Source organism: Bacillus sp. B1-WWTP-T-0.5-Post-4 (assembly GCF_009183795.1).
Taxonomy (GTDB): Bacteria; Bacillota; Bacilli; order Bacillales; family Bacillaceae_G; genus Bacillus_A; species Bacillus_A cereus.
Map to the genome: position 1 here is coordinate 961188 of NZ_WEIJ01000001.1, position 57671 is coordinate 1018858.

Consider the following 57671-nt stretch of genomic DNA (forward strand, 5'->3'; position numbering starts at 1 on the left):
CGTTATAAATATTCGGTATAAATTCACCTTCATCATCAAACAACTCATAATCGCCATTATTTAATTGTAAAATGCAATCATCACCCATTGAATGAGTAATTCTATCGCCATATACTTGAATATCATTACATACACCTAATGAACCTACACCCACAATTTGAAACACCATTAGCCAATCCTTAGCATCTTTAAAGAAAAGAGAGAATTTCACTTGTGAAATATCCATATATTCATTATCAAAGGCAGGAAATTCATAGTTACTTTGCTTTTTATCTAATAGTTTTAAAATATCTTTTTGCATATGTATCATCTTCACCCCGATATAAACAAAAATATTTTTTTAATTTCACTAGAGTATAACATAACCATACTTAACTGTGACATTCTAATAACACTACTAAAAAATAGAAGAATGGCTTGTTTGCATACTCTAGTTCTTTTTATGTACAATGAAGGAAAGAAGTACCTTCATATAAGGGAGAGGACAAACTTTGTTCAACCAACAGTTAGTTAATTTACGCATTGATTTTGCATTTAAACAATTGTTTGGTACGAATGGTAGCGAAGATATTCTAATTGCATTTTTAAATGCTATGTTACAAGAGTCTTTAGAGTCGCCCATTGCTTCTCTACAACTAGAAGATCCACATTTACACAGGGAATATGAAGAGGATAAGTTATCTATTTTAGACATTTCAGCGACATTAGACACAGGAACAAAAGTTAATGTAGAAATACAACTCAATAATAATCACGATATGGTTAAACGCAGTTTATATTATTGGGGAAGACTATACACATCTCAACTACAAAAAGGGATGCCCTACAGTGCACTTCACAAAACCATCACCATAAACTTACTAAACTTCGTAATGTTTTCGGAACACCCAGCCTTCCATACAACGAGCATATTATGGAATACACAACAACAAAAAATCCTGAGTGAAGACATAGAAATCCACATTATAGAAATTCCAAAGTTAACTGAACAATGGCATGAAGAAAAAGTAAATCCGTGGAAAGATCCATTTGTTCGTTGGCTTTTATTGCTTTCAGCAAATGAGGATGAGCACTTAACTAAACTATTGGAGGATATTGCTATGAACCAAGACCCTATTTTACAAAAAGCAATAAATAAATGGGAACGTATGAGTCAGGATTCTTCTTTCCGACAAGCCTATGACGCAAGGGAGAAAGTTTTAATGGATGAAGCAGCAAAATTCGCCCATGCAGAGACAGAAGGAATAAAAAGAGGAATGGAACAAGGAATTAAAAAAGGGCTTGAAAAAGGCATTGAAAAAGGCATTGAAAAAGGCATTCAACAGGGGAAAATTCAAATGATTAAAAATATGTATGATCTTGGTATACCACTTGAAACGATTGCTAAGGCAAGTAAATTAAGTTTGCATGAGATTGAGCATATTTTAGGACATAAATAGTGATAAAAAAAGAGCTTGAATAGTTTCAAGCTCTTTTTTTATCAAATTTCCTCAATACTATCCAATTGAGTCTTATAACACTCATCACACTCTGACCTAGTAGGAAGAATCCCTCTTTCATCAGGTAATAAAACCCTCAAAACTTCTCGATCCATCTCTACGAAAGACTTCATAATAATGGGATATCCTTCAATAATATTCGTATACTCAATCCCTTGTTCAAACTTTTTTCCGCTCTTTATTTCTTCTATTATGGTACAAAAAACACTATGCGCGACTTCAGGATCCATATTTAATGCTATTTGTAAATCTTGATGATTAAAGTTATCTCTTAGACCATGCGTATGATAATTAGCATGGATGCCATCAATATCTTCTGCTAATATGCTATGCATGTACCATTCATCTGCATCCTCTTCTAAATCTTCATCAAACAAATTCGGATCATACCACACGTCCTCGTAATCTCCAGCAATTAAAAATCTCCAACCAGGTGGTAACCCTAAATACTTCTTTATCTCAGGTGCCCATTCATCAATATGTTGAACATGTAAAGGAAGAAAGAGATCTTCTTCTGTCCCCATTTCTTCACCAGCCCAAATGTACCAACCTGTCGTTCCGTTTTCTATAGGCATTCGTAACCCATTAATCGGAACAATACCATCTTTCACATTTTGCGCTATTCCTAATTTCAAGTCATTCGGAGATTCTACATACTCCGCTTTATATTTATCACATATACTCCTCTGTTCTTTTATGTATTTTTCCATCCTTTTAGCACACTCCCCAATTTTTGAAAGATAGATTTCTTTGCCGAAGCACTCTCTAACTTCCATACCCCACACGGATTATAAAATGGATCCTCTTGTTCATAACGATTATCTATATAATGAGATAAGAGATACACTGGAGCATCTTCTGTGAAACTAATTGTATCTCCATCTTTCAAATTAGGTTTTTCCAATATATTATGTAGGTTAAAATCATTCAATAAATCTACAGCTACTTCCGGATCTATCCCTCCGTCTAAAACAACGTCTGGTAGATTAAATGCTTGCATTCCACATGAATAATAACCGTCCTCTTCATCTCCAACTAAAGTTACAAGGTGCGAATACATCGGGAAGATTTCCTTATCCTCTGCAAGCTCTTGCCATTCTTCTTTCGAATAAGCCACACCTGCTGTTTCAACTTTTAAAGCAAGTCCACCTGCATTTAAAAGTTCCATTCCTACATCAATTACTTCTTGTAATCTCTCTGTATCGTCAACTTTTGCAATAACATACACTGTATAAGTATGCTTCTCCAACTCCTGAAGCAATTCTTCATTAAAACGCTCACCACCTGCATAGAAGAAAGCCTCTCTCAAAGAAGGGTCTTGTTCATATATATCAATTTCAAAGCCAATCTCTTTCTCCTTATGGTGCATCACATTTCCCGCTAATATATAGTTACTTTTACTCACAACTTCTTGTATTAATTCTGTTCTATCTTTCCATAAACCAGGTACTCCAATAACGATTTGTGTCTCCATCATATGCACTCCACTTCTCATCTATTTTCAATCTATTCTTTCAATCTTCCAAACTAAATTAGCTGGGATATCTTTCTCTAAAAAGGTTAACATCCATACAGTTTTTCCTTTATCATTCATCAGTAGCACTTTATGATTTAACTTCCAAGCCACTTCACTAACATGATGAAACATCTTATACATATCTTCTTCTCTAATAAGCTTTTCCTTTTTGATTAACCGCCTCGTTCTATACTCTCTTATTTCTAAGTACACGTCAGCATAAGCCACTTCATGCTGACATGTTATATTACATACGTATTTTTTATTCGGACTACTCTTTTATATATATACGAACTCGTTTCTATAATTCAATTCTAGTATTTTATTCTTCACTTTTTCTAACTCTTCTATATCCCAATCATATTTCACAGCTAAACGCTTCATTTCCGCATGAACGATTTGAAGGGCTAATTCTTTTTTCTCTCTATCTGATAAATATGGAAAATCCCTCACACTCCCATATTCCACAAAAGCATTCATATATTCAGGGAAAATTCGATATTTCTTCTCCCACTCATCGAGTAATGAAATATCATCCACACAATGAATCAAAATACCTTTCTCATACTCCATTCTTAACTTTGGCATATGTCGACAATATAAAGAAGTAATACAGCTCGTCTCTTTACCAAAAGAGATATCTTCATCGTAGTTGCTTGTAGATGCTAACTGTAATGTCTCAGTGCTTCTAGTATGCTCTTTTACTTTTAGAAAACTCAATTGTATATCTCTTATAACCGGCATTTGCTCTCTCCTCTTCGCAATACAACTATGAAACATCTTTGTTAATACGCCTTAATCAATTTCAAGCCATCCCATTCCCATAGAAAGAAATAACAGCCCGATTACAAAAAAGAGACCCCCAGTTAAAAAATAGAACGGTGCTCCGTGCAATGGATCACTAAATAACTCTATCAAATTTCCAGCTACTACTTTCCATTTCTCTTTCTTTGAATTTTTTTCTTTTAATTCTTTTACAAATCGATAAATACTGAAACTGATTAAAGTGATACCAATTAATAAACATCCTGCTATGATAAGAATTTCCAAATGTAACACTCCATTTAAATACCATCTTCATTTACACCTCATTTTAACTAAAAAAAGCGAAAGAGAACATAATTTTCACTATGCTCTCTTTCGCTTTTTCAAAAACTGTATACCTTATTTTCATTTACTAACAACCCTGAAATAAGAACGAACCGTTAAGTAATAATAGCCAATATAAATAACACTATACACACCGATGCTAATTAGTAACGGAACTGCAATTTCATACGGAATAACTGTCGCTAATCCTTTTAGTGCAAATAAAGTGTGTATTATACCAACTACTAAAGGAATAAAGAAGATAAATCTCATTTGTTTTGCGATTGCCTTTTTCATTTCTTTTTTCGTGACACCGAGTTTTCAAAGGACGATGTAACGCTCTCGATCTATATGTGCTTCTGCCCTCTTTACATCCACAGTTTCTTCATTCTATTATAATTCGTGATGTTCTCTTTAAGTAACAGCATTGAGTATAGATATATTTTCTTAAAAAGAAATTCTATACTCATAAAAAAGCCTGCAGCTGTTACACTGCAGGCTTTCAAATACTCACTCTATTTTTTTGTTTAATAAATTAATTAAGCTAAATATGCTTGTTGTAACGCCTCTAAACCATCTTTATAAATTCCATAGAATAGATTAATTGCCTCTTCATCAGTAACCTCTACAGGAGTGAAGCTACCAGACCATTCAACTAATGATGTGTTAGCATCTTTCCCTTCTTTAACACGGATTGTAGATAAATAATTAGTTACAGGGAATGGTGCTTGCATAATTGAATATGTGTAGTAACGTTCTTTCTCATTAAATGCTTCTAAACGCTCTACAATCGCGTCGCCATCAGGATTAGCTAAATGGCGTACACGTCCGCCTTCAGTTACTTTACTGCTAGGAATATACGGTAACCAATCTGGAAGTGCATCAAAACCTCCGATTAATTTCCATACTTGTTCAGGTGAAGCTGGAATTTGAATAGATGTAATAGTCTTTGCCATGTTAATTACTCTCCTTTTTATTTAACGTTGATTGGTAGTGGTGCATTAGCTGCAACTAGTTTTTGTTCACGCATTTCTTCCCAGAACGCTGCCGGAATCACTGTTTTTAATGCAGCTTGGTCTTCTGCAATTCGTTCCGGTTTACTTGCACCTGGAATAACAGCAGCAACTGCTGGATTAGCCAATGCAAATTGTAAAGCAGCAGCTTTAATACTGATTCCATGACGATCTGCAAGGCTTTTCATTTTATTAACTTTTGCAATGATTTCTGGTGACGCTTTTTGGTATTCGAAGTGAGCTCCTCCAGCAAGAACACCTGAGCTATATGGTCCACCAACAACAATGTCCATATTGTTTTTTACAGCCGCAGGCATTACGCGTTGTAACGCACGCTCATGGTCTAATAATGAATAGCGACCAGCTAGTAAAGAAACATTTGGTTTTGCTTCTTCTAAGTCCAGCATAAGTTCAATTGATTCTACTTTATTTACTCCAAGGCCCCAGCCTTTAATTACACCTTCATCACGCAATTGAGTAAGTGCACGGAATGCTCCTGTTCGAGCAATTTCAAATTGTGAAATCCACTCATCTCCATAAAAATCTTGTGCTACGTCATGAATATAAACAAAATCTAGACGATCTGTTTTTAAACGTTTTAAACTATCTTCAATAGAACGAAGAGTTGCGTCCGCACTGTAGTCGTTGATAATTTTATTTTTACGACCAAATTCGAACAGTCCGCCTTTTTCACCTAAATCACGTGTAGATGGATCTTCCAATTCATCTGAAATAATTCGACCTACTTTTGTACTTAAGAAGTACTCATCACGATTTCTTTTCGATAGTGCTTCACCAAGACGAATCTCTGCTAAACCAGATCCATAAAGTGGAGCTGTATCAAAGTAACGAACACCATTATCCCAAGCAGCATCCACTGTTGCGATTGCTTCTTCTTCCGGAATATTGCGGTACATATTACCTAGTGGTGCCGTACCAAAACCAAGTGTACCTTTTAATAAATCTTTCATTTAAAATTTCCTCCTAAAATCTATTTAAAAATGTTTAATGAATATCAATTAATGTGACAAGGACTGGCCGATCAAAGCACGATAGTTATGAAAAATAACATAGATGCTTTTTAGCTCCTCACTACTCATTTCCCTCTCACGTATGTAATTATGTCTTATCTACAACACAATAAAAAGTACGCACTTTAAAGTGTTATAGATACAAATAAGTAACAATTTTACGTTTCAACGTATGTAGCTCCAAAATAATTTCATTTAAAATGATTTTATTAAAAAAATACGCTATTTTTGCGGAGGTAACTGTAAAAGTTATTAGTGAGAAATGAAAAATTGTTCTTATTCTTCATTAAAAAAGGCAAAAACGAACCGAAATATGTTCGTTTTTGCCTTTTTACCTTCTCTAAAATATTAAATTACATTTCGAACAAAAAGGCGCAGCATTCCCTTTTCTAATTTTCACATCACATTTTGGGCAATATACATATCGCTCTTCTATCTTTTGTCGTTCTATCATATGTAAGGATACTATTCTCATACTGCACATAATCCCAATCAATATAAGGCTAACAATAAGTAGCATGCCTCTCACTCCTCCCCTCTAAATTTTACCATAAAATAACAAACCCGATTCTCTCATCAAGAATCGGGTTTATATTTACAATCCTAACTTTGCCTTCGCACCTTCAGGAATTTTCTCTATCGTTACTTGCACTTTGTCATGTAAAAACTTCCCTCTTGTAATTACATGCCAATACGAACCTTTCGGTAACTCATCAACCTCACTAATCGTAACTTCTTTTGCCTCACCTTTCTCATCATAAGCTTTCACTGTATACTCAAGGCCTTTATTTCCACCTAATTCTTTTCCATCATTATCAATAATTGCGTAATGGTTCTCTAAATCAATAAATGGATTCACTCTATCAATCGTAGCACTCCCATTTAACAAATATGCCGCTCCTGCTATGATGACAAGTAATGATCCTAAAATAAATCTTTTCATCTATATGCCGCCTTTCATTATGTTTTTCTATAAGACCTTTCTAAGTATAGAGAGCATTTCTTAATAAAAACTCGTACGGTTTCTTAACTTTTTCTTAATGTAACAGGGCTTTGCATCAGCACTTCGATAAATAAAGCCATATTAATAATAAAAGGAGGCTGCCGCCTCCTTTATTTACTCATCACTGTATTTCTTTTTTGTCTGTAAAAATAAAACACACTCACAATCAATGCAATGCTCCCGCCAAAATACACACCATACTCTATCGCAACTGCTACAATTCTTTCAATATGTTGTCCAAATAAAGAACCTAGCACAAAGTAAACGAGTGTCCAAAGAAATCCTGTCGTATAAGAATACAAAGCATACGTCTTAAATGACATGTTATTCATTCCAACTAAATACGGTACAACATGTCTTACAACTGGTATGAAGTAACTTGTAACTAATGCATAATGACCATACTTCTCTACCATCTCTTGCGATTTCACAACATACTTTGCTTTTTTCTTTTTCATTAGCTTATCAAGTACTTTTGTACCAAATATTTTCCCTAATATATAGCCTAAAGAAAGTCCGGACACAACGCCTAAATACGTTAATAAAAACGCAGGAATAACATTTAATATACCTAATGAAGATACAAATCCTCCACTCATAACAATCATTTCATCTGGAATTGGCATACCGATAATACCTAACCATAAACAGAAAAATAATGCCCAATAACCGTACTGCTCAATATAGGATAATAATTCATGTAATTCCATTATGCATACGCTCTCCTTAGCTCTTTTTTACAGCTAAAGACGTACGCTGGTGGGAAATTGAGCCACACTTTCTCTAGCGTAATTTCAGGAAAGAAGTGCTGTATAAATCCTTTTTTCACAAGTGAATATTGAAATGTAATAAATTCACCATTCTCATGTATCGCTTCCATTACATTGTTTAAAATACGTTTTGAAACTTCTTCTGGTAAAGAAGTAAAAGGTAATCCCGATAAAACGTAATCCACGCATTCTATATGGAACTCTTCCATATACTTCTTTATATTTTCAGCTGAACCGTGCACAACAATGACGTTCTGCTCATCTTTAAATTTTCTCTTTAGCTCTTTGCAAAACACTTCATTAATTTCAATAAGAAGAAATATTGTTTCCTTCTTTTTTCTCTTCATAATCTCTTTCGTAAAGACCCCTGTACCAGGCCCTAACTCTACAATACATTTCGCTTTATTAAAATCAATTACATCGACCATTTTCTTTGCTAATATTTTTGAACTTGGCGCAATTGCACCAGTATGTTTCGGATGTTTCATAAATTCATGTAAGAATGTTATGAGTTGCATATAAACCTCTCCTCATTCGTTCGGTAGTTTTTAACTTGTGTCTAAGTATAACTATCGTTTCTTAATAAAAATTGAGGAAGTTTCTTAAGATTTTATGAAGAATAAAAAAACAGCTATCGCCTGTAGCGATAGCTGCCCCTTATTACTTCGCACTCACGATCTTATAATAAGAACGAACAGTTAAGAAGTAATATCCAATATAAATAGCGCCGTATACTCCGATACTAATTAGAAGCGGAATCATAATTTCAAATGGTAGTATGTTCCCTAAACCTTTTAATGCAAACAAGCTGTGCAGGATTCCGATTACTAACGGGATTGCAAAGATAAAGCTTACTTGTTTTGCAATAGCTTTTTTCATTTCTTGTTTTGTGACCCCTATTTTGTGAAGTACAACATAACGCTCACGATCAGCATTTGCTTCTGTTAATTGTTTAAAGTAAATGATAGAACCTGTTGCTAGTAAGAATACAAGCCCTAAGAACATTCCAATAAACATCATTAATCCTGTTCCTTCAAGCCCCATATGGAAACCAGTGTAGAAATCTCTAAATGATAACACCATTTCTGATTCACCAGCTGGCATCACTTTTGTTAGTTTTTCCGTTAACACTTTACTGTTTTTCTCATCTTTCACATCAATATTTTTTACAATACGTGTTCCAAATGCTTGTTTCGCTTGTTCATACATTTCATCTGAAACGACAACAACTAATTCACCTAAATTTGTAATCGCAACGTCATTTGCACCTTGGATTTTTAATTGCTTCGTTTCGTTCCTAATTTGGAATACTGCTTTGTTTCCTTTATATTGTGGACTAAACTCATGTCCTTCCATATACGAACTATCATATATAAATGCTTCATCAGCAGCTACATTCACTGTTTCTGCGTCGATTTTCTTAGCAAGCTTATTAAATTCAGATTGAGACATAAATTGATATTTCTCTGAGATACTGTAGTTCATATTAAAGATGAAATCAACTTTATCTCCTTCAAACTTCCCTTTTACAGGAACTGTCTCAATTTCAAATTGATCTTTAATCGGATGATCTTTCTTCTCTTCTGCAAAAATCGCATTTACTTTCTTATCAAGCGCTGCATCTTTTTTCTCATAAGAATAGCTATATGGTGCAACTGCTTTTGATTGCGTAAATGTGTTGTAATACATCGTAACAGACGTACCAACCGCTGTTAATGTTACCGCACTTAAAATAGAAATTGTCGCAAGTGATTTTGCATTTCCTTTAATACGATATAGTAGCTGCGACGTCGTTACCATATTCATACCGTTATAAAACGATGATTTATTATTTCTTGCACGTTTCAATACGAATACTGTAAAGAACATAAATAGTAAGTACGTACCTAATACTGTCGCCAATAAAATATAAAGTGCAACTGCCATAAAGTCTGCATATTTAACTGCTTTCATGAACATTAATGCTAAAAAATAACCTGAACCGATTAAGACAACTGAAATTAATGCCATAATAACTGATCCTTTTGGCATTGCTTCTCCTTCACGTTCGGCGCGGAAAAGTTCAATTAGCTTAAATCGATAAATTAAACGATATCCTTGAAGTGATGTATATAAAATAATCACAAAGAAAATAAGTGCTGTATCAATAATGGCAGCCATCGGTACTTCAAAATGAACATTTAAGTTTAATCCCATCATGCTTACTAGCAGTTCAAGGAATAATTTTGAAAGGACACTACCAATCGCAATACCGATAATTAAAGACATTAATCCCATTAACATATTTTCATAAAAGAGCATTTTACCAATTTGTCTTTTACGGATACCTAATAACGAATATAAGCCAACTTCTTTTTTACGTTTACGTGTAAAGAAACCGTTCGAATATATAATAAACACTGCTACGAAAATGATAAGCATGACACTTGAAACTTGGAACGCTCCGCTAATTTTTTTTGAAGCTTCTGCAGCTTTTTCCATTTGTGAATTGTATTGCAATGCTTTAAATGTAAAATAAATAACGATACTAAAAATCATAGATGCAAAATATACAAAGTAGTCTTTAAAGTTCCGCTGTATGTTGCGGAGGGCAATGCTAGATAAGGTCATCAGCCATACCCCCAGAAATAGAAGACATTACATCAACAATTTTTTGGAAGAACTGTTTACGCGTCGATTCACCGCGGTGCAATTCTTTATATAGTTCACCATCTTTAATGAAAATAACTCGTTTACAATAACTTGCTGCAAATGCATCATGCGTTACCATTAAAATTGTTGAGTTATCATATTCGTTTAACGACTTCATACTTTCAAGTAAATCTGTTGCAGATTTAGAATCAAGCGCTCCAGTTGGCTCGTCTCCGAAAATCATACTTGGATTCGTAACAATCGCACGTGATGCTGCGCAGCGCTGCTTCTGTCCACCAGATACTTGATATGGGAACTGACTTAAAATATGATCAATACCGAATTTCTTTGAGATTTCAAGAACGCGGCGATCAATCTCACTCGCTTTCACCTTTGATAACGCAAGTGGTAAAGCGATATTCTCTTTCACCGTTAACGTATCTAATAAGTTATAATCTTGGAAAATGAAACCTAAATGATCGCGGCGGAATAACGCTAACTTATCGTCATTCATTTTTACGATATCTTTTCCATCAATTAAAATTTCACCGTTTGTCGCATTATCAATTGTAGAAAGAACATTTAGTAGAGTCGTCTTACCAGAACCTGAAGGTCCCATAATTCCAACGAACTCACCTTCTTTTACTTGTAAGTTAATACCTTTTAACGCTGCAAATTTATTACCACCCGTGTCATATACTTTTTCAATATTTTTTGCTTCTAGCACTGTTTTCATCTCGACATCCCTCATTTCATCTATTCTCTATTTTCAACTATATACACTCTCTACTCTTGCCACTATCGATGTTTCTTACACAAACATGACAGTTATGTAAGGCACATAAGTAAAGAAATCAAAAAGTTAACGTAATGAATTAAAGTACTTTGTTACTATAACATTGGGATATCATACCATCCATTCATTCTCCTTACAGGAACATTACAATTTTGTAAGGTAAAAAATGCACCTACAAAGTTGTGCACGAAATGTCGGATGGAGCTATTTCGTTCCTGCTATTCTATGTACAGAGGAGGTCATAATATGGATTCACTTAAAAATATGAATGCTGCAATGCGCTATATTGAAGATAACCTTACGAATGAAATTGATTTTAAAGAAGTTGCGAGGCTAGCTCTTTGTTCTGAGTATCACTTTAAAAGAATGTTTTCGTTTTTAGCAGGTATATCACTATCAGAATATATTCGCTGTAGACGTCTTACTCTCGCTGCCTTTGAACTAAAAAACAGCAATGTAAAAGTCATTGATATCGCTATAAAATATGGATACAACTCACCAGATTCATTCGCTCGTGCATTTCAAAACTTGCACGGTATAACACCTTCAGAAGCCCGAAATAGTAGCCATTCTTTGAAGGCTTATTCACCAATGACCTTCCAATTATCCATTCAAGGAGGAAATGAAATGAATTATCGAATTGAAGAAAAAGAGCCATTTCGAATTATAGGTATTACAAAACGAGTACCAATCGTTTTTAATGGTGTAAATGAAGAAATTGCTTCTATGTGGAAAAGTTTAAACCCAGAGTCTATTCAAACATTAAAGTCCCTTTCAAACATTGAACCTACTGGAATTATTAGTGCCTCTACTAATTTTTCTGAAGGAAGAATGGAGGAAAAAGGCGAACTCGATCACTACATTGGAGTAGCCACAACGAAAGATTGCCCAGAGCAATTCGTACAACTTGAAGTCGCAGCTTCAACATGGGCCATATTTGAAGCTGTCGGTCTATTTCCTGATGCATTACAAAATGTGTGGGGACGTATTTATTCTGAATGGTTCCCTTCTTCGAACTATGAACTAGCGGAAGGACCGGAAATATTGTGGAATGAACAGAAAGATATATCTTCTCCAAACTTTAAAAGTGAAATTTGGATACCGGTTTTGAAGAAGTGATAAAAAAAACAAAGCTGCTCTTCCCTAAAAGGAAAAGCAGCTTTATTTACATTTTCAACTCTTCTTTATAAATACTATATGACTTTATTGTTGATACGATAATGCATATTAATATCATTCCAATCCCTATAAAAATATTAAATGGATCTGGAAGCAAAGCCCCGGCATATATACAAAGTGAACCTATTACAAATACCCTCGAAGCAAATCGGTGTGTTTTCCTCCAAACTACAGGATTTTCTAATGTCCAGTCCATTCGAATGCCTACTAACCCGTTCGGCTTCGTTTGTTGCATGTAATTACCTAGTACAAGAAACAATGTTCCAAGCCCAAAATTAAATGCAATTGAGCCCGATGCAATATAATTAGACGCGGCTAATAGTGCAAATAAGTTACAACCGAATCCTATTAAAAGAATTGCATAATGGATTGCGGAAAGGACTTTAGCATGCTGTTTATACTTATCTTTCGTTACATCAATATACCCAAGAGCTAGCCATATCAAATACAGCAACATCATGCTACCTATTGAAACAGAACTTGCTTCTATTTTAGAAAAATATCCATCTACTACTCCTGCTGCATTATAATGGCGTGGAATTTGTTCTGGTAAATATGGCCATACAATATACCATCCAATTGCAATGCCAATAATTAAACTCCATGGTAATACGTGTCTTTTCATCCTCTCTCCCCCATAATTTTTTATTAGGCCCCTATTTCTTTTTTATAAGCAATATATGAATATCCCATCGTTAATCCTACTGCACCAATAATAATTCCAACCATTACGAAAGATTTCCACGCCACTGGTGCAAAAACACTTAAAATCATAATGATCCCCAATGCAACAAACACCTTTCCGCTAAAACGGTGCGTTTTTCTCCACACTTCTTCGTTACTTAATGTCCACGGTGTTTTTATACCTACAAAGTAGTTTGGTTTACATTGTGGTAAATAGTTTCCGATGACTATAAATAAAATACCAACTAATAATTCCGGCACACGATTAATGAATAAGTTGTATCCTAATCCACTTGTAATAATATCTATATTCCCTACAAATAGTAGCAGTAGTATCCCGTTATTCATCATCATAAAAGCTTTAGAGAACTTCTCGTAATTTGCTTTCTTTGGGTCAATCTTTGGTAACACGTTTAGAAAAATATATAAAACAATCATAATTCCAATCATAGAAACCATTCCATACAATTTAGAAGAATATCCATCTACTTTACCGCCGCTCCAATGCGTTGCAATTGTATCCGGTAAATGTGGCCAAGCAAACGCCCAAGCTAAACAAGTTATAACAATTAATAAGATTGCAAAAAGATGCTTTTTCATTTCCCCTCTTCCCCCTTATTCGTAAATGTAAACACCCAAGTCAATAAATCTTGAAAGACCGTTGTGTTTAAAGAGTACATAACGAATTGCCCTTTCTTTTCATCTTGAATAAGTTCAGCATTTTTAAGTGCATTTAAGTGGTGTGAAATACTTGGTTTTGTCATATTGAAATGTTCAGCAATCTCACCAGCGGTTAGATCGCCTTCTTTTAATAAGTCTAAAATTTTTCGCCTTGTTGGATCTGCTAATGCTTTGAATGCTTGATTCAATGTCTTTCTTCCTTTCGATAATTAGACATTTAGATATTTATCTAAATATTAAACCGATTACCGTTATTTGTAAATTTCATCCAGCGCCCTTTTTACTTTTCTCACTTTTAACCTATACTGTTTACTAGCTTATCTTTCAACATAATGAAAAGACTTGAAACACATGATACACTATAGCTACAATTGTTTTTTTTGAGGAGGAATATACATATGTATAAAATTTTAATCGTTGAAGACGATCCAAATATTTCATCATTACTGCAATCTCACATTCAGAAGTACGGTTATGAGGCTGTGGTAGCGGAGAATTTCGATGATATTATGGAATCGTTTAACGCAGTGAAACCCCATCTTGTTTTACTTGATGTAAACTTACCGAAATTCGATGGTTTCTACTGGTGCCGTCAAATTCGTCATGAATCTACTTGTCCAATTATTTTCATTTCAGCGCGTGCTGGTGAGATGGAACAAATTATGGCAATTGAAAGCGGTGCGGATGATTACATTACAAAACCATTCCACTACGACGTTGTAATGGCGAAAATCAAAGGACAATTACGCCGTATTTACGGTGATTATGCACCAAATATTTCGGAACGTATCGTTGAAGTAGAAGGATTAAAACTATTCCCTGAACGTCCAGAAATTCACTTCGGATCTGAACAAGTTCTTTTAACGAAGAAAGAGGCAATTTTAGCAGAAATGTTATTATCTAAATTTCCTCGTACAGCGAGCCGTGAAGATTTATTAGCTGCGCTTTGGGATGACGAAAGCTTCGTTGAGGAAAATACATTAAACGTAAACATTACACGTCTTCGTAAAAAGTTTAATGAGCTTGGCATTGAGAACTCTATTGAAACAGTACGTGGACTTGGATATCGCTTTAACGCAACTTGGAGTGAATAAGCATGAAGCTATTTTTACGTGATCATTTTGCATTTTTCCTACTGTACGTTTTAAACTTCGGTATCATTTTCGTTCTTTATGATGCAGTAGATGGATTTCAAAACAATAAATTTTACTTCGTCGTTTTAAGTTTATATTTATTTATTTGTTTCCTCGCTTACCGTTACGTTCGCAATCGTAGAATGTACCATAGATTAAGTGAGCAACCAGAAAAAATGGAAGATGCGTTTATTGAAAGAGCGACTGCTCCGATGCCTCACGGTGTCAATGAACTCGTGCGTACGCAGTACCGCCTCTTCCAAAAAGAACTACAATCGTATGAAGTAAAACAACAAGAACATCAACTATTCATTAACCATTGGGTACATCAAATGAAGACACCTGTTTCTGTTATGCAGCTTATGGTGCTAGAAATGGAAGACGAGCATTTAATTCCAAAGTTTAAAAAAGAATTAGAGCGTCTAAACCAAGGGCTTGATATGGCTTTATACATGGCTAGGTTAAATAACTTCCATGAAGATTTCCATGTCGAGACGATTTCATTAAAAGATACGGTAACAAAAAATATTAATGGATTAAAAGAACTATTCATTCGTAATGGTGTCTTCCCTGTTTTAGAAGTCCATTCTGATTTAAAAGTTGCTTCTGATGCGAAATGGCTAAAATTTATCATCTATCAATTAATGACAAACGCTGTTCGTTACTCCGGTGAGCGCGGAAAGAAAGTTTTCTTATCTGCTTACCGAAACGGAAAAGATATTATTTTAGAAGTTCGTGATGAAGGTGTTGGTATTCCACAAGAAGATATTCGAAGAGTATTTGAACCGTTTTACACTGGGAAAAACGGTCGCGCCTTCGGAGAATCTACTGGTATGGGACTTTATATTGTAAGTAAAATTTGTGATTATTTAGGTCACTCTGTCAAACTAGATTCTGAAGTTGGTAAAGGAACGACCATTAAAATCATCTTCCACAATGCTGCAAATAATCAAGCAGAACATACGGAGAAGGTGACCGAAGTATGATCGTAACATATGCAAGCAAAATGTATGAGAACTCACTCTCATACATTTTTTGCAATACAACTACTTCTATATCTTCTAGCCGGAGGTATAATCTATGACATTTTGGCAATTTGCATTTAAAAACGTCACGCGCAACTCAAGAGCTTATTTTGCTTACTTTGTAAGTAGCTCCTTTTCCATTGCTGTGTTCTTTTCGTTTGCTGTTTACTTATTCCATCCGAAATTACAAAACTTTGACATGACCTCTGAAATTTCAGGATTAATGATATTTTCAGAAGTAGTAATTGTATTTTTCTCTTTCTTCTTTTTACTATATTCCATTGGTACTTTTTTAAAAGTTAGAAAAAAACAATTTGGTATTTTGACCATTTTAGGAATATCGAGAAAACAATTACATCGTCTTATTTTTATGGAGAATATGTTAATCGGGATTTTATCTATCTTTTTCGGCATGCAGTTTGGAGTTGTTTTTTCTCAATTTTTCTTATTAGTAACAGCCAAACTTACCCATGTTCCAGGAATATATTTATATGGGCCTACTAACGCGTTTATTTTAACAACCATTGTTTTCCTTAGTCTTTTTATCATTGTATCTGCATTCACACCAATGCTTATTCGTACAAAAAAAGCAGTACACCTTTTAAAAACAAATGGTGGAAAACAAAAAGAAAGAAAACCATCCATACTTGTTTCATTATTTGGTGCGATTTGTTTATTTGGTGGTTATGCGTTAGCTGGAAATCCTAAATATTTCGTATCAGTAAGCCCGCAAATCGGTGTTATATATATGGTTTCAAGTATTTTCGTTATCCCAACGCTTGTTACAATTGGAACATATTTCTTCTTTTCACAAATTAGTTTCTTACTTATTTATATTTTAAAGAAAAGAAGGAAGTTTTATATGAAACGGATTAATATGCTTTGGATTTCGGATTTAGCGAGCCGTATTCGAACGAATATTAATATGCTGTTTATTGTAGCGATGCTATCTACAATTGCTTTCACAATGATTACGTTTCTATATGGATTCGGGAAATTTATTAAGCTAGAGGTGAATAGAACTTCTCCTTTTCCAATTTCTTATTTTTCTTATGATGCGAACCCTTTTGTTACAGAACATTTAAATTGGCTTGAGCAACAATTACAAAAAGAGCATTTCCCTTATCAAAAAATAAAAGCTGATATATATGAAACACCACTAAAAGAAGATAAAGATATAGCTATTTATAATGACGTATACGCAATTAAGCAAAGTGACTATAATAAACTTGCAGATTCTTTACGAATGAAACAACTATTTATGGATGATAACGAAGCATATGTGCTAACAGGGACATCTTATATCACCATATTCAACGAATTTGAGCAAAGCTACAAAAGAGATTACATTACACTCTCTAGTACAAATACGAAATTACGAGTAAAAGGTTATGAGCATGTAAACGCAATCCCATCTGACTTTTCATATCAAACGATAGTGTTGCCTGATATTATCGTAAATAACTTACCTAACACCGTAAAACATATATCAGCATACAATTACAAAATTCAAAACTGGGAACAGACATATGAAATTGCTGATAATTTTATAGAAAAAGTGCAAAAAGATCGAAATAAATCCCAGTATGAAGGACCTCTTATTCGTTCCTTTGAATCAGCAGGATCGTTATACAAAATAACATCAGGCAGTGCTGCATTTTTCCTAATTGGGACATTTTTAGGAGTTATTTTCTTCATTGGAGCTGGTAGCGTTCTTTACTTTAGAATGTATACGGATTTGACGAACGAACAAGAGAAATATATAACGATTTCTAAAATCGGTGTAACAGATACAGAGATGAAACGATCTGCAACCATTCAACTTAGTATTTTATTTTTCATTCCGTACATTATGGCATCCATTCATACAATGTTCGCAACAAAAATGCTACAAGATGTAATTGGTTTATCTCTGTTCAAAGAAGTTTCAGCCGTTCTTATTATTTTTGGATTCGTTGAAATCGTATTTTTCTTATTCATTCGTTCACTTTATATGCAAAAATTATCACATTACACGAGTGGACAAAATATTTAAAACAAACTTGATGAAAAGAGTATCTCTCATACTCTTTTCATCTTCACCCTATTAGGAGGTTTAGGTGAATGACATTTTGGCAGTTTGCATTTAAAAACGTGACGCGGAACGCCAGAGCTTATTTCGCCTATTTTGTAAGCAGTGCGTTCTCCATTGCAATCTTTTTCTCATTTGCAGTTTATTTATTTCATCCGAAATTGCATATGACAGACGTTAATTATTATCTGAACATATTAATGACAATTTCAGAGGTTGTCATTGTGTTCTTTTCATTTTTCTTTTTACTGTATTCAATCGGGACGTTTTTAAAAGTACGAAAAAAACAGTTCGGGATTTTAACAGTACTTGGCATATCTCAAAAACAATTAAAACGACTCATATTTATAGAAAATATGTTAATTGGTGTTCTTTCTATATTTTTTGGCATTCAACTTGGAGTTGTCTTTTCACAGTTCTTTTTGTTAGTTACCGCCAAAATTACACACGTACCTGGTTTATATTTATATGGGCCTACAAGTGCTATCGTTTTAACTATCATCATCTTTCTTGGGCTCTTCATTCTCGTATCATCTTTTACACCGATGCTCATTCGTACGAGAAAAGCCGTACGTCTTTTGAAAGAAGGAACACAACAAAAAGAAAGAAAAGCATCCGTGCTCATCTCTCTATTTGGTGCGACGTGTTTAATATGTGGATATGCGTTAGCCGCAAATCCGTTGTATTTTATGTCGCTAGGTGACATCATTGGGCTTTTATATGCCGTCTCTAGTATATTTGTCATCCCATCCCTTATTGCAGCTGGAACATACTTTTTCTTTTCACAAATTAGTTTTTTACTTATTCGTATTTTAAAAACGCGAAGAACGTTTTATATGAAACGAATTAATATGCTTTGGATTTCTGATCTAGCATCACGTATTCGGACGAATATTAATATGCTCTTTATTGTAGCGATGCTATCGACGCTCGCTTTTACAATGATTACATTCTTATATGGATTCGGGAAGTTTACAAAGTTTGATGCGATTAGACAAAACCCTTTCCCGTTTACGTATTTATCGCATACTGAAAATACGTTAGCTGATGAACATTTAAACTGGTTAGAGCAGAAATTTAATGAAGAGCATTTTACTTATACGAAATTTAAAACGGATATATATGAAGTATCTTCAGCTGAAGATAACACGCAGCTCTATTACGCAATTAAACAAAGTGACTATAATGTACTTGCTAAGGCTTTAAATTGGGAAACGCTCACAGTAAATAAGAATGAATCTTATATTCTTATGAAAGACTTAGATGATCAAGTTATTGGAACGCTTCATAATAAAGAACAGAAAAATACTCTTACACTTACTCAAAACAATTTACAACTACAAGTGAAAGAATATAAAAGTTATAGCCCATTCCCAAATAGCTTAATATACAAATTACTCATACTATCTGATGAAAATGTAGAAGCCTTATCCACCGTTTCCAAACAAATGAGTGTATATAACTTCAAAGTTACGGATTGGGAAAAAGCACATAATATCGGTTCATCGTTTATAACAAAAATCGATAACGATAATGCAGCAATTCAAGCAGAGCACCCGCCTTTCCATGCAAGTGAAGCGAGCGATTCTCTATACAAAACAAAACTAAATGTCGCTTCATTCTTCTTAATTGGTACTTTCTTAGGTGTTATTTTCTTTATCGGTGCTGGTAGTGTTCTTTACTTCCGAATGTATACAGATTTAACAAATGAGCAAGAAAAATATATAACGATTACGAAAATTGGCTTAACTGAGACTGAAATGAAACGTTCAGCGACAATTCAGCTTGCGATTCTTTTCTTCGTGCCTTACATTATGGCATCAATCCATACGATGTTTGCGACAAAGATGTTACAAGAAATATTACATCTCTCGTTCTTCGCTGAGGTTACAGTCGTACTTATGATTTTTGGAACAGTTGAAATTTTATTTTTCCTTTTAATTCGTTCCTTTTATATGCAAAAATTATCACAACACATTAAGTTTTAAAAAGTAGAAAGGTGATTACTATGGAAGAAGTATTACACATAAAAAACGTCTCAAAAGTATATGAGGGAAAAGTCCCTCATACTGCTTTAAAAAATATAAATTTACACGTGGATAAAGGTGAATTCGTTGCCATTATGGGACCATCTGGTAGCGGAAAATCTACATTTTTAAACGTTATCTCTACAATCGATTCTCCGACTTCTGGTGACGTCGTTATTAACGGAAAAAAACCGCACACATTTCGTAGAGAGAAGTTAGCTATTTTCCGCCGCCAAGAGTTAGGATTTGTTTTCCAAAACTTTAACCTACTAGATACACTAACAATCGGTGAAAATATCGTACTACCTTTAACATTAGATAATGTTCCATTAAAAGAAATGGATGAAAAGCTTGATAACATTTCAAAAAAGCTTGGGATTGATCATATTTTGGACAAGCGTATTTTTGAAGTTTCTGGGGGACAAGCACAGCGTACCGCAGTAGCACGTGCTGTTATTCATCATCCTTCACTTCTACTTGCCGATGAACCGACAGGAAACTTAGATTCAAAAGCGGCAATTGACGTAATGGAGCTATTTACGAAATTAAATAAAGAAGAAGATGCAACGATTTTAATGGTTACACACGATCCGTTTGCAGCAAGTTATTGTAACCGTGTTATTTTCATTAAAGATGGAGAGCTTTACAATGAACTACACCGCGGATTATATCGCGAGAAGTTTTATCAAGAAATATTAGATGTTCTAGCCTTATTAGGAGGAAGACGTGGATGACATTTTGGCAGTTCGCATTTAAAAATGTCTCGCGTAATTCAAAAGCATATTTCGCTTATTTCGTAAGTAGTGCGTTTTCGATAATGGTTTTCTTTTCATTTACTGTATACGCGTATCATCCGCGCTTACAAATTATGAATAAATTACAAGAACAAGATCCGCTCATGAACTTAACCGGCATGGCACAGTTTGTTATCGTTTTGTTCTCGTTCTTCTTTCTCTTATATTCTATTGGGACATTTTTAAATGTACGGAAACAACAATTTGGCATTTTAACTGTTCTCGGTATATCTCAAAAACAATTAAAACGACTTTTGTTTACTGAAAATATGATAATTGGAATGCTCGCTATTTTTGCTGGTATTCAAGGCGGTCTTGTTTTTTCTAACTTTTTCTTACTCGTTACTTCTAAATTAACAAACGCAAAAGGTCTCTATTTATATTGGCCTACAGAAGCAATTATCGTTACAACAATAACTTTTATTATTTTATTTCTTATCGTATCTACGTTTACACCGATGTTCATTCGTACTCGTAAAACAACTCGATTAATTAAAAATAATAAAAAGGAAAAAAACGAAAAAAGACCGTCTATACTCATTTCACTATTTGCCTTAATTTGTTTAGGACTATGCTATTATATTGCTGGTTATCCGCAAAGTTATATAACAGAAAAAAATTTACAAAACGGCTCTGCCCTCCTTATTATTTTATCTATTTTACCGCTCGTAGTGGTGGGAACATATTTATTCTTTTCACAAACGTTTCTTCTCTTTATCTTTATTTTGAAAAAGCGGAGAAAGTTTTATATGAAGCAAATAAATATGTTATGGATTTCAGATTTAGCTAACCGTACTCGTAGTAATATTAATGTACTCTTTATCGTTTCTATGCTATCTGCACTTGCATTTACGATTATTATCGGATTATTTGCTACTAATAATAATACGAAAGCAATGATATTAGAACGCCGTCCTTTCCCCTTCACATATACGTCTACAGGGGAAAATGCACTTGAACAAAAACATATTGCTAAAATTGAAACGGAGCTTACAAATGCTAATTTTCAATACAACAAACATAAGTCTACATTGTTAAAAGATACCGCTTTAAAAGAAGACATTGCTCTTATGAAAATGAGTGATTATAACACGCTTGCGAAACAATTAAGGAGACCAGAAATACATCTTGATTCTACACAAGTTTATATTATTTCTCGTTACTCACCAGAGCTCTTAAATCTTGTATCAAATCCATTCGCAAAACAAAATACAATTACAATTGGATCTAATAAAAAAGAATTTCATATTAAAGGATTTATTAATAAATCAATTGAACCAGCCTTCGCATTCCCTTATTTAATGGTTGTACAAGATGATGTATTCAATAATATGATTCCTCATATTGAAACAACCATAGTGTATAATTACTTCGTTGAAAACTGGGAAAATGCGATTGCTCCTACGAAAAATATATTAAAACATATTAGAAATGATACAGATAACTTCTATGAGGCACACAAAAATGCGGAAACTGATTTTCAACCCCCATTTAATATTTATACAGCGGCCGATGACCTAAAATACAGCAAAGGAAATTCAATTGCTACTTTCTTTATTTGGGCATTTCTCGGCTTTATTTTCTTTATCGGAGCAGCTAGTGTTTTATATTTCCGTATGTATAATGACTTAACAACTGAGAGACAAAAGTATATTACGATTACAAAGCTTGGTTTAACAGAAACAGAAATGTTTCGTTCTGCAACGATTCAATTAGGAATTTTATTTTTCGTCCCTTACATCGTTGCTGGTATTCACACGTTATTTGCAGTTAAGTTTTTACAAAGCATGTTCTCTTTCTCATTACTAAAAGAGACATGTATCGTACTCACCTTTTTCGGGATTATCGAGATCATTTTCTTCTTCTTAATCCGTTCTCTGTACATTAATAAATTATCACAGCATATAAAAATATGAATAAAATGGCCTTGTGCGTATTGCACAAGGCCATTTTCAATAGTTTTTAATAATTAGCAGCAATATCCGCCGTAGCCGCCAGCATAACCGCCATAACCACCATAGCCACAACCGCCGCCTCCGCCGAAGCAGCTAGCACCGATGATAATTAATAAAATAAACAATACAATTAGAAGCGCAAAACCGCCTCCGCAACCATGTCTGCGGTTACAATCATCATGTCTGTGTTCACACTTTTCGCTCATTACCCTATTCCTCCTTTAGTATCATTCATAACAAGTTCACCTTGCTCTAAATGAGGGGATTCCATTTATATTATGTTTTCAGGGCGAATAGGAAGCTTGGCTTACCTAAAAACGGGCTTGTTTTAGGAATTGGGCTTTATTAAAAAGCGAATGAGCCTTATCCAGATGTAAGCATAAAACATTTGACATACTCTTAATTTCTTACTAATATTTAATTGAACGATCAATCAATTTTTTGATTATACATTCAAATCATATAAATTAGGAGTTGAATAGCGTGACTGATTCTTTTATTGCAGAGGCTAGGCGTGAACAAATTATTCTTGCATGTATTGATACATTAGAAGAGGTTGGATATAACAACTTAAGCTTAACGAAGGTGGCAAAAAAGGCTAAGATTAGTACCGGACTTATTTCTTATCATTTTAATGATAAGCTTTACCTTATGAATCGCACATTACAATTTTTAGTTGCCAAGCAACATGAATTTATTAGTAATCGAGTGCTATTAGCTCAATCTGAAATAAATAAACTAGAGGCTTTTATTGAAGCGCATTTGGCTTATCAAGAAACTCATTACAAAAATAATATTGCCTTAATTGAGATTGTCTTTAATGCAAGAAATGAAGAGAACGTTCCTTATTACAGAATCGAAGACGACGAAGAGGAGGATGCTCTTAGAACGATGTTATTAGATATTTTGAAGACTGGTCAACAAAATGGCGTGTTTTCCGATTCTTTCCAAACCGACACATTAGCTTCATTTATTTTAGGAGCAATCGAAGAAAGAATGCTGAAGGCAAATTCATCTATATCCATAGAAAATTACTCAGATGAGCTCATAAAAATGGTGAAGAAACTCACTGTTTAAAACATGCCCGGTTAAAAAAAATATATAAGAAAGGATGAACTACACATGAAAAAGGCATCTGTCATTGGATTAGGTTTTTTAGAAAAATTACTTGCTATAGCAAGTCCCATCCTTTTAGGCGTTATTGGATATTTTTCCCCTAAATTAATAGAGATTATAAAAAAGATTCCTCTCTTTTCTGATTCAAAAATTATAGAACTTTTACATTCTATTAACCCCTTCTGGCTTCCTATTATCCTCATGCTAATTGGTGTTATTGCAGGAATTTTATTTTCTTTAATTATTTATAGTGAAGCTTTAAAAATGAACATTACTTCGGAAAGCATTCACGTGAATAAGGACGATCAAAAGAAACAAATCACCAGATCAAATGTAAAAGCCGTTTTTGTAGATAAGCGTCAAGTGGTTATCATTGATCAAGAAGACCGAGAATGGTTACGTGAAACATCTGACATTACCCCAAGCAAAATTAAAGATACTTTCTTAATGCACGGCTTCCCCTGGGTGGAACAAGATCCTTATAAACATGAGTATAGCTTATGGAAATTAGAGGATGAGCGATTTAATAAAAGCATAAATACTATTTTGTATGAAAGACGAAATGCCCTTCGAGAAGGAAACTCGAAAAAAAAGAAGCATTTACGCAAAGATTTGAATGAGCTAGGAGTCTTTGTCAAAGACGATGGAGAAGATCAGTATGTCCGTTCCATTAAGTAATAGAAAGCACAAAAAACGAATAAACCCTACAGAGGAAATGTAATTTCTCTGTAGGGTTTATTCGTTTAAATCTGACCTCCTCTCCTAAAGAAACATATTCAACAAAAGGGCAAAACCGAATGCAATAAATGATAACAATGTCTCGAGTACCGTCCACGTTTTAAACGTTTCCTTCACCGTCAAACCTAAATACTCTTTTACAAGCCAGAACCCTGCATCATTTACGTGAGAAAACATTAATGAACCTGCACCGGTTGCAATAACGAGAAGCTCTAAATTCACACCAGACATGTGCTGAATAACTGGTGAAACAATCCCTGCTGCTGTCGTTAATGCTACTGTAGCTGAACCTGTTGCAATTCGAATTAAACCAGCTACCATGAAAGCTAATACGATTGGTGATAACGAAATATGTTCTGCCATTTGTGCAATAGCTGTTCCAACGCCGCTTTCAATTAATATTTGTTTAAATCCACCGCCTGCACCGATAATTAAAATAATGGAACCGACCGGTAATAAACTTTCGTCTGTTAATTTTTTAATCATCTTTTTATTAATTCCTTGTTTGATACCAAGTAAATAAAATGCTGCGAAACATGAAATAAGTAAGGCGATTACTGGACTTCCTATAAACACGAAAAATTCAGTCATTTTTTTCGGTAATGAAATATATGGTGCAACTACTGATAAAATCATCAATACAACTGGTAGTAAAATAATAAAGAATGAAACTTTACGACTCGGCAAATCAGTTGAGACAGTCGTAACTCGAATAAGCTCTGGTTCATTTTCAGGTATAACCCTTTTATGTACCCACTTTGCAAATATCGGTCCTGCGATAATGGCTGTTGGTAACGCGATAATTAATGAATATAAAAGTACCTTTCCTAAGTTCGCGTTATAAATACCGATTGCTGTCATCGCCCCTGGATGCGGAGGCACGAGCCCGTGAACAATAGATAATCCTGCAATGACAGGTAACGCAATTAATAATATATTTTGCTTCGTCGTTTTTCGAATGGAAATAACAAGTGGTAATAAAATGACGATCCCCACTTCAAAAAACACTGGAATCCCTATAACAAATCCTGCAAATAACATAGCCCAAGGTAGTTTCCTTACACCGAAAAATCGAATAAAGAAATCTGCCACTTGCATGCCGGCCCCTGAATCGGACATCATTTTCCCTAAAATTGTTCCGAGAGCTAAAATACCAACTAAATGCCCTAGTACACTACCAACACCAGTTTCATAGGCAGTCACTATTTTCGTTAAGTTCAGTCCAGACATGATAGCTAAAAACAAACTCGCAACTGTTAAACTAATAAATGCATGCCATTTCCACCATGATACCCCTAAAATAACAATCGCAATTGCAAGTAACGTGACGATTAATAAGTATATATCCATCTCCCATTCTCCTTACTTTATAAAAAAAGAGGGAAAATCCCCTCTTTTTTATACGTCATAATTCACTACATAATGCTGCATTTCTGTATTGTAGTAGCCTTCGCTATATTCAATTATTTCGCCAACTTCATCGTAAGAATAACGCATGCGTTTTAATAGCGCTGTCCCCTCTTTTTCACCTAGCGCTTCTGCAACGAAAATAGGCGCGAGTCCAACAGCGAATTCATCTCTGAAGTTTTCTAAATGAATACCTCGGTCTTCAACTAAATCATAAAGCGATTGCAAGTCAAAATCCGATAAATCTGAACTTGCCATTCCTGCTGAGAAATAGTGCGTATAATGAATGTACGGTGCATCATTTAACGTATATAAACGTTCAATACGAAAACTCTCCTTACCGAATAATCGAAATGGCACTGTTCCTTCTTCATTCTGCACAATTTCTGCTTTTAGCAATTTCTTCTGTACTTTATATCCTTCTTCCACTAACACTTCAGTAAATTTCTTACCCTTTGACAGTTTTGTCGCAGAAGTATTGCGGATGACTTTCGTTCCTTTACCGCTTTTCTTTTCCAAATATCCTTCTTGAGCGAGTTCTTTAATCGCATTTCGCACTGTAATTTTACTCACTTTGAACTCTTCTTCTAACTGCGGTTCGGAAGGAATATTCGTATGAATCGCATATACACCATGCAATATTCGATCACGAATAATATTTTTTATTTGCAAATATAATGGTCCTTTTTTTCTCGTTACGTTCACCGTTACACCCACTACCTTTCTACATCACCTACTGATGCCGTCATTGCCCGAAGTATATCCTTCTCTGATGACATTGGCGTATCACCGACGATTGTATGTGCTAGCATTCCAGCTGCTGACGCAAATGAAACAGCTTTCTCTGGTGCGAACTCCTTTATCTCGCCATGAATAATTCCGCTCGTATAAGCATCTCCAGCACCTATTCTATCATATACAGAAAACGTAAGTGTTTTTGCAAAAGTGAACGTTCCATCTTTACATATAAACCCGCGAAGCGAATGTGTATTATCACTGTTAATAGAGCGATGAGTACCAGCGATTGTAGCGATATGATACGTTTCAGCTACCTTTGGAATAAGATCAACAAGTTGCGCCTCTCGCTCCGTTTCTTCGGTTTTTATTCCTAAAACAAACATTGCATCTTTTTCGTTCATCATAACGATATCAGCAAGTCCCAGCATTTCTTCATAATGCGGTTTCGCCTGTTCATATCCATCTTCTCCCCAAAGAGATGGACGATAATTGCAATCAAAAACGACAGTGCCTCCATTTTCTTTCACTGCTTTCGCCAAAGATTTCATATGACAACGCACCGTATCATTCATCGCAAGTGTAATCCCGCAAAAATGAACGATATCAATTTCCTTAGCGATTTCTTCAAATTGATACATCTCTTCACATGCCGTATTGAAACTACTTTCTAATCGATTTGAATATGTAACGCGGCTTGCACGTGCCCCAAATCCATTTTCTAAAAAGTACATGCCAACATATTTACCCCCTCTTGAAACAAGTGAGGTTTGCACGCCTAATTTTTGAATGTAAGATAATGCAGCATCCCCAACCGAATTTTCCGGTAAAGTAGAAATAAGAAGCCCTTCATGTCCTAGATGAGAAAGTGCTGCTGCCACGTTCACACCCGTACCAGAAAATGAGTATTTTAATGTATTAGCTTGCGATAACAATTCATATCCCGGTACTTGCAGGCGCATCATTACTTCGCCGAATGCTGCAATTTTCTTACGCATATTGATCAACTAACTTCTTCACGACTGCTAATAATTCGCGAACATCTTCTGTTTTCGTATTGCCAGTTTCTTTATCAATAATAGAAGAGTACACGTGCGGAATAACTTGCTCTACATTTGCCTCAAGCGCAATACGTACAATTGTTTCGAAGTTTTCTTTATCAATTCCGCCTGTTGGCTCTAATGCGAATCCTTCTTCCGCACAAGCCTTCGCAACTGCGCGATATTCTTCTTCATGGGCTAGCCCTTTCATCGGGAAGTACTTCAATGAATTTCCGCCCATATCACGTACAAGTGCGATCGCTGTTTTAATTGGAACGATTGCTTTTTCTTCTCCAGCCGCACTAATTGGGCCAGTAGAAATATTTACGTACCCTACTTTTCCTGCTGGTGATACTAAACTATTAATCCAGCTATCTTTTTCGCCAAGATTTGCACGTGTCGCTCCAACTGAAGGAAACACTTGGTTAATATGGCTACCAGGATAATGCTTCGCAATTTCAGCCACAACTGCCGCTTGGCGATTATCTCCTGCGCCTAGTCCGATTGATACAGCGTCATCAATTTCTTTTCCATATGCTTTCATAGCTGTAACAGCTTCTTCTACTGTTGGATAGTCTTTTGATAACACTCCCACTACTACATAACTTTCTGCTGCTTCAAAAATATCTTTTGCATTTTCTATATTGTTTGCCAATACATTTAATGCTACGCGGCCTTTATAAAAACGTTTTTGAATGTTTGTCATTTTAGTTTCCCCCTACAATTTCTCTCAATTTTTCTTCAATCACATGTATGTCATCACCTTGAAGTGGACGTGGATCAATATCAAAGAATCCTTGTCTTACTCCGTAATCACGTGTATAAATCGCGATTTCCCCTTCGCGTAATGCTGTCACAACGTCTTTTGCCGATTTATTTAACTCTTTTTCGTTAATATGAATACGGGCTCTAAAGATTGCTCTTCCCGCTTCATCTTGAACGATCGTTACATTTACACCATTTAATTCTTTTAGCGGCATAAGTACTTGTAGCAATTCTTTTTCTTGCTCGCTCTTATCTTCTTTTACTCCGTACTCATCAAGCGCTTGAAGTAAGCCAAATGTTGTTTCTTTCCCAACCTTCATACTTCTTCCAATGCAATGTAATTGCACTTTCAGCCACTCAATATATTTTCGTTTCCCGCCAACAATACCAGAAGTAGGTCCTTCAATCGCCTTTGAACCGCTATAAATAGCAAGATCTGAATACTTCACATATTTTTGAATGTCTTCTTCAGCTGCTGCATCCACGATAAGCGGTACGTTATTTCGCTGCGCAACTTCCCATGCTTCTTCAACAGAAATCATATTTTTTTGCACTGCATGATGTGATTTCACATACAGAATCGCTGCTGTATTTTCACCAATTGCATCTTCAATATGCTCTGCTTTCCCTTCATTTGCATAGCCAACTTCTACAAGTTTACCGCCGCCTAAGTAAATCATCGTTTCAACAGGAGCACCGTATTGAACGTTATGACCTTTTAACATAATCACTTCGTTTTTCGCGATTACTTCTTGATGAAGTCTTTCACTTTTACGGCGATTTCCTTCTGTAACGATACCAGCGATAGAAAGCGCAATTCCGCTCGATGCTGAATTCACAACGACCGCTGCCTCTGAATCTAGAATTCTCGCAATATGGTCTCCTGCTTTATCTACTAAATCAGCAATTTCCACATAATTTTGTCCACCATGTTTCATCGCATCCATTACCGTATCTGTAGGAGCAGATACACCTAAAATACTCATTCTACCGCTCGCATTAATTACTCTTTTTAATCCGTACTTAGCATTCAATGAATGACCCATTAATTACAACCCCTTTTGTATCAATTCTTTTTTTAGCAATGCGCTGGTCCCCTTCTGAATCGATTAACGTAATCTTCTCATCTTTCACCGTAAATAAAGTTAAGTTTGCAATATCGCCTTCTTGAATACGGCCAAGCTCTGGTTTTTTCAGCCACTCTGCTGCATTTTTCGTAACCGCATCAATTACTTCTTCTAGCGGATAACCTAAGTAAAGGAATTTCGAAAGAACGTGAGCCATACTATACACTGGACCATGCACGCGATTCTTTCGGTAAATATCTGTACTAATTGTATGAAAGGCAATACCGTGACGCTTCGCTGCTTCTGCTACTTTAAAAGAAAAACTAGCATTACCGTGACCAACATCTAAATGTACGCCGCGCTTCACTGCATCTAGTAACACAGGTAGCGGTTTGCCTTCTTCATCAAATAAATTATTTTCTTTCCCGTTTAAGTAATGTGTAATAACATCATCTTTTTCTAAAAGAGGTACAACTTCCTCAATGCGAGGAGGCGCTGAACCGATATGTACCATAATCGGTAATGATGTTTCACGGGATAAAGAGCGCGCTACATGCAGCGGTTCAATTCCACTATCACAAACGACACTTTTACTCATTCTCGCCTTTAACCCAACAATTATATCTTTATACTTTTCTACTGCTTCTATCACTTTCTCTTTATCGATCCATTCCATATTGGATAATTCATCAATTCGTTTCAAACCGATGCGAGAAATATTTAAAAAGGCAAATAAATTCGTTTTCGCCTGCTCTCTACTTTTTACTAAATCTGCAATACGATCAGCTCCGCAGCTACCTGCATCGACAATTGTCGTTACCCCTTGCTTAATGCCAATTTCATCCACCTCATCGCCATACGGATCAAACTCTGGAAAAGCATGAACGTGTAAATCAATCCAACCACTCGATACGTAAGTACCAGAGTAATCAAGAACCTTTCCACCCTCACCAGCACCAGCTTTCGTCACCTGTGCGATTTTATTATTTTCAATTACAATGTCAATCTCTTCCCCGTTCACACGTCTCACATTACGTAGTACGAATCGTTCTGTCATTGTACTTCCACCCTTTTCTATAAGAAGCCATAAGAATACGCTTACATTAAAATTTCATTTTATATCTCTTTCACACGTTTAGCGTAACACAAAAAAAGCGAGAAGTAAATATAACGTTATAATGTTTAGTCCTTTATCATAGATTTGAACTAAACTCGATTCATAAAAGAGCCATATAGTAAAAAAAACAAATCCCAATTTCTCAATTACAGCAATGAGTGATTGGGATTTTGAATGTTGGAATATCCTTAACGCTATAAATCTGTTTGTTTCTGGATATCCTCCGTTAACAGTTCTATAAAGTTTTGAGCGGCTTTTGATAGATAATGATTTTTCAGCCATATTAAGCTCGTAGATGCAATTAAATCTGTATCTGTAATTTTGAAAGCCTGAATATTGTAGTTTTGATATTGGTTAATTACAGTTTCTGGAACAATAGCTGTTCCAAAGTTACAAGCGACTAAATCTAGTAAAAGAGAGATGTCAGAGCACTCCGCAATAATATTCGGATGTAGTTGAGCTTTCGAAAATGCTTCCAAAATCATATAATGAACTCCCAATCCTTCTGTACTTGGTAATATCAAAGGATGATTTTGAATGTCAGCAAGCGTAACCTGATGATTAAAAAGTTGCTTTTCATTTGAAGTAATAAAGTAAAAAGGTTCTGTATAAAGATGGATCGCTGAAAAATCATTTAAATCAAGCGGTAGTCGGATAATCGCCATCTCTATAACCCTTTCTCTCACTAATTGACAAAGATGAGATGACTCATTTTGATGAACTTTATATGTAACTCTAGGATATTCTTTATGAAACCTGTGAAGTAAATCAGGTAACCCGGATACCGAAAAAGTATTGATGCCTATTGTCAGTTTTCCACTTACCCCGTTTCCAACTTCCTTTACCTCCATTTTTGCTTCTTCCATTAGATGATTCATTTGTAGCGCATACTTATATAAAGCTTTCCCTGCTTCCGTTACTCCTAAAAACTTCCCATTTCTCTCCATTAGTTTCGTTCCTAATTCATCCTCCATCGCTTTTAAGTGCTGACTTAGCGGTGGTTGAGAAATATGAAGTCTTTCCGCAGCAGCTGAAATTTTTCTTTCCTCTACAATTGCTATGAAATATCGTAGTTGTCTCATATCCATCAGTAAAAAACCTCCTCATTATATGAAAAACTTAAGTAAAATTAATTTTTTTTATATTTTTCATATACTATATTCTAAGATATCATAATTTTAGCTAAAAAAATTTCCCACAATAGCTTTAAATTGTTATACATTTTCAAACAAAATAGCTTTGCAAAAGTTAGCTAGAACATCAGGATAGATTAATAAAAGCTTTGTTTGCGGGAGTTTTTTATTATTAAACCCATTAGAACTAATTTCTATATGGTACTTGAAAAAAAACAAATATTTTATATGAAGGGGAAACAATATGGAGAAACAAAGGTTTTCCGGTGCTTTAAGCATATTTCAATGGTTCTTTTTCCTGCTGGCCACTTCTGTTGCATTACCAATCGTAATTGGTGGAGTATTTCATTTATCGATTAAGGAAATATCTGATTTGATGCAACGAACCTTTTTTGTGGTGGGCATTAGCTCTTTTATACAAGGTTGTTTCGGGCATCGTTATCCGATTGCAGACGGACCTGCAGGTTCCTGGGTTAGCGTATTTGTCATTTTAGCAGGTATGGCAATGCAGCAAGGGGAAAGTACAACAGAAACATTACGACTTTTAGAAGGAGGGTTACTAGTTACAGGATTTTTACTAATTATCCTTGGTATAACTGGCTTGTTTAACCGTCTAATGTTCTTGTTCACTCCTTTAGTTACTGGTTCTTTTCTATTGATTCTAAGTCTTCAACTTAGTGGTGTCTTTTTAGAAGGAATGTTTGGCATACAAGGGCAATCCAGCCTAGATTATCAAGTAGCAGCAATTTCATTTGGCGTATTTGTTCTAGTGATAGTGCTATCAATTAAAGGAAAAGGGTGGGTGAGAAGTTACTCCGTACTGTTAGGAATTCTATTTGGGTGGTTACTATATTTCTTATTAGGAAAAAAATCCACTATGATTTCTACACCAGCTTCCTTCATTAAATTACCAGATATTTTTGCATGGGGGACTCCGCAATTAAATGCTGGCATGGTTATAACCTCAATTATATTTACATTTATTTTAGTCTCTAATACGGTAGTAGCTGTTACGGCTGTAAAACAGGTAGTTCCAGAATCAGACGCATCCGAAAAACAGACTATGAACCGCGCCAGTTGGGCAGGCGGTATTACCCATGTCATATCAGCACTTTTTTCAACAATTGGAATTGTACCCTTACCAGTATCGGCGGGTCTTATCAAATTAACTGGACAAAAACGAATTATGCCCTTCCTAATAGCAAGTTTAGCTTTAGCAGGTATAGCCTTAGTTCCGTCAATCGTAAACTTTTTAGCTATGCTTCCTGGTCCTGTTGCTTGTGCTGCAAGTTTAGCATCCTTTGTCCAAATGATAGGAATCTCATTTCAATCCCTTTTGAAGGACGAATTAGATCAACGTCGACTGAATATATTAGGAATCACATTGTTAATCGGTATGGGAGTAATGTTTCTTCCTAAAGAAATATTTTCTAGTCTACCTACTATTCTTCAATATATTTTAAGCAACGGGCTCATCATTGGTACGATTATCGTAATTATGCTAGAACAACTATGGAAAACAAAAAAAGCGAGCGAAAAAAATCATGTTTAATTTTTAAGGGAGGGTTTCTAAATGAGTCACAAAGAATTTATGAAATTAGCAATAGATTTAGCTTACAACAATACAAAAAACGAAAAAGGGAAACCATTTGGTGCAGTACTTGTTAAAGATGGTGAAATTGTTGCAAAGGGAGTAAATGAGGTTCTTACAACCCATGATCCTACTGCGCATGCTGAACTTTTAACTATCCGTGAGGCTTGTCGTATTCTTAGTACATCTGACCTTTCCGATTGTATACTATACGCAAGTGGAGAACCTTGTCCAATGTGTTTAAGCGCTATTTACTGGGCGAATCTTAAACATGTTTATTATTCCTATACCTCACAAGAGGAAGAAGAAATTGGATTAGGAACAAAATATGTCTATCAGCAAATAGCTCTTCCAAAAGAACAACGAGACATAAAATTATTAAAAATTGATAAAAGTCATTATGAAAAAAATCCATTTGCCCTTTGGAAAGAAAAGAATAAGTGATATATGTAGCGGAACTTGCTTTATGAGAAAAATAGCCGTGGTGATTATAGCTACTTCGACGCTATGCTTAAAAGTAAAGTGAGAATCCATATTACAATTTGAAATCATCAATGTGATGTTTTCCTTGAACCTATCGAACTTCATACTATATTTAAGGGAAAAAAACTATTTAAGGCATAGATAATATATTCATTGATTACGATCCTCATAAAGGTAAAGCTTAGGCCAAATTTCACTAAATAGTGCTTAATATACAGAAAAGAAGGAAATAGACTTCTCCACTTCCTTCTTTTTCTTTAACAAAGGTGTATGAACCTTTTTCCTTAAACGAATTAGCTATTAGAAGTTACCCTGATTTTCAACAAACGGATGCTATTATAAAAAATAAAATATTAATTTTCAGAGAAACATCTATTTCTGAACCGTCACAATAACCCCGTCCATATTATTCCCCGAAATTTCATACTGCTTATTCGCTGGAACATTCACTTTCATATCCCCCGAAACTTTATAATAAGAAACCGTATATTTCGTACCTTCCACATCGGTTGTGATTTCTTTTTCCTCTTTTAAGAAATCTAAATATTCCTCTAGTGTAATTTTCTTTTTTTGCATAATTGCGCTATGAGGTAAGCCGACATAACGGATGTGCCATGGCTCATATTGAATGCCTGTAATGTTACTTTTATTTTTCGGATAACGTAAAACAAAGCCGTGCTTCCATACGTTCTCTTCAATCCACTTTCCTTCAGGCGCTTTTTCCATTTTCTTTTGCGTTGATCCAACGTCCAGTGATAACCCTAAATTATGTTCACTATATCCTGCTGGGAGTGCATAATCCGATCCCATGTCTTTATATAATTTACTTTGTTCTTTAAAATCTCTATATCCGCTATTCATTAAGAAATGTTGTACGCCATCTTTTCCAGCCGCATCGACAACGTTCAAAAACTTTTTTACAACATCCTTTGATAAACGAAGATTTCTATCAAATATTACATAGCCTCTCACTAATTCACTATTATGATTTACATTTATAATGTCAGACCTAATGCTATCTTTTCTTACTGGGTAATCTTTATTAACTAATAATAGATCCCCTTTATAGATTTCTTCTTTTGTAACCTCTACCTTTTCCATATTTTCATTCTTTATTGCACTATTTTCCTCGCCGATTTTCACATCAATTTCTTTTTGAAATAACGGTGATATATAAACGCCTACACAGATTGTGCATGCGATAAAAAGAGAAATAAATACCCACTTTTTCATTTCTAGTTCCTCCTTAACGTAACTTACGTATAGAATAGAAAAAACTATTAAAATAAAAAGTAGGGTAAAGTTTAAATTTTTATTAAATTGTTACGTTCTCGTCTTTTGGCAATCGCACTTCAAACATTGTTCTAACTACATTACTTTCAGCAGAAATCGTACCGTTATGCTGCTCGATAATATTTTTCGCAATAAATAGCCCAAGTCCTGTCCCGCCACGGTTCTCAGTTCTCGATTTATCACCTGTATAAAACATATCAAAAAGATACGGTAAATCTTCTTCTGGAATGCTATCTCCATAATTTATAACTTGTACGACAACTTCTTCATTATCGATATACCCATTCAGATCAACAAATTGCCCATCATATCCGTATCGAACGGCATTTGTTAACAAGTTTTCAAATACTCTCGCTAACAATTTTCCATCACCGTTAATCGGCAAATGCGGATCAATATTCAATCTAGCTTCTAAATGATGTTTTTCTAATAACGGATACAATTCCTCATCTAACTGTATAAGTAGCTCACTTATATCAATCTGCTTTTTATCCAGCTTTAGCATGCCATAATTCATACGCGTAATTTCAAATAACTCATCAATTAAACTTTCGAGCCTTTGCGATTTCGTATATGCAATTGTGGAGAAATGTTTAATTTGTTCTTTTGTTAAATTCTCATCTTTAAGAATTAAATCTAAATACCCTAACACGGATGTTAACGGTGTCCTTAAATCATGAGCTAAGTTTACAACGAGCTGATCTTTACTACTTTCCGCAAAGTCTCCTCTTTCCACCGCTTCTTTTAACTTTTCACTCGCAACATTTATTTCACGCGCGATATTTCCAAACTCGTCATTTGATGAAACGCGCACTTCATTTGTAAAATCTCCGTTCGCCAAATGATGAATTCCGTTTGAAATCTCATCAAAATATTTTAAATACGGTCTAGTAAGGAAGAAGAAAAACATAATAGACAAAGGTATGAAAATAATTAAAAAGAAATTAACATCCCCAATTTGTCTTATCATAAAACGCAATTGAGCTAACGGATCTTCAAAACGAACGACTGATTTATAATAGATCCGTAACCCTTCATAAATGATATACGTTACGCCACCAGCAAATAGCATACTTAACGCAAATAGCATAACCATCTTTGAGCGAAAACTTCTCATCTTTTTACCCATTGAAAGTATACCCTACTCCCCAAACTGTTTTTATTAGCTTATCTTTTCTTTTATCCTCCCCAAGCTTTTTCCGCAACGTACGAATATGTACCATAACTGTATTTCCGCCTTCATAATAATCATCTGCCCATACTTGCTGAAAAATATTTTCTACATTGTACACTTTCTTCGGATGGCTCGCTAATAAATATAAAATATCAAACTCTTTCGGTGTTAATTCAACTTGTTCTCCGTACACATTTACTGTTCTTCGCTCAGGATCAATCACGACCCCGCCTACCTCTAAAGCAGATTTATTCTCCGCTACTTTCGGCTGATTTAACGTAAGAAATCGGCGTAATTGTGCATTTACACGTGCAACTAATTCAATCGGTGTAAAAGGTTTCGTCATATAATCATCTGCCCCTAGCACAAGACCTGTCACCTTATCAAAATCAGACGTTTTCGCACTTAAGAAAATGATTGGCATATGGTGCTTCGCGCGAATTTGACGCGTCACTTCATACCCATCCATTTTCGGCATCATAATATCTAAAACCACTAAGTCGATTGGCTGCGTTTCAATAATATGAACGGCCTCTTCCCCGTCCGCTGCCTTTACGACGTGGTACCCTTCTTTTTCTAAATGTATCTCAATTAAATCAGCAATTTCTGCCTCATCATCCACTATTAAAATTGAAATGCGCTTCATTTTACTCCCCCTTTATACGCTCGATTGTAAACTAGTCTATCCCATTTGTACAATACAAAAAGGTTACCCGTTAGAGTAACCTTTGTAAATAAAATTATATCAGCGATTATTGAAATATATCGACTTACCGACAATTAACGACGAAATTCGCCTACTATTTTAAAGACCCCACTTACCGCTCAAACACAATCCGCTGCTTCGTGATTTCCGCCAGCCTTCCACGCTCTACTTCATACTCAGTATCAACGCTTTGCGGCACCATCACTTTCCCGCCCTCAAGCGTCACTGCCGGCGAAATAATATCCTTCTCCCAATGTCTGCTAGAAGCAGATATATCGCCTGGGATCGTAAAGTTCGGCAATGAGGCAAGCGCAACATTTTGTGCTCTTGAAATCCCCATCTCCACCATACCGCCGCACCAAACGGTTATGTTATGTTCCATGCAATAATTATGAATTTGAACCGATTCTGTTAATCCGCCCACTCGCCCTGGTTTAATGTTAACGATGCGGCAACTACCAAGCGTAATCGCGACGCGTGCATCTTCTAAACTATGAATACTTTCGTCTAAACAAATTGGCGTTTCAATCTTCTTCTGCAGCTGTGCATGATCAAGAAAATCGTAATCCGCTAACGGTTGTTCAATCATCATCAGTTGAAATTCATCTAGTCGTTTCAGCTTCTCCGTATCCGCTAATGTGTATGCTGAATTCGCATCAGCCATTAACGGGATATACGGAAACTCTTTACGAATTTCTTTCAATAACTCATAATCATGCTCTGGCTTTATTTTCACTTTAAAACGCTCGTATCCTTCTTCCGCGTACTTCTCGATTTGTTTTAACATGACTGGAATCGTATTAAGCCCAATTACGACACCGACTTCAATTTCAGCCTTCGTTCCGCCAAGCACTGTCGCTAGCGATTTGTTTTGACGCTTCGCATATAAATCCCAAACAGCCCCTTCAATTCCCGCCTTTGCCATTCGGTTTCTTTTTATATGCTGGAACAAACTCGGCACTTCATTCGGATGAGAAATTTCAGCCTTTAATACATCCGGTAATAAAAAGTCTTGCAGTACATGCAGCGCCGTCTTCACTGTTTCTTCCGTATACCACGGTTCAGAAAATGCAACGACTTCGCCAAATCCAATGCACCCGTCCGTATCTTCTAATTCAATGACGATACTTTCACGTTTTTCATACGTTCCGTAGCTTGCAGCAAACGGGATTACGAGTGGCATTTCCGTTATATAAAGTGTCGCTTTTTTTATCTCCACTTACATCTCCTCCACTAATTGTCTTAACTCTCGTCTTAACAATTTTTTCGAAGCATTTCGTGGTAATTCCTCTAAGAAACACGCTTTTTTCGGCACTTTATATTTCGCTAATTTCTCCTCGCAAAAGTGAAGAATTTCTTCTTCTGTTACCTCTCCACTTTTTACAACAAAAGCAGCGGGTACTTGTCCCCATTTATCATCAGTCATACCGACAACACCAGCTTCCGCTACCGCCGGATGAGAAAGCAACACTTCTTCAATTTGAGCCGGATATATATTCTCTCCGCCAGAAATGATTAAATCGCTGCGGCGATCTAATACGTATAAAAATCCTTCTTCATCTAAATAACCGAGGTCACCAGTATGAAGCCATCCGTTTTGAATTGTCTCACGCGTCGCATCTTCACGGTTAAAGTAACCACCTGTTACGTTCGGTCCTTTTACTACGATTTCGCCTTCCACAAATGGCGGTACTACTACACCATCTTTTTCAATACGAAGTTGGCACTGAAATAGTGGTTTTCCAGCTGATCCTACTTTCGTTAACATGTAATCTGCTGATAACGTGCAAATTTGCGAAGACGTTTCTGTCATACCGTACGTTTGATACACAGGGATTCCTTTTTCCACACATGTTTCTAATAACGGTTTCGGCGCTGGTCCTCCGCCAAGTAACATGCATCGTAAAGAAGCTGGGTATGTCCCTTCTCCAAGTCTCTCTAATAAATCTGTTAACATTTTGGATACAACAGAAATGATCGTAACACCTCTCGTTTGAAGTGCTTTATGAATAAAATCAGCATCATATTTCGGAACGAGTAAAATGCGCATGCCATACATAATATTTTTCATTAAAAGCGAGAGCCCGCCAACGTGGAACATCGGCATACAGGCTAACCAACAATCATCATCACGAAGTCCTAAATTAAGCGATGAACCGACTGCGCTTGCCCAATGATTACCATACGTTAAAATAACGCCTTTCGGTTTTCCTGTCGTCCCAGACGTATAAATGATTGTCATCGCTTCTTCTAAAGAAAACTCTTCTTGTATAGAGGCTTCCTCTTTTGGTCCATTCATCACTTCGGCGAATGAATAGATAGGAATATCTTTAGCATCAAAATCTTGATCCGTCACTAAACAAATAACTTCAGCATCATCCATTTGCCAAAGTAGCTCTTCTCTTGAAAGACGCGTATTTAAAAGCACAGCTACTGCCCCTACGTACGATAGGGCGTGAATAACTGTAATCATCTTCATACCATTTTTCATCAGAACAGCCACCTTTTGCCCTCGCTTCACTCCAACATGCGTGAGACGTTCACAAACAGATACTACTGTTTCATGCAGCTCCATAAAAGTAACTTTCTCTTCCTCTATTTCAATTGCAGTTCGATCTGGTGTTAAAAACGCACGTTGCATTAACCAATTTGGCATAGTTTCCATCATACATTCTCCTTTCATGAAAGAAAGAGACTTGATATGACATCAAGTCTCTTAGTTGTTTTGTTTCCGGTTTGGTCTTATCCAGCTACAGCAGCTAGAATGCTCGGTGGCTTCACTTCTTCCTACGAGGCAAAAAGCGCCTCTACGTCAGAAGCTCCATCCCCCTCACATTCTGAACGAGCTGCTTTCGCTTTTGGTTTCATCCAGCTACAGCGGCTAGAACAGTCGGTCGTTTCACGCCTTCCTACGAGGCAAAAAGCGCCTCTACGTCAGGAGTTCCAACGCCCTCTTGTTCTAAGCAAGCCGCTTCCGCTTTTGGTTTGATCACGGGAAACGAGGGAATTGACCGAAGTCCGGACTGCGTTTTTCTTTGAATGCGTCGCGGCCTTCTTTTGCTTCGTCAGTTGTGTAGTACAATAACGTTGCATCTCCAGCTAGTTGTTGAATACCAGCTAGACCGTCTGTGTCTGCGTTGAATGCAGCTTTTAGGAAACGAAGTGCCATTGGGCTGTTTGCTAAGATCTCTTGTGCCCATTGTACTGTTTCTGCTTCAAGTTGTTCTAATGGTACTACTGTATTTACTAAGCCCATATCAAGCGCTTCTTGTGCACTATATTGACGGCATAGGTACCAAATTTCGCGAGCTTTCTTGTGGCCTACCATACGAGCTAAGTAACCAGCTCCGTATCCACCGTCAAAGCTTCCTACTTTAGGACCTGTTTGTCCGAATACAGCGTTGTCTGCAGCGATTGTTAAGTCACATACGATATGAAGTACATGTCCACCACCGATTGCATAACCTGCTACCATTGCGATAACTGGTTTAGGAATTGCCCGAATTAGACGTTGTAAGTCTAATACGTTTAGACGTGGGATTTGGTCGTCACCTACATATCCGCCATGACCGCGAACTTTTTGGTCGCCGCCAGAACAGAATGCACGTCCACCTTCACCTGTTAAAATGATAACGCCAACATTTGCATCATCACGAGCTTGTGCAAAAGCGTCGATTAACTCCATTACCGTTTTTGGACGGAATGCGTTATGTACTTCAGGACGGTTAATCGAAATTTTTGCGATACCATTGTATGTTGAATAAATAATATCTTCGTAATTGCCTTCTTTTACCCATTCAATAGCCATTACAACTACCTCCTTGTATATTTCTGATTTCACCTATAAGCGTGGCTTCCTTCTTGCTGAAAAAAGTATCACTGCATAGTTTTTAGAAATCCCTTTACTATTGTATCAAACTTTTCCGGTTGTTCCACATGAATTGCATGGCCAGCACCATGAATTTTGACAAATTTCGCATCAGACACGCATTTTTCGATGTTTTTTAATATGCGGAAGAACTTTTCATCATATTCTCCGTTCATTAAAAGAACAGGTATTTTTAAGTTTTTCAGCTCATCCCACCATGAAGGCTGAGCCCCAGTTCCCATGCCCCGCAAGCTATTTGCGAGCCCTTTTGGGTTGTTAGCAAGTCGTTCTTTTCGCACCGCTTCTTGTACGTTTTTTGCTAAACGTTTTTGCGTTTCAAAAAGCGGAATATTTTCCCACATCGATACAAAAATTTCTATGCCTTCTCGCTCAATTTTATCGGCAAGTCGATCATCTTTTTCACGACGTTCTTTTCTATCCGCTTCGTCTTCGAGCCCAGCTGTACAATTTTCTAATAAAAGAGAGTGTACATAATCTGGATATAGACATGCCATCGTAATCGCCAGTCTTCCTCCCATTGAGTAGCCAAGTATATGTACTTTTTCAATATGAAGGTAATCTAGTAGTTCTTTCATTTGCAATGCCACATTTCGGATATCATAATGCGCAACATCTTCAGGACTCTCCGTCTTTCCGTGCCCAACAAGATCAACTACAATAACTTGAAACTGCTCACTCCATGAAGAGATAAAAGAACGCCACGTTTCCATGCTTCCCGTAAAACCATGAAGAAGTAGAAGTGGTTCCCCGCTTCCGACTACTTCATATTCATACGATACACCTTGCAGCGTTACTTTCATTTTGATTCACCTTGTAAAGATGTAGTAATTACGTCCTGTGTTTTTGCCCATAACGTACGGTGCAATGTTAAGTTTTCATCACGGTTCGTACAAATTTCCACAACGTGTAAACCTTCTGTCGTCGTTCCTTTTCGAACTTCTTCTCGGAATTGCTCCCAACCATTTACACGGCTAAATGAACCGCCGTACATTTTGACAACATGCTCATAATCAAGTCCAATTGGTGTTCCAAATAATGATTCAAAATGTTCCTTTTTCTCATACTGTGGTAAGAATGAGAAAATACCCCCACCATCATTATTTACAACGACAATTGTTATGTTTAATTCATGTAATTTCGCTGCTAACAGCCCGTTTAAATCGTGATAAAATGATAAATCACCAATTACTAATACAAGTGGATCGCAAATAACGCTTGCTCCTAGAGCTGTCGAAATGATTCCATCAATACCATTTACACCACGGTTTGCCATCACATGGATGTTTTTATCCGATGTGAAGAAGAATGAGTCTGTATCACGAATTGGCATACTATTGCTCGCAAATAACGTTGCGTCTTCTGGTAATACGCGCACAATATCTGTAATAACCTTTCCTTCAAATGCAGTTTCATATGTTTCCATTTCACGAAGCGTTTCCTTCGTTTTTTCGTTTATATGTTGCCACATTAGGGACCAATCATTCTTTTTCATAACTGGCATTTTTTCTATTAATGCCTTGCAGAATTCAATGTCACTTGCTTGCACAACTTCTGTCGCAACAAGAGCTGGATCTCTCCATTGTCCTGATTCATCGACAACGATATGAACTGCTTTTGTTTGTTTTTTTATGAACTGCGTTAATGATTTAGAAACAGGCATACCACCAAAGCGAATTAAAACGTCCGGTTTCCATGTTTCTTTTAACTTTTCATTTCGTAAAAATGTATCATAACAGTCAATTACCATCGTTTTATCGTGGTGTCCGCTACGAATATTAGAAAGTGGGTCTGCTAATATAGGATAGCCAGTTTTTTCAGCTAGTTGCGTTGCAAACATTGCGATTTCTGCATGACTATCATCTCCACAAATAATAAGCCCCTTTTCCATATGTGAAAGGCGCCCTACAAGAGAATCTACATATTCACTCGGCATCACCGCGTTTCCTTGCTGAACTACTCCTGTATATTCACTACGTCCTTTATCCCATAAGCTTTCTAGTGAGAAATCAGGGATAAGTGGCTCGCGAACTGGAAAATTAAGATGAACAGGACCCTGCGGTGCTAAACAAGCATTTGCTACTATACGCTGCGTCGTCATACGAGCGTAATGATACATCGCTTCACTTGCTTCTGGCAGTGCCATCTCTGTAAATTGTTTCACAAAAGTACCGTATAAATTAAATTGATTCATTGCTTGTGGTGCACCCACATCTCTTAATTCATGCGGTCTATCCGCTGTTAAGACGATAAGTGGGACCCTTGAATGAAAAGCTTCACATACAGCTGGATAATAGTTCGCTGCTGCTGTTCCTGACGTACATAATAATGCTACTGGGCGTTTTTTTGCTTTCGCAATACCGAGCGCGAAAAATCCTGCTGATCTTTCATCCACATGTAAATATGTGTTCATTCCTTCGTGTTGTTCCATTAGTAAAGCAATCGGCGTTGACCGTGAGCCTGGACTAATGACAACATCACATACATCTAGACGCGTCAGTTCATCCACGAACGCGCCTAAATAATATGATAATGCTTCTATATGATTGTTCATTTCATTAATTCCTCCAAAGCACCAAGCATCGGTCTAAACTTCAAACTTGTTTCTTCATATTCAAGCTGCGGGATTGAATCAATTACAATACCACAACCGGCAAATAAGGATGCTTTCTCGCCGTTTAATAATCCGCAGCGCAGCGCAACCGCAAATTCACCATTTCCTTCATCATCTATCCAGCCAATCGGTGCACCATACAACCCTCTGTCTAACAATTCAACATCACGGATCAGTTTCATCGCTTCCAAACGAGGTGTCCCGCCAAGAGCTGGTGTTGGATGTAATTCTTCTACCATTGTTAAAAGACTCGCATCGCCTTTTGCTTCTACAGGCGTATATAAGTGAATTAAGTTTTTCGTTGTTAATAAACCTGGGCTTTCCGGAATATTAACGTATTCGCAATGTTCATTTAGTACCGAGCGGATCATGTTAACAACATACCCATGTTCAGCTAAATTCTTTTCATCATGAAGAAGCGCATTACTATTTCGCTTACTTTCTTCTATAGAATGACCATGACCGATTGAACCCGCAAGACACATCGATGTAAATTTCTCATCTTCTTTGCGAATTAATCTCTCAGGCGTCGCTCCTAAGAAGCATGCTCCTTTATAATCAAAAGAAAATACGTAACAATCCGGTTGACCAATGCGAAGTGCTTCTAAAACAAGAGCAGAATCAATCGAATGATTCATCTCTACTTTTAGTTCCCTCGCCAATACAACCTTCTGCACGTTACCCTGCTTCATCTCATCTTGTACTTTTTCAATTGCTTTCATCCAGCCTTTCGGATCCACTTCTACTTTAGAAATAACAGTCAATTTCGATCCGTTTAGCGCACATTTACTCTCTCTCAAAATTTTCTCTTCTAAAGAAATCATTTCGTTATAAAGATTTTCTGCACAATCTGTTGCTGAAACAAATGTATTCATCGTTAACCATGCTTTTTCATTTTTTACAGTTAATAAAAATGCTGGTAGTGAAAATGTCGTATCTTTAAACTCTTTCCATAGGTCCGTTTTCTCTTTTTCTGGATCAAAGGAAAAACCACCAAATAAAAGCGGACCCGTTCCAAATTCATATTCATCTCTTTGGACAAATGCATTCTCTTTTACTTTCTCCCACTCGTCGCGAGCGGTTTGAAAGCGCTTATGAGAAGAATTTGCTATAGTGAAAACAGAGCCAATTCCTGCAAATATTACATGCTGAGCCGGGTCTGCAAAATAACATCTATTTTCGAATGAAATCCTTTTTCCTGCTGCATAGAACAGAAGCGGATCCACCCAGTCTATTTGTTTTACAAAACTAACCAATGTTTTTTCGTTAGTTGCACGCTTGATAGCTGCAATAAGAACTTCTTGCAAGCCTTTTTGTTTCGTTTGAATCACAATTGTCTCCCCCCTATGGGCGAAAAATAGTCATAATTACGCTTGATTTTAAGATACACCTCAAACGAAAGGCCTGTCAACGTTTAGCATTTCTGAGAAATTCACCTTCTCTTCCTAGAAAATAAACGTTGACACTAAATGATGCTTTTTCTACACTTAGTTGTGTACAATATGTGACCAAAGGAGGATTCAACATGGAAATGAACGTCAAAACGAATTCCTCTCCTACGGCGCCAAAGCCAAGTAAGCAAACAGGCTGGCGCATCTGGTGGAGTTTACTACGTCCCCATACATTAACAGCCGCTTTCGTACCTGTTTTCATCGGAACAGCATATTCGATGCAGGTCGGAGGTATAAATCAAATACATCTTCCTCTTTTCCTTATGATGCTTCTTGCTTGTCTTCTCATTCAAGCAGCAACAAACATGTTTAATGAATACTTTGATTATAAAAGAGGACTCGATCACGAAGGTTCAGTTGGTATCGGCGGCGCTATCGTTCGCGATGGCATTCAGCCAAAAACAGTGCTTAACTTAGCATTTGGATTTTTCGGCATCGCAATACTACTAGGTGTTTATATTTGTATGAATTCTAGCTGGTGGCTTGCTGCAATCGGTCTTGTTTGTATGGCCGTTGCTTACCTTTATACAGGTGGCCCACTTCCAATTGCATATACACCATTTGGAGAGTTGACAGCCGGATTATTTATGGGTGTCATTATTATTGGGATTTCATTCTTTATTCAAACTGGAACTGTAACATCAGAAGTCATTTTACTATCTATCCCAAGCTCCATTTTAATTGGCGCCATTTTACTAGCTAATAATATTCGTGACTTGGATGGCGATAAAGAAAACGGTCGTAAAACGTTAGCAATTCTCGTTGGGCGCGAGCGAGCGGTTGGTGTACTTGCTTCGATGTTCATCGTTTCCTACATTTGGACAATTGCTTTAATTATCGTGGGCATCGTATCACCATGGATGCTTATCGTATTTTTAAGTGCACCGAAAGCATTTAAAGCGACGAAAGGCTTTATCGGCAAAAGCATTCCAATAGAAATGGTACCTGCGATGATTGCAACAGCAAAAACAAATACAATCTTCGGTTTCCTAATGGGAATCGGATTATTACTTGGATACTTTCTATAAAAGGAGCTGCTTATGCGGCTCCTTTTTCATATCTGAAATTCATCTCATAATTCCTACTCTCAACGCCCATACTATGTAAAGAAACTGAATTGTAGGAAGGTGGACGACTATGTTAACTCCACAACAAGTAGGTCAATTTAAATCCATTTTAGAAAAACAAAAACAAGAACTAGAGCAAACGATACAAACTCATGAAAATACAGATCGTGCTTCTGAACGTGATTCCGTTGGAGAATTATCTAGCTATGATAACCATCCAGCTGATATGGCTACAGAGCTATATGAACGGGAAAAAGACTTCGGACTTATTGAACTTTGGCATAAACAGCTTGAAGACACGAAACATGCCTTGCAAAAAATAGAAGCGGGTACGTACGGCATTTGCGAAGTGTCTGGCGAAGAAATTCCATTTGAAAGATTGGAAGCAATGCCAACCGCTACAACATGCATCCAGCACGCGACAAATAAGTTAAATATGAATACACGACCAGTTGAAGAAGAAGTGTTGTCTCCTTCTTTCCACAAGCATGATGAGGACCATTCTGTTGAGTACGATGCGGAAGATGCGTGGCAAGATGTCGCAAATTACGGAACATCTGAAACGCCGTCTGATTTAGAAAGACAAGATTCAAAAAACTATAATGGCATGTATGTAAATAGTGAAGAAAACGTAGGCTACGTGGAGGATTTTGAAAACTTTATCGGTACGGATATGTACGGGAAAAACCCACAAGTTTTCGCTACAGAAGAGCATGAAGAATATGAACAAATGCTTGATGATTTTGAAGAACGTACCTTCAAAGGTGAATTATCTTCAAATGAATCTAGTTCCAAAGAATAAAAAAAAGCATTCCGAAAATCGGAATGCTTTTTATCGCTAGCTAATTAGTTTTTTGTAACGTTAGCAGCTTGTGGTCCACGGTTACCTTCAACGATTTCGAAAGAAACTTCTTGACCTTCTTCTAAAGTTTTGAATCCGTCACCTTGGATAGCTGAGAAGTGAACGAATACATCGTCTCCACCTTCAACTTCGATGAAACCGAAACCTTTTTCGCTGTTGAACCATTTAACTTTACCTGTTTGCATGTCATGTACCTCCTAAATAAAAATGAAACTATGAATCCACATGAAAAGGTGGATATAAAGGACATGAATGTATAACAAGCTTACAGCCTTTAATTCAACGTGCTTTATTTCCGTACCACATTATGTAGCTCAATAGTGATTTCACTATATCACGCTATATCCAAAACGTCAAATGAGAACACTTTCATTCCACCATTTTTTTATAATTTTAATATAATGTTGAATTTCTATATTCATATATTATCCCGCCATTTGTGGACAGCTTGATTGGCGGGAGCTGATAATCAGTTTTGGCTGGTTCCACTTTATTTGAAAATTAACAAAACTAAAGTATTCTAATCCTATTAAATTCTGTACAATATAAGTATCTATTACATACGAGGTGAAAAAAATGAGAGCACACGAAATCGAGTATAAGTTATATGGCGATGATATGCAGTTTGTTGAAATTGAGTTAGATCCAGAAGAGAGCGTGATCGCAGAAGCTGGCGCAATGATGATGATGGAAGATTACATAGAAATGGAAACAATCTTCGGTGATGGTTCTGGCCCATCTGGAGGTTTATTCGGAAAATTAATGGGCGCTGGTAAACGTCTCGTTACAGGCGAAAGTATGTTTATGACTGTATTTACAAATACAGGTCACGGCAAGCGCCACGTCTCATTTGCTGCTCCTTATCCTGGTAAAATTATTCCTGTAGATTTAACAGAGTATCAAGGAAAAGTAGTTTGTCAAAAAGATGCCTTTCTTTGTGCCGCAAAAGGTGTTTCCATCGGAATTGAATTTACGAAAAAAATAGGAACTGGTTTCTTCGGTGGTGAAGGTTTCATCATGCAGAAACTTGAAGGTGATGGCCTTGCTTTCATGCACGCAGGTGGAACTGTATATAAACGTGAATTAAAACCTGGTGAGAAACTTCGTATTGATACAGGTTGTCTCGTTGCTATGACAAAAGACATTAACTATGATGTCGAGTTCGTTGGTAAAGTAAAAACAGCTCTATTTGGCGGCGAGGGTTTATTCTTCGCAACATTAGAAGGTCCTGGAACAGTTTGGATTCAGTCCTTAACACTTAGCCGCTTAGCAGCACGCCTTACAAGCCCAGCAGCGCAAAGTACTGGCGAAGGTAGTGTATTAGGTGGACTTGGTCGTTTATTAGATGGGAAAGAGTAAACTGTGCCCTTATGTAGGCATGGCCATCAACTAATAAAATAATAAAATTAAAACACCCTTGCTTGCAGTAATGTAGTGAAAGAGTGTTTTAATTTACGTCTACAAACGAGAAAAAGCAGTTAAAATAAAGTAATAAGGTTTACTTCAGGAAAATAAGGTATATTATATTTGTTGAATAGATTCTCTTTAGAGACAAGAAAAGTAGGTGAACAAAGTGGGAAAATATCAATTGGATTCCAAAAGTCAGGTAGCTGTGGCAAAGTTCCATGAAAAACAGAAACCTGCCAAATTTGATAAAAAGCAGCAACTTGAAAAATTGCGTACGGAGTATTTGAAAAAGAAGCAAAAACAAACAGATAAATAATACGTTTTGTTTTTCAAATTTTTCTGTATATAGTGTAAACAAACACAAGAAAATAGGTAAGTTATTCATCGTTCAAATATATACAGGCTATTTTTTCAAACCTCTTACTTATGCAACTAACGCATACGTCAGTTCATTAAGAATAACTAAAAAAGTCGACTCCTTGAGATGAAAAAGAGTAAACAGTGCCCTTATCAGGCACTGTTTTATTTTGACCTTATAATTTCCTCCACTGATTTAGATAAGCGATACAAGCTATTCCCCACCTCCAAAAGAATGAATCAAGTTCCTCACTGCATATATTAAACTATACTTTTTCTTAAGGAGGGCTTCCTTAATGCGTACTCCTTTATCCTTTGATAAAGACACTGCCATACTGTTAGCTTCTTGTTGTGAGTTAACGTATGAACAATATAAACAAAATGGTATTTTCGAGATACCAGATGGTTTTCAATATGTACAAGGGTTTCAAGGAAAGGCCATTCAAACAACAGAATGGTTCGGATTTATATTAGAATCTGAGGATACAATTATTGTTGCCTTCAGAGGCACTCAAACAGACCCCGATTGGATTATTGATTCTCTCGTCAATCAAAAACCTTATCCTTATGCTTTAAATGGCGGAAATGTCCATAACGGTTTTCTCTCTATTTATGAGTCTTGTCGTGATTCTATTATGGATATGCTCGTATCATTGCCAGCACATAAAAAACTGCTAGCTACTGGGCATAGTCTAGGTGGCGCGCTTGCCACATTACACATATTAGATGCACGTATAAATACTGCCTTCGCACAGTATGGACTTTATACATTCGCTTCTCCAAAAGTAGGAGATATCGCTTTTCGAAATTATTATAAACTACAAGTAGCTAGTAGCTTTCGTTTCGTCAACTTGTTCGATGTCGTCCCACTTCTCCCTCCCCGAAACATAAATTTTAATGATCATGATTGGGAGTATGCACACGTCCATCACAACATGACATTTACAAAAAACACAAAATCCATTACAAATAATCATTCCATTACAACATACAAAACATGTCTGACTTCTCATTTTTAACCAGTAAACAATTGGAAATAAAATATTCGTATACTATAATAATGTATGAAGTTATTTTTGGATGAGGGGACCTTACATGTTAAAATTTATCTTCGCATTTTTTCTTATTGTAATTTTTACGGTTACAGGTTTCTTTACATTTTCATACTTTGCGACAGGAGAGTATGATGGGGCAGGTATCATATATACCACTGTTCCATTTCTTTCTTAAGCAAAATAAATAAAACGAGCTTAATTTTATTAAGCCCGTTTTATTTATTAATATCCATTTCGGTTGGTAAATCGATAATATATCTCCCAATATAGCAACCTCTTTAAAACTGTTTAACTGCATTACCAATACCCCAAATTTCATTACTGTACTGCAAAATCGTTCGATCGCTCGCAAAATGACCAGACTGTGCAATATTTAAAATCGACATTTCTAGCCACTTCGTTCGGTTCTCATAAGCTCTACCGACAGCCTCTTGTCTTTCAGCATATGGACCAAAATCTCGCAGAACGAAATATTCATCGTTTTGAATAACGAGAGAATCGTAAATCGCTTCAAATTCAGCTCCCGATTGTGCAAAGAAACCATTTGTTAATTGATCAACTACTTTTTTTATGTGTCTATTGTGGTGATAATAATCACTTGCACGATAGCCACCATTTTGATAGTAATGAAGAACCTCTTCGGCCGTTAAACCGAAAATAAAACAGTTATCATCACCGACCCGGTCTTTTATTTCAACGTTAGCACCGTCTAGCGTTCCGAGTGTAATCGCACCATTCATCATAAATTTCATATTACCTGTTCCCGATGCTTCTTTACTCGCCGTTGAAATTTGTTCACTTACATCCGCCGCTGGGAATATATCTTCCGCTAAAGAAACTCGATAGTTTTCTAGAAAGATAACTTTCATATATTGACTGACATACGGGTCATTATTTACTTTTCTTGCGAGTTCATTTATTAATTTAATAATTTTTTTCGCGTAATAATAGCCAGGTGATGCTTTCGCTCCAAAAATAAAAGTACGCGGATAAAATGTAAAACTAGCATCCTCTTTCAAACGGTTATATAAATATAAAATATGAAGAACATTTAATAATTGTCGTTTATAAGCATGTAATCTTTTCACTTGCACATCAAAAATAGAATTTGGATCAATGGTAATCCCCATTGTATTATGAATACGCTCTGCTAAAATCTCTTTACGCTCTTGTTTTACCTCTGCAAATTTCTCTTGGAAACTCGCATCATATTGAACTAATTGTAGCTCTTGAAGCTTAATCGGTTCTTTCTTCCACTCCGTTCCAATCGCCTCTGAAATGAGATTTGTTAACTGTGGATTTGCTTTCATAAGCCAGCGCCTATGAGCAATTCCATTCGTCTTATTATTAAACTTATCTGGATAAAATTCATAAAACAATCGCATTTCCCGCTGCTTTAATATTTCCGTATGAATTTTTGCTACACCGTTTACGCTATGGCTACCGACAATCGCTAAATGAGCCATTTTCACAAGGTCATGTGCAATAATCGCCATTGCTTCAATACGATCCCACTCATACGGATACTGTTCCCACAGTTCATGACAGAAACGTTCATTAATCTCTTCAATAATCATATAAATTCTCGGTAATAACGGTTTAAAAATGTGAATTGGCCACTTTTCGAGCGCTTCTGATAACGTCGTATGATTCGTATAAGAAATCGTCTGCGTCGTTATGTGCCAAGCTTCTTCCCATGCTAACTTTTCTTCGTCTAGTAAAATACGCATCAGTTCCGGAATTGCTAAAACCGGATGTGTATCGTTAATGTGGATCGCAATTTTTTCATGTAGTTGACGAAGGTCACCATATCTTTCTCTATGCATTCGAACGATATTTTGCAAACTTGCTGATACGAGGAAATACTGTTGTTTTAAACGAAGTATTTTTCCCTCATCATGCGTATCATCTGGATATAAAAACTCCGATACAGCCTCTGTTTCACGCTTATATTTCAAAATATCTTTGCAGTTTTGCGGGAAAGGAACTGGTTCAGCATTCCAAAGTCTAAGTGTATTTACAGTACTCGTCTCATAGCCAACTACCGGCACGTCATATGGCACGGCCATAATGACTTCTGCATTTGTATGCCTAAACTCTAAACGCCCGTCAATTTCTAGCGGTTCAACACTGCCGAAATAACTTACTTCTACAGCTTGATCATACCTTCTTACTTCCCATACGTTTTCATGAAGAAGCCACTGTTCTGGAAATTCAACTTGATAACCATCAACAATTTTCTGATCAAACAAACCATGTTTATAACGAATTCCACAGCCGTGTCCTGGTAAGTTTAAAGATGCGAGTGAATCGAGAAAACAGGCTGCTAAGCGTCCAAGCCCACCATTACCAAGGCCTGCATCTGCTTCCACTTCTTCTAACTCTTGTAACGAAATCCCTAGTTCAGATAACCCCTGCTCGCATACATCTCGAATACCTAAATTCAAGATGTTACTTCCAAGCAAACGTCCAAGCAAAAACTCAATAGACAAGTAATACATTTGCTTTTGCTCTCCGGATCGATAACTCTCGTTCGTTGCAATCCATTGACTATTCATATACTCACGTACCATATGGCCGAGTGTATTATATTGATCACGAGTTGTAGAATCTTTAAAACTTTTACCATACATCGTCTCTAACTTTTCTAGAAAAGTTGATTTAAAACTTTCAACATGAGTAAACATTTTTTCACCACCTACATGTTATTCCATGAGACTTTTATACAATTCCTTATAAGCAAGAGCCGATTGCTCCCAGCTATAATCTTCAGTCATCGCTTGTTTTACAAGCTGCTCCCACACTGGTTTATCATGATAGAATTCAATTGCACGATGAATCGTATGCAGCATGTCATGTGCATTAAAATTCGTGAAACTGAAACCATTTCCTTCGCCTGTTTCTTCATCATAAGAATGTACCGTGTCGTTTAACCCACCTGTTTCTCTTACAATTGGAATTGTACCGTATGCTAATGCGATAAGTTGTCCAAGTCCACACGGTTCAAACAGCGATGGCATTAAAAACAAATCGCTTCCCGCATACACTTGGTGAGCTAATTCTTCATTAAATCCGATATAAACTTTTACCTTCTCCGGATACTCATATGCCATCCACTCAAAGAATTGCTCATATTCCGAATCACCTGAACCTAAAATAATACATTGTACATCTTCTTCCATTATTTCGCGGAATACAGTACGTACTAAATCAAGACCTTTTTGTTTCGTTAATCTCGTTACCATTGAAATAATTGGTGTATCCTCTTTTTCTGGCAAACCAAAATAACGCTGCAAGGCGCGTTTATTTTCACTCTTTTCATATAATGACTCTGCATCATACTGAGCCTTAATATACGAATCCGTTTCTGGATTATATACGCTCGTATCAATACCATTTACAATGCCGCTAAGCTTATCATTATATTTTCGCAGTAATCCATCTAACTTCTCACCGAAAAATTCATATTGAATTTCTTCTTTATACGTCGGGCTCACCGCTGTAATTTGATCCGAAGCGATAATACCGCCTTTCATAAAGTTTACGTTTCCATAAAACTCTAGCTGCTCACTATGAAAATATTCATCACCAAGCTCTAACAAGTCGTACATCACTTCAGGAGGAAATACACCTTGGAACTGCAAGTTATGAATCGTATATACCGTTTTAATACGCTCATATAACGGGTTATCTTGATACTTTTCACGAAGTAAGAAATTAACCATAGCCGTATGCCAATCATGGCTATGAAGAACATCCACTTCAAAATCAAGGTGCGGAATACACTCTAACACTGCTTTTGAGAAATAAGAAAAACGCTCTCCGTCATCGTAATGCCCATACAGAGAATCTCTCTTAAAATAATATTCATTATCTATTAAGTAATACGTAATTCCGTCTTGCTCACCTTTTAAAATTCCACAATATTGATTTCTCCACCCAAGAGGGACGTTAATTACTTTATGTAACGTACATCCATCTCTTAACTTTTGCGGAATGAGACTATAATTCGGAAGTATAATACGAACGTCCACTCCTAATTTTTTTAGCTCTTTTGGGAGTGCACCCGCTACATCAGCTAATCCTCCCGATTTCACAAACGGTACACATTCTGATACTGCAAATAAAATATTCACTTGTTGTCCCACTGCGCGAAAAGTTTTTATTACTCCTCTTGCAGCTTCCTCCCTTCGAGTTTTCATTTAAATTAAAACTTTAATCAGTGGAGGAAAAAGCCCCCACTGATTCTTTAGGAATAACTATTAATCGTACTGTTTTGTACGCTTCCTTTTTCTACAACATACGGCTCATCGGCGCTTCCTTTTAATACGACACCGTCGCCAATTTTCACGTCTTTATCAATAATAACACCGTCTATTATACAGTTATCTCCAATTTGGCTCTTTTGCATAATAATACTGTTACGAATACTTGAACCTTTTCCAATTTTAACTGAACGGGAAACAACACTGTTTTCGACTTCCCCTTCAATAATACTGCCATTTGCAATCATTGTATTTTTCACGACTGCACCCTTTAAATAACGAGTTGGTGGCTCATCTTTTACTTTCGTAAAGATCGGTGCTTCTTTCTTAAATAATTGCTTCCAAATAGCAGGTTGCAAAATTTCTAAGCTATGTTTATAGTAACTTTCAATCGAGTCAATAATTGCTACATATCCAGTATGTTCATATGTAGCAATATGTAATGATTTCCCGCGTTTTTCTCTCACTACATCAAATAAACTGTATTGCTCCACATCTTTATATGACTCAAATAAGTCTAACAATAATTGTTTCTTTAACACGTATGTTTGAAGCGAAACCCCTTCATGGCAAACTTCTGTAATATCAGCTGCCGTATGTATATGTCGCTCTAACACCGCTTGAAAATTTAATGCTGTTACGAGATGGCTATTCGTAATAACAACGTACTCTTCTCTGCTTCTTAGAAAATAATCAATATGTCTTCTAAAGTGTGCAAAAGACCCAAATTCATCTTGGTCACATTGGCAGTTTGGCGGGAATAAAAATAGTCCGTCTCGTTTTCTATCTAAATCCCACTGTTTTCCTGAACCAACATGGTCCATTAACGAACGATTTTTATGGCTTGTAAAAACTGCTACACTATGAATACTAGAATTCACCATATTTGAAAGCATGAAATCAATGAGTCGATAACGGCCCCCAAACGGTAACGCCGCTAGTGAACGATGCCCTGTTACTTTCTTTAAGGAAGGAAAACTTCCCGTTGCATTAATAATTCCTAACATTTTTTCTCCCATTCATTTCATCCCCCTTTTCTATTTCCCTTCAGCAATTAATACTACATCGTCAACATTCTTTTCTGGACGAATGATTGTTCCATCTTCGATAACCATTTCTGATCCAACAATCGCTCTTTCAATCACAACATTTTTACCAATCTTAGCTCCTGGCATAACGACAGAATCAATCACCATACTTCCTTCTTCCACCGTCACTCCTTGGAATAACACAGAATGCTTCACGTCCCCTTCAATGACGCACCCTTCGTTAATAAGCGATTCTTCTACTTTCGCCTTTTCAGCAATATATTGAGGCGGTTCGTTTGGATTGACAGAGTAAATACGCCAATTACGATCGTTTAAATTCAGTGATGTTTCATCGCGAAGCAAATCCATATTCGCTTCCCATAAGCTCTTCACCGTTCCAACATCTTTCCAATATCCTTCAAACGGATACGCCATTAACTTCTTCCCTTCATCCAATAAAAGCGGAAGTACGTCTTTTCCGAAATCGTTACTAGATTCAGGATTTCTTGCATCCATCTCTAAATACTCTTTCAAAATTGACCAATTAAAAATATAGATTCCCATTGATGCAAGATTACTTCTTGGAAATTGTGGTTTCTCTTCAAACTCAACAATCTCCATCTCTTCATTCGTATTCATAATGCCAAAGCGACTCGCTTCATCCCAAGGTACTTCAATAACAGAAATGGATACATCCGATTCTTTCTCAATATGGTAATCTAGCATCTTACTGTAATCCATTTTATAAATATGGTCGCCTGATAAAATAAGAACATACTCTGGTTCATATTGACTTAAATAGTTTAAGTTTTGATAAATGGCACTTGCCGTACCTGTATACCACTTAACCCCTGAAGACTCCGCATAAGGAGGTAATACTGTGACTCCACCGTTTACTCGGTCTAAATCCCACGCATTTCCGATTCCGATATAATTATGAAGTTCGAGTGGTTGATATTGCGTTAAAATCCCAACCGTTTCAATACCAGAATTCGCACAGTTACTTAGCGTAAAATCAATAATGCGATATTTACCACCAAATGGAACAGCTGGCTTGGCTAAATTTTTTGTTAATGCACTTAAACGACTACCTTTTCCCCCTGCTAGTAACATTGCTACGCACTTTTGTTTTTGAGCCATCTTGTTTTTTGCTCCCCTTTCTCGTCTTCACTGGTCGTAATATGGATACGCCAAATGGTGGAATTGTAATCTCTACATGTGCTGCTTGATTATGGTACGGTTCTAGAATCGTCTTAAGACGTTTCTTATTCACTTGCCCCGAACCGCCATATTGCTGTGCATCACTGTTTAAAATCTCGTTATAATACTCGAAATCTGGTACACCTACTTTATAGTTTTCATATGTAGCTTTCGTAAAATTACATACGATAACTAACGCATCCTCTTGTTTATCCCCTTGACGGATAAACGAGAAAATACTTTGCTCGTTATTATTAGCATCAATCCACTGAAAACCTTCAGGCGAATGATCAAGCTGCCAAAGTGGTTTTGAGCGCTTATACAATGCTATGAGCTCTTTAAAGTAATCATGCATATAACGATGCATTTCAAAATCATGTAAATTCCAATCTAAATCTTCAAGGTCTTTCCACTCATCAAACTGCCCGAATTCTCCTCCCATGAAAAGTAATTTCTTTCCTGGGTGAGTAAAGAAATATCCATATAATAAACGAAGCTGAGCAAACTTATCCCAGTAATCACCTGGCATTTTATTTAATAACGACTTTTTCCCATGAACGACTTCATCATGAGAAAGCGGTAATATGAAGTTTTCAGAGTACGCATATAGCAAAGAAAACGTCATTTTCTCATGAATGTGTTTCCTATATTCAGGCGCACACTCCATATATTTCAGCACGTCATTCATCCAGCCCATATTCCATTTGTAATTGAATCCAAGCCCACCTTCATACGTTGGAGTTGTTACAAGTGGCCAAGCTGTTGAATCTTCTGCCGTCATAAGAAAATCTTCATCCTCTGCAAACACTGCTTCATTTAACTCTCTTAAAAATGAAACAGCATGCTCATTACTTTGCTCTTGTCCTTCTTTATTCCAGTACAACATGTTCGCAACTGCATCAACTCTGAAACCATCAATATGGAAATATCTCATCCAAAATAACGCATTTGAAATTAAGAAATTACGTACCTCTCTCTTTCCTAAATCAAAATTGACAGTTCCCCATACTGGATTTTCTTGTACATCTTTATCTTTATATTCATAGGTCGGTGTACCATCAAACAAATATAAACCGTGAGCATCTTTACAAAAATGCCCCGGCACCCAATCTAAAATGACACCGATTCCATATTTATGACATTCGTCGACAAAATACATTAAATCATGCGGCGTACCAAATCTACTCGTCGCTGCATAATATCCCGTTCCTTGGTAT

At 36.3% G+C, this 57671-nt stretch carries 56 protein-coding genes and 2 pseudogenes (2 of these 58 cut by a window edge); 18 read left to right on the top strand and 40 right to left on the bottom strand.

Annotation, left to right across the window (positions count from 1 at the left end):
- Positions 1-301 carry the beginning of a DUF7003 family protein gene (locus tag GBN91_RS05210; RefSeq protein ID WP_152121289.1) on the bottom strand. The gene continues 371 nt to the left of window position 1, outside the view, so 301 of the gene's 672 nt are visible here — the first part of the coding sequence; it begins with the start codon at positions 299-301; the stop codon falls past the left edge of the window.
- 190 nt (positions 302-491) lie between these two features.
- On the opposite strand from GBN91_RS05210, the gene GBN91_RS05215 reads away from it, so the two are divergent.
- Complete coding sequence (locus GBN91_RS05215; RefSeq protein WP_152121290.1) at positions 492-1439, top strand: Rpn family recombination-promoting nuclease/putative transposase; 948 nt, start codon at positions 492-494, stop codon at positions 1437-1439.
- Between the two features lie 41 nt (positions 1440-1480).
- Here the strand turns inward: GBN91_RS05215 and GBN91_RS05220 are convergent, their stop codons facing one another.
- From GBN91_RS05220 to GBN91_RS05280, 13 genes and pseudogenes are all read right to left on the bottom strand, one after another.
- On the bottom strand, positions 1481-2209 hold the full coding sequence (locus tag GBN91_RS05220) for a DUF4262 domain-containing protein (RefSeq protein ID WP_152121291.1): 729 nt from the start codon (positions 2207-2209) through the stop codon (positions 1481-1483).
- The gene (locus GBN91_RS05225) at positions 2194-2973 is read right to left on the bottom strand and encodes a DUF4261 domain-containing protein (RefSeq protein WP_033695229.1); all 780 of its coding nucleotides are present in this window, start codon (positions 2971-2973) and stop codon (positions 2194-2196) included. The genes GBN91_RS05220 and GBN91_RS05225 overlap by 16 nt, the downstream gene beginning before the upstream one ends.
- Before the next feature lie 27 nt (positions 2974-3000).
- Positions 3001-3759: pseudogene (locus GBN91_RS05230) on the bottom strand (hypothetical protein).
- Positions 3760-3810: 51 nt separating this feature from the next.
- Positions 3811-4065 carry a hypothetical protein gene (locus GBN91_RS05235; protein ID WP_152121292.1) on the bottom strand — a complete coding sequence of 85 codons (255 nt, stop codon included), beginning with the start codon at positions 4063-4065 and terminating at the stop codon, positions 3811-3813.
- A 120-nt stretch (positions 4066-4185) separates the two neighbouring features.
- Positions 4186-4464, bottom strand: a pseudogene (locus GBN91_RS05240) (FtsX-like permease family protein); the annotation flags it as partial.
- 179 nt (positions 4465-4643) lie between these two features.
- Positions 4644-5060 carry an SRPBCC family protein gene (locus tag GBN91_RS05245; protein WP_006929196.1) on the bottom strand — a complete coding sequence of 139 codons (417 nt, stop codon included), beginning with the start codon at positions 5058-5060 and terminating at the stop codon, positions 4644-4646.
- A gap of 17 nt (positions 5061-5077) precedes the next feature.
- Positions 5078-6088 carry an aldo/keto reductase gene (locus tag GBN91_RS05250; protein WP_152121293.1) on the bottom strand — a complete coding sequence of 337 codons (1011 nt, stop codon included), beginning with the start codon at positions 6086-6088 and terminating at the stop codon, positions 5078-5080.
- 400 nt (positions 6089-6488) lie between these two features.
- Positions 6489-6668 carry a hypothetical protein gene (locus tag GBN91_RS05255; RefSeq protein WP_016123498.1) on the bottom strand — a complete coding sequence of 60 codons (180 nt, stop codon included), beginning with the start codon at positions 6666-6668 and terminating at the stop codon, positions 6489-6491.
- A gap of 75 nt (positions 6669-6743) precedes the next feature.
- Complete coding sequence (locus GBN91_RS05260; RefSeq protein ID WP_152121294.1) at positions 6744-7091, bottom strand: YxeA family protein; 348 nt, start codon at positions 7089-7091, stop codon at positions 6744-6746.
- Positions 7092-7261: 170 nt separating this feature from the next.
- Positions 7262-7861 (bottom strand): DedA family protein, encoded by a 600-nt coding sequence (locus GBN91_RS05265; RefSeq protein ID WP_000418905.1) that lies wholly within the window; start codon positions 7859-7861, stop codon positions 7262-7264.
- Positions 7861-8439, bottom strand: coding sequence for a class I SAM-dependent methyltransferase (locus GBN91_RS05270; RefSeq protein ID WP_001176087.1), 579 nt, complete (start codon positions 8437-8439; stop codon positions 7861-7863). Before GBN91_RS05270 ends, GBN91_RS05265 begins: the two co-directional genes overlap by 1 nt.
- Positions 8440-8581: 142 nt before the next feature.
- Positions 8582-10531 carry an ABC transporter permease gene (locus tag GBN91_RS05275; protein ID WP_152121295.1) on the bottom strand — a complete coding sequence of 650 codons (1950 nt, stop codon included), beginning with the start codon at positions 10529-10531 and terminating at the stop codon, positions 8582-8584.
- Positions 10518-11288: an ABC transporter ATP-binding protein gene (locus GBN91_RS05280; RefSeq protein ID WP_000859655.1), complete on the bottom strand. Its 771-nt coding sequence runs from the start codon at positions 11286-11288 to the stop codon at positions 10518-10520. Before GBN91_RS05280 ends, GBN91_RS05275 begins: the two co-directional genes overlap by 14 nt.
- A gap of 306 nt (positions 11289-11594) precedes the next feature.
- Between GBN91_RS05280 and GBN91_RS05285 the strand changes: the two genes are divergently transcribed.
- The gene (locus GBN91_RS05285) at positions 11595-12467 is read left to right on the top strand and encodes an AraC family transcriptional regulator (protein WP_152121296.1); all 873 of its coding nucleotides are present in this window, start codon (positions 11595-11597) and stop codon (positions 12465-12467) included.
- 46 nt (positions 12468-12513) lie between these two features.
- Here GBN91_RS05285 and GBN91_RS05290 read toward each other — a convergent pair whose 3' ends face one another.
- From GBN91_RS05290 to GBN91_RS05300, 3 genes are read right to left on the bottom strand one after another with little or no spacing between them, the layout of a single operon-like run.
- Positions 12514-13152: an SdpI family protein gene (locus GBN91_RS05290; protein ID WP_113303922.1), complete on the bottom strand. Its 639-nt coding sequence runs from the start codon at positions 13150-13152 to the stop codon at positions 12514-12516.
- Positions 13153-13175: 23 nt separating this feature from the next.
- The gene (locus GBN91_RS05295) at positions 13176-13811 is read right to left on the bottom strand and encodes an SdpI family protein (RefSeq protein WP_152121297.1); all 636 of its coding nucleotides are present in this window, start codon (positions 13809-13811) and stop codon (positions 13176-13178) included.
- Positions 13808-14080: an autorepressor SdpR family transcription factor gene (locus GBN91_RS05300; protein ID WP_001070523.1), complete on the bottom strand. Its 273-nt coding sequence runs from the start codon at positions 14078-14080 to the stop codon at positions 13808-13810. The genes GBN91_RS05295 and GBN91_RS05300 overlap by 4 nt, the downstream gene beginning before the upstream one ends.
- Positions 14081-14290: 210 nt before the next feature.
- On the opposite strand from GBN91_RS05300, the gene GBN91_RS05305 reads away from it, so the two are divergent.
- From GBN91_RS05305 to GBN91_RS05330, 6 genes are all read left to right on the top strand, one after another.
- Positions 14291-14986, top strand: a complete 696-nt coding sequence (locus tag GBN91_RS05305; protein ID WP_000276738.1) for a response regulator transcription factor — start codon at positions 14291-14293, stop codon at positions 14984-14986.
- 2 nt (positions 14987-14988) lie between these two features.
- Positions 14989-16011, top strand: a complete 1023-nt coding sequence (locus tag GBN91_RS05310; protein ID WP_000765342.1) for a sensor histidine kinase — start codon at positions 14989-14991, stop codon at positions 16009-16011.
- Between the two features lie 94 nt (positions 16012-16105).
- The gene (locus GBN91_RS05315; protein ID WP_006929207.1) at positions 16106-18085 is read left to right on the top strand and encodes an ABC transporter permease; all 1980 of its coding nucleotides are present in this window, start codon (positions 16106-16108) and stop codon (positions 18083-18085) included.
- 68 nt (positions 18086-18153) lie between these two features.
- On the top strand, positions 18154-20109 hold the full coding sequence (locus tag GBN91_RS05320; RefSeq protein WP_006929208.1) for an ABC transporter permease: 1956 nt from the start codon (positions 18154-18156) through the stop codon (positions 20107-20109).
- A 20-nt stretch (positions 20110-20129) separates the two neighbouring features.
- On the top strand, positions 20130-20882 hold the full coding sequence (locus tag GBN91_RS05325) for an ABC transporter ATP-binding protein (RefSeq protein WP_000393250.1): 753 nt from the start codon (positions 20130-20132) through the stop codon (positions 20880-20882).
- On the top strand, positions 20879-22858 hold the full coding sequence (locus GBN91_RS05330; protein ID WP_049107530.1) for an FtsX-like permease family protein: 1980 nt from the start codon (positions 20879-20881) through the stop codon (positions 22856-22858). The genes GBN91_RS05325 and GBN91_RS05330 overlap by 4 nt, the downstream gene beginning before the upstream one ends.
- A gap of 53 nt (positions 22859-22911) precedes the next feature.
- On the opposite strand, the gene GBN91_RS05335 is transcribed toward GBN91_RS05330, so the two are convergent.
- Positions 22912-23103: a YjcZ family sporulation protein gene (locus tag GBN91_RS05335; protein WP_001290392.1), complete on the bottom strand. Its 192-nt coding sequence runs from the start codon at positions 23101-23103 to the stop codon at positions 22912-22914.
- Positions 23104-23380: 277 nt separating this feature from the next.
- Between GBN91_RS05335 and GBN91_RS05340 the strand changes: the two genes are divergently transcribed.
- Together GBN91_RS05340 and GBN91_RS05345 are read left to right on the top strand one after the other, a co-directional pair.
- Complete coding sequence (locus tag GBN91_RS05340; protein WP_000132248.1) at positions 23381-23974, top strand: TetR/AcrR family transcriptional regulator; 594 nt, start codon at positions 23381-23383, stop codon at positions 23972-23974.
- Positions 23975-24019: 45 nt separating this feature from the next.
- Positions 24020-24691, top strand: coding sequence for a YqeB family protein (locus tag GBN91_RS05345; RefSeq protein ID WP_000710347.1), 672 nt, complete (start codon positions 24020-24022; stop codon positions 24689-24691).
- Positions 24692-24775: 84 nt separating this feature from the next.
- Here GBN91_RS05345 and gntP read toward each other — a convergent pair whose 3' ends face one another.
- From gntP to GBN91_RS05380, 7 genes are all read right to left on the bottom strand, one after another.
- A complete protein-coding gene (gntP, locus tag GBN91_RS05350; protein ID WP_000356182.1) occupies positions 24776-26101 on the bottom strand; it encodes a gluconate permease GntP in 1326 nt (441 codons plus the stop codon).
- 48 nt (positions 26102-26149) lie between these two features.
- On the bottom strand, positions 26150-26875 hold the full coding sequence (locus tag GBN91_RS05355) for a GntR family transcriptional regulator (protein WP_000539276.1): 726 nt from the start codon (positions 26873-26875) through the stop codon (positions 26150-26152).
- On the bottom strand, positions 26875-27891 hold the full coding sequence (locus GBN91_RS05360) for a sugar kinase (RefSeq protein WP_152121298.1): 1017 nt from the start codon (positions 27889-27891) through the stop codon (positions 26875-26877). The genes GBN91_RS05355 and GBN91_RS05360 overlap by 1 nt, the downstream gene beginning before the upstream one ends.
- Entirely contained in the window at positions 27884-28639 is a 756-nt protein-coding gene (gene dagF, locus GBN91_RS05365) for a 2-dehydro-3-deoxy-phosphogluconate aldolase (protein WP_113303103.1), read from the bottom strand. Before dagF ends, GBN91_RS05360 begins: the two co-directional genes overlap by 8 nt.
- 1 nt (position 28640) lies before the next feature.
- Entirely contained in the window at positions 28641-29744 is a 1104-nt protein-coding gene (locus tag GBN91_RS05370; RefSeq protein ID WP_061531236.1) for a DgaE family pyridoxal phosphate-dependent ammonia lyase, read from the bottom strand.
- Positions 29722-30822, bottom strand: coding sequence for an amidohydrolase/deacetylase family metallohydrolase (locus GBN91_RS05375; RefSeq protein WP_152121299.1), 1101 nt, complete (start codon positions 30820-30822; stop codon positions 29722-29724). Before GBN91_RS05375 ends, GBN91_RS05370 begins: the two co-directional genes overlap by 23 nt.
- Positions 30823-31076: 254 nt before the next feature.
- A complete protein-coding gene (locus GBN91_RS05380; protein ID WP_113303105.1) occupies positions 31077-31970 on the bottom strand; it encodes a LysR family transcriptional regulator in 894 nt (297 codons plus the stop codon).
- Positions 31971-32259: 289 nt separating this feature from the next.
- On the opposite strand from GBN91_RS05380, the gene GBN91_RS05385 reads away from it, so the two are divergent.
- Positions 32260-33567, top strand: coding sequence for a purine/pyrimidine permease (locus GBN91_RS05385; protein WP_152121300.1), 1308 nt, complete (start codon positions 32260-32262; stop codon positions 33565-33567).
- A 21-nt stretch (positions 33568-33588) separates the two neighbouring features.
- A complete protein-coding gene (locus GBN91_RS05390) occupies positions 33589-34050 on the top strand; it encodes a nucleoside deaminase (RefSeq protein WP_113303107.1) in 462 nt (153 codons plus the stop codon).
- A gap of 411 nt (positions 34051-34461) precedes the next feature.
- Here the strand turns inward: GBN91_RS05390 and GBN91_RS05395 are convergent, their stop codons facing one another.
- From GBN91_RS05395 to GBN91_RS05435, 9 genes are all read right to left on the bottom strand, one after another.
- Positions 34462-35322, bottom strand: coding sequence for a M15 family metallopeptidase (locus tag GBN91_RS05395; protein WP_113303108.1), 861 nt, complete (start codon positions 35320-35322; stop codon positions 34462-34464).
- Positions 35323-35404: 82 nt separating this feature from the next.
- Positions 35405-36511 (bottom strand): HAMP domain-containing sensor histidine kinase, encoded by a 1107-nt coding sequence (locus GBN91_RS05400; protein WP_113303109.1) that lies wholly within the window; start codon positions 36509-36511, stop codon positions 35405-35407.
- Positions 36504-37202 (bottom strand): response regulator transcription factor, encoded by a 699-nt coding sequence (locus tag GBN91_RS05405; RefSeq protein WP_098340122.1) that lies wholly within the window; start codon positions 37200-37202, stop codon positions 36504-36506. The genes GBN91_RS05400 and GBN91_RS05405 overlap by 8 nt, the downstream gene beginning before the upstream one ends.
- Positions 37203-37374: 172 nt before the next feature.
- Positions 37375-38481, bottom strand: coding sequence for an o-succinylbenzoate synthase (menC, locus tag GBN91_RS05410; protein WP_152121301.1), 1107 nt, complete (start codon positions 38479-38481; stop codon positions 37375-37377).
- Entirely contained in the window at positions 38482-39927 is a 1446-nt protein-coding gene (locus GBN91_RS05415; protein ID WP_193222112.1) for an o-succinylbenzoate--CoA ligase, read from the bottom strand.
- Between the two features lie 324 nt (positions 39928-40251).
- A complete protein-coding gene (gene menB, locus GBN91_RS05420) occupies positions 40252-41070 on the bottom strand; it encodes a 1,4-dihydroxy-2-naphthoyl-CoA synthase (RefSeq protein ID WP_113304884.1) in 819 nt (272 codons plus the stop codon).
- A gap of 68 nt (positions 41071-41138) precedes the next feature.
- A complete protein-coding gene (gene menH / locus GBN91_RS05425; protein WP_098601423.1) occupies positions 41139-41951 on the bottom strand; it encodes a 2-succinyl-6-hydroxy-2,4-cyclohexadiene-1-carboxylate synthase in 813 nt (270 codons plus the stop codon).
- A complete protein-coding gene (gene menD / locus GBN91_RS05430; protein ID WP_001059195.1) occupies positions 41948-43702 on the bottom strand; it encodes a 2-succinyl-5-enolpyruvyl-6-hydroxy-3-cyclohexene-1-carboxylic-acid synthase in 1755 nt (584 codons plus the stop codon). Before menD ends, menH begins: the two co-directional genes overlap by 4 nt.
- A complete protein-coding gene (locus GBN91_RS05435; RefSeq protein ID WP_016123513.1) occupies positions 43699-45093 on the bottom strand; it encodes an isochorismate synthase in 1395 nt (464 codons plus the stop codon). The genes menD and GBN91_RS05435 overlap by 4 nt, the downstream gene beginning before the upstream one ends.
- Positions 45094-45287: 194 nt before the next feature.
- Between GBN91_RS05435 and GBN91_RS05440 the strand changes: the two genes are divergently transcribed.
- Both GBN91_RS05440 and GBN91_RS05445 read left to right on the top strand, forming a co-directional pair.
- A complete protein-coding gene (locus GBN91_RS05440) occupies positions 45288-46241 on the top strand; it encodes a 1,4-dihydroxy-2-naphthoate polyprenyltransferase (protein WP_000425769.1) in 954 nt (317 codons plus the stop codon).
- Positions 46242-46350: 109 nt separating this feature from the next.
- Positions 46351-47082 (top strand): yteA family sporulation protein, encoded by a 732-nt coding sequence (locus GBN91_RS05445; RefSeq protein ID WP_000957393.1) that lies wholly within the window; start codon positions 46351-46353, stop codon positions 47080-47082.
- Positions 47083-47126: 44 nt separating this feature from the next.
- On the opposite strand, the gene cspD is transcribed toward GBN91_RS05445, so the two are convergent.
- On the bottom strand, positions 47127-47327 hold the full coding sequence (gene cspD, locus GBN91_RS05450; RefSeq protein ID WP_001193054.1) for a cold-shock protein CspD: 201 nt from the start codon (positions 47325-47327) through the stop codon (positions 47127-47129).
- 391 nt (positions 47328-47718) lie between these two features.
- Between cspD and GBN91_RS05455 the strand changes: the two genes are divergently transcribed.
- The 4 genes from GBN91_RS05455 (at position 47719) to GBN91_RS29415 (ending at position 50136) form a co-directional block, all read left to right on the top strand.
- Entirely contained in the window at positions 47719-48501 is a 783-nt protein-coding gene (locus tag GBN91_RS05455) for a TIGR00266 family protein (protein WP_001201257.1), read from the top strand.
- Positions 48502-48715: 214 nt separating this feature from the next.
- Complete coding sequence (locus tag GBN91_RS28745; protein WP_000521639.1) at positions 48716-48865, top strand: hypothetical protein; 150 nt, start codon at positions 48716-48718, stop codon at positions 48863-48865.
- 337 nt (positions 48866-49202) lie between these two features.
- On the top strand, positions 49203-49925 hold the full coding sequence (locus tag GBN91_RS05460; RefSeq protein ID WP_001260111.1) for a lipase family protein: 723 nt from the start codon (positions 49203-49205) through the stop codon (positions 49923-49925).
- Between the two features lie 76 nt (positions 49926-50001).
- Entirely contained in the window at positions 50002-50136 is a 135-nt protein-coding gene (locus GBN91_RS29415) for a hypothetical protein (RefSeq protein ID WP_000911065.1), read from the top strand.
- A 103-nt stretch (positions 50137-50239) separates the two neighbouring features.
- Here GBN91_RS29415 and glgP read toward each other — a convergent pair whose 3' ends face one another.
- The 5 genes from glgP to glgB all read right to left on the bottom strand — a co-directional run.
- The gene (gene glgP, locus GBN91_RS05465) at positions 50240-52648 is read right to left on the bottom strand and encodes a glycogen phosphorylase (protein ID WP_000494108.1); all 2409 of its coding nucleotides are present in this window, start codon (positions 52646-52648) and stop codon (positions 50240-50242) included.
- Positions 52649-52666: 18 nt separating this feature from the next.
- The gene (glgA, locus tag GBN91_RS05470) at positions 52667-54097 is read right to left on the bottom strand and encodes a glycogen synthase GlgA (RefSeq protein WP_023901191.1); all 1431 of its coding nucleotides are present in this window, start codon (positions 54095-54097) and stop codon (positions 52667-52669) included.
- 113 nt (positions 54098-54210) lie between these two features.
- Positions 54211-55245, bottom strand: a complete 1035-nt coding sequence (glgD, locus tag GBN91_RS05475) for a glucose-1-phosphate adenylyltransferase subunit GlgD (RefSeq protein WP_152121303.1) — start codon at positions 55243-55245, stop codon at positions 54211-54213.
- Positions 55246-55263: 18 nt separating this feature from the next.
- Entirely contained in the window at positions 55264-56394 is a 1131-nt protein-coding gene (glgC, locus tag GBN91_RS05480) for a glucose-1-phosphate adenylyltransferase (RefSeq protein ID WP_000057604.1), read from the bottom strand.
- A protein-coding gene (gene glgB / locus GBN91_RS05485; RefSeq protein ID WP_152121304.1) for a 1,4-alpha-glucan branching protein GlgB crosses the window boundary here: on the bottom strand, positions 56342-57671 show its 3' portion. 608 nt of this gene lie beyond the right edge of the window; only the last 1330 of its 1938 coding nucleotides appear in the window; the start codon falls outside the window, past its right edge — the gene reads right to left on this strand; it ends in the stop codon at positions 56342-56344. The genes glgC and glgB overlap by 53 nt, the downstream gene beginning before the upstream one ends.

Coding starts and splice junctions, on each gene's coding strand:
- GBN91_RS05440 (WP_000425769.1), top strand. CDS start 45,288: ATGGAAATGAACGTCAAAACGAATTCCTCTCCTACGGCGCCAAAGCCA.
- menD (WP_001059195.1), bottom strand. CDS start 43,702: ATGAACAATCATATAGAAGCATTATCATATTATTTAGGCGCGTTCGTG.
- GBN91_RS05220 (WP_152121291.1), bottom strand. CDS start 2,209: ATGGAAAAATACATAAAAGAACAGAGGAGTATATGTGATAAATATAAA.
- glgD (WP_152121303.1), bottom strand. CDS start 55,245: ATGGGAGAAAAAATGTTAGGAATTATTAATGCAACGGGAAGTTTTCCT.
- GBN91_RS05275 (WP_152121295.1), bottom strand. CDS start 10,531: ATGACCTTATCTAGCATTGCCCTCCGCAACATACAGCGGAACTTTAAA.
- GBN91_RS05315 (WP_006929207.1), top strand. CDS start 16,106: ATGACATTTTGGCAATTTGCATTTAAAAACGTCACGCGCAACTCAAGA.
- GBN91_RS05280 (WP_000859655.1), bottom strand. CDS start 11,288: ATGAAAACAGTGCTAGAAGCAAAAAATATTGAAAAAGTATATGACACG.
- GBN91_RS05225 (WP_033695229.1), bottom strand. CDS start 2,973: ATGGAGACACAAATCGTTATTGGAGTACCTGGTTTATGGAAAGATAGA.
- GBN91_RS05385 (WP_152121300.1), top strand. CDS start 32,260: ATGGAGAAACAAAGGTTTTCCGGTGCTTTAAGCATATTTCAATGGTTC.
- GBN91_RS05325 (WP_000393250.1), top strand. CDS start 20,130: ATGGAAGAAGTATTACACATAAAAAACGTCTCAAAAGTATATGAGGGA.
- GBN91_RS05285 (WP_152121296.1), top strand. CDS start 11,595: ATGGATTCACTTAAAAATATGAATGCTGCAATGCGCTATATTGAAGAT.
- GBN91_RS05360 (WP_152121298.1), bottom strand. CDS start 27,891: ATGCGTAAGAAAATTGCAGCATTCGGCGAAGTAATGATGCGCCTGCAA.
- glgC (WP_000057604.1), bottom strand. CDS start 56,394: ATGGCTCAAAAACAAAAGTGCGTAGCAATGTTACTAGCAGGGGGAAAA.
- GBN91_RS05460 (WP_001260111.1), top strand. CDS start 49,203: ATGCGTACTCCTTTATCCTTTGATAAAGACACTGCCATACTGTTAGCT.
- GBN91_RS05270 (WP_001176087.1), bottom strand. CDS start 8,439: ATGCAACTCATAACATTCTTACATGAATTTATGAAACATCCGAAACAT.
- GBN91_RS05375 (WP_152121299.1), bottom strand. CDS start 30,822: ATGACAGAACGATTCGTACTACGTAATGTGAGACGTGTGAACGGGGAA.
- GBN91_RS05320 (WP_006929208.1), top strand. CDS start 18,154: ATGACATTTTGGCAGTTTGCATTTAAAAACGTGACGCGGAACGCCAGA.
- GBN91_RS05395 (WP_113303108.1), bottom strand. CDS start 35,322: ATGAAAAAGTGGGTATTTATTTCTCTTTTTATCGCATGCACAATCTGT.
- GBN91_RS05250 (WP_152121293.1), bottom strand. CDS start 6,088: ATGAAAGATTTATTAAAAGGTACACTTGGTTTTGGTACGGCACCACTA.
- GBN91_RS05445 (WP_000957393.1), top strand. CDS start 46,351: ATGTTAACTCCACAACAAGTAGGTCAATTTAAATCCATTTTAGAAAAA.
- GBN91_RS05245 (WP_006929196.1), bottom strand. CDS start 5,060: ATGGCAAAGACTATTACATCTATTCAAATTCCAGCTTCACCTGAACAA.
- glgP (WP_000494108.1), bottom strand. CDS start 52,648: ATGTTTACTCATGTTGAAAGTTTTAAATCAACTTTTCTAGAAAAGTTA.
- GBN91_RS05455 (WP_001201257.1), top strand. CDS start 47,719: ATGAGAGCACACGAAATCGAGTATAAGTTATATGGCGATGATATGCAG.
- GBN91_RS05415 (WP_193222112.1), bottom strand. CDS start 39,927: ATGGAAACTATGCCAAATTGGTTAATGCAACGTGCGTTTTTAACACCA.
- gntP (WP_000356182.1), bottom strand. CDS start 26,101: ATGGATATATACTTATTAATCGTCACGTTACTTGCAATTGCGATTGTT.
- GBN91_RS05305 (WP_000276738.1), top strand. CDS start 14,291: ATGTATAAAATTTTAATCGTTGAAGACGATCCAAATATTTCATCATTA.
- GBN91_RS05255 (WP_016123498.1), bottom strand. CDS start 6,668: ATGCTACTTATTGTTAGCCTTATATTGATTGGGATTATGTGCAGTATG.
- GBN91_RS05405 (WP_098340122.1), bottom strand. CDS start 37,202: ATGAAGCGCATTTCAATTTTAATAGTGGATGATGAGGCAGAAATTGCT.
- menB (WP_113304884.1), bottom strand. CDS start 41,070: ATGGCTATTGAATGGGTAAAAGAAGGCAATTACGAAGATATTATTTAT.
- GBN91_RS29415 (WP_000911065.1), top strand. CDS start 50,002: ATGTTAAAATTTATCTTCGCATTTTTTCTTATTGTAATTTTTACGGTT.
- GBN91_RS05370 (WP_061531236.1), bottom strand. CDS start 29,744: ATGGGTCATTCATTGAATGCTAAGTACGGATTAAAAAGAGTAATTAAT.
- menH (WP_098601423.1), bottom strand. CDS start 41,951: ATGAAAGTAACGCTGCAAGGTGTATCGTATGAATATGAAGTAGTCGGA.
- GBN91_RS05345 (WP_000710347.1), top strand. CDS start 24,020: ATGAAAAAGGCATCTGTCATTGGATTAGGTTTTTTAGAAAAATTACTT.
- GBN91_RS05390 (WP_113303107.1), top strand. CDS start 33,589: ATGAGTCACAAAGAATTTATGAAATTAGCAATAGATTTAGCTTACAAC.
- GBN91_RS05290 (WP_113303922.1), bottom strand. CDS start 13,152: ATGAAAAGACACGTATTACCATGGAGTTTAATTATTGGCATTGCAATT.
- GBN91_RS05260 (WP_152121294.1), bottom strand. CDS start 7,091: ATGAAAAGATTTATTTTAGGATCATTACTTGTCATCATAGCAGGAGCG.
- GBN91_RS05330 (WP_049107530.1), top strand. CDS start 20,879: ATGACATTTTGGCAGTTCGCATTTAAAAATGTCTCGCGTAATTCAAAA.
- GBN91_RS05400 (WP_113303109.1), bottom strand. CDS start 36,511: ATGGGTAAAAAGATGAGAAGTTTTCGCTCAAAGATGGTTATGCTATTT.
- GBN91_RS05310 (WP_000765342.1), top strand. CDS start 14,989: ATGAAGCTATTTTTACGTGATCATTTTGCATTTTTCCTACTGTACGTT.
- cspD (WP_001193054.1), bottom strand. CDS start 47,327: ATGCAAACAGGTAAAGTTAAATGGTTCAACAGCGAAAAAGGTTTCGGT.
- dagF (WP_113303103.1), bottom strand. CDS start 28,639: ATGACAAACATTCAAAAACGTTTTTATAAAGGCCGCGTAGCATTAAAT.
- GBN91_RS05380 (WP_113303105.1), bottom strand. CDS start 31,970: ATGGATATGAGACAACTACGATATTTCATAGCAATTGTAGAGGAAAGA.
- GBN91_RS05335 (WP_001290392.1), bottom strand. CDS start 23,103: ATGAGCGAAAAGTGTGAACACAGACATGATGATTGTAACCGCAGACAT.
- GBN91_RS05265 (WP_000418905.1), bottom strand. CDS start 7,861: ATGGAATTACATGAATTATTATCCTATATTGAGCAGTACGGTTATTGG.
- GBN91_RS05295 (WP_152121297.1), bottom strand. CDS start 13,811: ATGAAAAAGCATCTTTTTGCAATCTTATTAATTGTTATAACTTGTTTA.